Origin of the sequence: Bacillus pacificus (assembly GCF_020861345.1) — a bacterium.
GTDB classification, from domain to species: domain Bacteria; phylum Bacillota; class Bacilli; order Bacillales; family Bacillaceae_G; genus Bacillus_A; species Bacillus_A pacificus.
In genome coordinates, this window is sequence record NZ_CP086328.1 from 461,374 (window position 1) to 519,044 (window position 57,671).

General features: G+C 39.2%; 47 protein-coding genes, 22 tRNA genes, 3 rRNA genes and 3 pseudogenes (2 of these 75 only partly in view). 59 read left to right on the forward strand and 16 right to left on the reverse strand.

Going from position 1 to position 57,671, the window contains the following annotated elements:
- A protein-coding gene (gene kapD / locus LMD38_RS02290; protein ID WP_001005369.1) for a 3'-5' exonuclease KapD crosses the window boundary here: on the forward strand, positions 1-360 show its 3' portion. The gene continues 264 nt to the left of window position 1, outside the view; only the last 360 of its 624 coding nucleotides appear in the window; the start codon falls outside the window, past its left edge; it ends in the stop codon at positions 358-360.
- A gap of 41 nt (positions 361-401) precedes the next feature.
- On the opposite strand, the gene LMD38_RS02295 is transcribed toward kapD, so the two are convergent.
- Complete coding sequence (locus tag LMD38_RS02295) at positions 402-785, reverse strand: kinase-associated lipoprotein KapB (RefSeq protein WP_001209341.1); 384 nt, start codon at positions 783-785, stop codon at positions 402-404.
- Positions 786-950: 165 nt separating this feature from the next.
- Between LMD38_RS02295 and LMD38_RS02300 the strand changes: the two genes are divergently transcribed.
- The gene (locus LMD38_RS02300; protein WP_000982762.1) at positions 951-1,127 is read left to right on the forward strand and encodes a hypothetical protein; all 177 of its coding nucleotides are present in this window, start codon (positions 951-953) and stop codon (positions 1,125-1,127) included.
- A gap of 68 nt (positions 1,128-1,195) precedes the next feature.
- Positions 1,196-1,735, forward strand: a complete 540-nt coding sequence (gene sodC, locus LMD38_RS02305; RefSeq protein ID WP_000746511.1) for a superoxide dismutase [Cu-Zn] — start codon at positions 1,196-1,198, stop codon at positions 1,733-1,735.
- 163 nt (positions 1,736-1,898) lie between these two features.
- Here sodC and LMD38_RS02310 read toward each other — a convergent pair whose 3' ends face one another.
- On the reverse strand, positions 1,899-3,050 hold the full coding sequence (locus LMD38_RS02310) for a MalY/PatB family protein (protein WP_061183242.1): 1,152 nt from the start codon (positions 3,048-3,050) through the stop codon (positions 1,899-1,901).
- 117 nt (positions 3,051-3,167) lie between these two features.
- Here LMD38_RS02310 and LMD38_RS02315 point away from each other — a divergent pair, with 117 nt between their 5' ends.
- On the forward strand, positions 3,168-3,419 hold the full coding sequence (locus tag LMD38_RS02315; protein ID WP_000537636.1) for a YugE family protein: 252 nt from the start codon (positions 3,168-3,170) through the stop codon (positions 3,417-3,419).
- A 31-nt stretch (positions 3,420-3,450) separates the two neighbouring features.
- Here LMD38_RS02315 and LMD38_RS02320 read toward each other — a convergent pair whose 3' ends face one another.
- The gene (locus LMD38_RS02320) at positions 3,451-4,290 is read right to left on the reverse strand and encodes an alpha/beta fold hydrolase (RefSeq protein WP_046198672.1); all 840 of its coding nucleotides are present in this window, start codon (positions 4,288-4,290) and stop codon (positions 3,451-3,453) included.
- A 109-nt stretch (positions 4,291-4,399) separates the two neighbouring features.
- Complete coding sequence (locus LMD38_RS02325; RefSeq protein WP_014893446.1) at positions 4,400-5,392, reverse strand: 2-hydroxyacid dehydrogenase; 993 nt, start codon at positions 5,390-5,392, stop codon at positions 4,400-4,402.
- A gap of 118 nt (positions 5,393-5,510) precedes the next feature.
- On the opposite strand from LMD38_RS02325, the gene LMD38_RS02330 reads away from it, so the two are divergent.
- The 3 genes from LMD38_RS02330 to yugI all read left to right on the forward strand — a co-directional run bounded on the left by LMD38_RS02330 (position 5,511) and on the right by yugI (position 7,793).
- Positions 5,511-6,008: an Lrp/AsnC family transcriptional regulator gene (locus LMD38_RS02330; RefSeq protein WP_000255706.1), complete on the forward strand. Its 498-nt coding sequence runs from the start codon at positions 5,511-5,513 to the stop codon at positions 6,006-6,008.
- A complete protein-coding gene (locus tag LMD38_RS02335; protein WP_016718788.1) occupies positions 6,005-7,195 on the forward strand; it encodes an aminotransferase in 1,191 nt (396 codons plus the stop codon). Before LMD38_RS02330 ends, LMD38_RS02335 begins: the two co-directional genes overlap by 4 nt.
- 253 nt (positions 7,196-7,448) lie before the next feature.
- A complete protein-coding gene (gene yugI, locus LMD38_RS02340) occupies positions 7,449-7,793 on the forward strand; it encodes a S1 domain-containing post-transcriptional regulator GSP13 (protein ID WP_000003767.1) in 345 nt (114 codons plus the stop codon).
- 111 nt (positions 7,794-7,904) lie between these two features.
- Here the strand turns inward: yugI and LMD38_RS02345 are convergent, their stop codons facing one another.
- Entirely contained in the window at positions 7,905-8,138 is a 234-nt protein-coding gene (locus tag LMD38_RS02345) for a DUF378 domain-containing protein (protein WP_000105788.1), read from the reverse strand.
- 274 nt (positions 8,139-8,412) lie between these two features.
- Here LMD38_RS02345 and LMD38_RS02350 point away from each other — a divergent pair, with 274 nt between their 5' ends.
- The gene (locus LMD38_RS02350) at positions 8,413-9,765 is read left to right on the forward strand and encodes a glucose-6-phosphate isomerase (protein WP_062822302.1); all 1,353 of its coding nucleotides are present in this window, start codon (positions 8,413-8,415) and stop codon (positions 9,763-9,765) included.
- A gap of 106 nt (positions 9,766-9,871) precedes the next feature.
- The gene (locus tag LMD38_RS02355; RefSeq protein WP_016718787.1) at positions 9,872-10,285 is read left to right on the forward strand and encodes a YugN-like family protein; all 414 of its coding nucleotides are present in this window, start codon (positions 9,872-9,874) and stop codon (positions 10,283-10,285) included.
- Here LMD38_RS02355 and LMD38_RS02360 read toward each other — a convergent pair.
- Both LMD38_RS02360 and LMD38_RS02365 read right to left on the reverse strand, forming a co-directional pair.
- Positions 10,272-11,267, reverse strand: coding sequence for an ion channel (locus LMD38_RS02360; RefSeq protein ID WP_016718786.1), 996 nt, complete (start codon positions 11,265-11,267; stop codon positions 10,272-10,274). The genes LMD38_RS02355 and LMD38_RS02360 overlap by 14 nt on opposite strands.
- A gap of 94 nt (positions 11,268-11,361) precedes the next feature.
- Positions 11,362-12,042 (reverse strand): MgtC/SapB family protein, encoded by a 681-nt coding sequence (locus LMD38_RS02365; RefSeq protein WP_000386681.1) that lies wholly within the window; start codon positions 12,040-12,042, stop codon positions 11,362-11,364.
- Between the two features lie 403 nt (positions 12,043-12,445).
- Here LMD38_RS02365 and LMD38_RS02370 point away from each other — a divergent pair.
- The 25 genes from LMD38_RS02370 to LMD38_RS02490 all read left to right on the forward strand — a co-directional run bounded on the left by LMD38_RS02370 (position 12,446) and on the right by LMD38_RS02490 (position 19,248).
- Positions 12,446-13,996, forward strand: a 16S ribosomal RNA gene (locus LMD38_RS02370).
- Positions 13,997-14,141: 145 nt separating this feature from the next.
- Positions 14,142-17,062, forward strand: a 23S ribosomal RNA gene (locus LMD38_RS02375).
- 102 nt (positions 17,063-17,164) lie between these two features.
- Positions 17,165-17,280, forward strand: a 5S ribosomal RNA gene (gene rrf / locus LMD38_RS02380).
- The 16S, 23S and 5S rRNA genes sit together here with 22 tRNA genes alongside, the layout of an rRNA operon.
- Positions 17,281-17,284: 4 nt before the next feature.
- A tRNA-Val gene (locus LMD38_RS02385) sits at positions 17,285-17,360 on the forward strand.
- Between the two features lie 4 nt (positions 17,361-17,364).
- Positions 17,365-17,440 (forward strand) — tRNA-Thr (locus LMD38_RS02390).
- Between the two features lie 9 nt (positions 17,441-17,449).
- Positions 17,450-17,525, forward strand: a tRNA-His gene (locus LMD38_RS02395).
- Between the two features lie 22 nt (positions 17,526-17,547).
- Positions 17,548-17,628, forward strand: a tRNA-Leu gene (locus LMD38_RS02400).
- 29 nt (positions 17,629-17,657) lie between these two features.
- Positions 17,658-17,732 (forward strand) — tRNA-Gly (locus LMD38_RS02405).
- 16 nt (positions 17,733-17,748) lie between these two features.
- Positions 17,749-17,837: transfer RNA gene (locus LMD38_RS02410), tRNA-Leu, on the forward strand.
- Positions 17,838-17,840: 3 nt separating this feature from the next.
- Positions 17,841-17,914, forward strand: a tRNA-Arg gene (locus LMD38_RS02415).
- A gap of 10 nt (positions 17,915-17,924) precedes the next feature.
- Positions 17,925-17,998, forward strand: a tRNA-Pro gene (locus tag LMD38_RS02420).
- A 15-nt stretch (positions 17,999-18,013) separates the two neighbouring features.
- A tRNA-Ala gene (locus LMD38_RS02425) sits at positions 18,014-18,086 on the forward strand.
- A gap of 20 nt (positions 18,087-18,106) precedes the next feature.
- Positions 18,107-18,183 (forward strand) — tRNA-Met (locus tag LMD38_RS02430).
- 4 nt (positions 18,184-18,187) lie between these two features.
- Positions 18,188-18,264: transfer RNA gene (locus tag LMD38_RS02435), tRNA-Ile, on the forward strand.
- Between the two features lie 17 nt (positions 18,265-18,281).
- A tRNA-Ser gene (locus LMD38_RS02440) sits at positions 18,282-18,374 on the forward strand.
- Positions 18,375-18,401: 27 nt separating this feature from the next.
- Positions 18,402-18,478, forward strand: a tRNA-Met gene (locus tag LMD38_RS02445).
- Between the two features lies 1 nt (position 18,479).
- Positions 18,480-18,555 (forward strand) — tRNA-Asp (locus tag LMD38_RS02450).
- 12 nt (positions 18,556-18,567) lie between these two features.
- Positions 18,568-18,643: transfer RNA gene (locus tag LMD38_RS02455), tRNA-Phe, on the forward strand.
- A gap of 14 nt (positions 18,644-18,657) precedes the next feature.
- A tRNA-Thr gene (locus LMD38_RS02460) sits at positions 18,658-18,733 on the forward strand.
- A gap of 10 nt (positions 18,734-18,743) precedes the next feature.
- Positions 18,744-18,819: transfer RNA gene (locus tag LMD38_RS02465), tRNA-Lys, on the forward strand.
- Positions 18,820-18,832: 13 nt separating this feature from the next.
- Positions 18,833-18,903, forward strand: a tRNA-Gly gene (locus LMD38_RS02470).
- A gap of 10 nt (positions 18,904-18,913) precedes the next feature.
- Positions 18,914-18,990 (forward strand) — tRNA-Ile (locus LMD38_RS02475).
- A 7-nt stretch (positions 18,991-18,997) separates the two neighbouring features.
- Positions 18,998-19,072 (forward strand) — tRNA-Asn (locus LMD38_RS02480).
- 7 nt (positions 19,073-19,079) lie between these two features.
- A tRNA-Ser gene (locus tag LMD38_RS02485) sits at positions 19,080-19,170 on the forward strand.
- Between the two features lie 6 nt (positions 19,171-19,176).
- Positions 19,177-19,248 (forward strand) — tRNA-Glu (locus LMD38_RS02490).
- A gap of 100 nt (positions 19,249-19,348) precedes the next feature.
- Here the strand turns inward: LMD38_RS02490 and LMD38_RS02495 are convergent.
- Positions 19,349-19,504, reverse strand: a pseudogene (locus LMD38_RS02495) (IS4 family transposase); the annotation flags it as partial.
- A gap of 596 nt (positions 19,505-20,100) precedes the next feature.
- On the opposite strand from LMD38_RS02495, the gene LMD38_RS02500 reads away from it, so the two are divergent.
- Positions 20,101-21,045, forward strand: a complete 945-nt coding sequence (locus LMD38_RS02500) for an L-lactate dehydrogenase (protein WP_000715338.1) — start codon at positions 20,101-20,103, stop codon at positions 21,043-21,045.
- Between the two features lie 176 nt (positions 21,046-21,221).
- On the opposite strand, the gene LMD38_RS02505 is transcribed toward LMD38_RS02500, so the two are convergent.
- Together LMD38_RS02505 and LMD38_RS02510 are read right to left on the reverse strand one after the other, a co-directional pair.
- Positions 21,222-25,445 carry a S8 family serine peptidase gene (locus LMD38_RS02505; protein ID WP_062822585.1) on the reverse strand — a complete coding sequence of 1,408 codons (4,224 nt, stop codon included), beginning with the start codon at positions 25,443-25,445 and terminating at the stop codon, positions 21,222-21,224.
- 32 nt (positions 25,446-25,477) lie between these two features.
- The gene (locus LMD38_RS02510) at positions 25,478-26,083 is read right to left on the reverse strand and encodes a CalY family protein (protein ID WP_000053953.1); all 606 of its coding nucleotides are present in this window, start codon (positions 26,081-26,083) and stop codon (positions 25,478-25,480) included.
- Positions 26,084-26,552: 469 nt separating this feature from the next.
- On the opposite strand from LMD38_RS02510, the gene glgB reads away from it, so the two are divergent.
- From glgB to glgP, 5 genes are all read left to right on the forward strand, one after another.
- Entirely contained in the window at positions 26,553-28,490 is a 1,938-nt protein-coding gene (gene glgB, locus LMD38_RS02515; protein WP_062822586.1) for a 1,4-alpha-glucan branching protein GlgB, read from the forward strand.
- A complete protein-coding gene (glgC, locus tag LMD38_RS02520) occupies positions 28,438-29,568 on the forward strand; it encodes a glucose-1-phosphate adenylyltransferase (protein ID WP_000057613.1) in 1,131 nt (376 codons plus the stop codon). Before glgB ends, glgC begins: the two co-directional genes overlap by 53 nt.
- Positions 29,569-29,586: 18 nt before the next feature.
- Positions 29,587-30,621, forward strand: a complete 1,035-nt coding sequence (glgD, locus tag LMD38_RS02525) for a glucose-1-phosphate adenylyltransferase subunit GlgD (RefSeq protein ID WP_062822587.1) — start codon at positions 29,587-29,589, stop codon at positions 30,619-30,621.
- Between the two features lie 112 nt (positions 30,622-30,733).
- A complete protein-coding gene (gene glgA, locus LMD38_RS02530) occupies positions 30,734-32,164 on the forward strand; it encodes a glycogen synthase GlgA (protein WP_062822648.1) in 1,431 nt (476 codons plus the stop codon).
- Between the two features lie 18 nt (positions 32,165-32,182).
- Positions 32,183-34,591, forward strand: coding sequence for a glycogen phosphorylase (gene glgP, locus LMD38_RS02535; RefSeq protein WP_016718783.1), 2,409 nt, complete (start codon positions 32,183-32,185; stop codon positions 34,589-34,591).
- 133 nt (positions 34,592-34,724) lie between these two features.
- Here glgP and LMD38_RS28580 read toward each other — a convergent pair whose 3' ends face one another.
- Both LMD38_RS28580 and LMD38_RS02540 read right to left on the reverse strand, forming a co-directional pair.
- Complete coding sequence (locus LMD38_RS28580) at positions 34,725-34,859, reverse strand: hypothetical protein (RefSeq protein ID WP_000911074.1); 135 nt, start codon at positions 34,857-34,859, stop codon at positions 34,725-34,727.
- A gap of 76 nt (positions 34,860-34,935) precedes the next feature.
- Positions 34,936-35,658: a lipase family protein gene (locus LMD38_RS02540; RefSeq protein WP_001260123.1), complete on the reverse strand. Its 723-nt coding sequence runs from the start codon at positions 35,656-35,658 to the stop codon at positions 34,936-34,938.
- Between the two features lie 133 nt (positions 35,659-35,791).
- On the opposite strand from LMD38_RS02540, the pseudogene LMD38_RS02545 reads away from it, so the two are divergent.
- A pseudogene (locus tag LMD38_RS02545) lies at positions 35,792-35,938 on the forward strand (MerR family transcriptional regulator); the annotation flags it as partial.
- A 23-nt stretch (positions 35,939-35,961) separates the two neighbouring features.
- On the opposite strand, the gene LMD38_RS02550 reads toward LMD38_RS02545, so the two are convergent.
- A complete protein-coding gene (locus LMD38_RS02550) occupies positions 35,962-36,744 on the reverse strand; it encodes a TIGR00266 family protein (protein ID WP_001201255.1) in 783 nt (260 codons plus the stop codon).
- Between the two features lie 391 nt (positions 36,745-37,135).
- On the opposite strand from LMD38_RS02550, the gene cspD reads away from it, so the two are divergent.
- The gene (cspD, locus tag LMD38_RS02555) at positions 37,136-37,336 is read left to right on the forward strand and encodes a cold-shock protein CspD (RefSeq protein ID WP_001193054.1); all 201 of its coding nucleotides are present in this window, start codon (positions 37,136-37,138) and stop codon (positions 37,334-37,336) included.
- A gap of 44 nt (positions 37,337-37,380) precedes the next feature.
- On the opposite strand, the gene LMD38_RS02560 is transcribed toward cspD, so the two are convergent.
- Both LMD38_RS02560 and LMD38_RS02565 read right to left on the reverse strand, forming a co-directional pair.
- The gene (locus LMD38_RS02560) at positions 37,381-38,112 is read right to left on the reverse strand and encodes a yteA family sporulation protein (protein ID WP_062822588.1); all 732 of its coding nucleotides are present in this window, start codon (positions 38,110-38,112) and stop codon (positions 37,381-37,383) included.
- Positions 38,113-38,221: 109 nt separating this feature from the next.
- Positions 38,222-39,175: a 1,4-dihydroxy-2-naphthoate polyprenyltransferase gene (locus LMD38_RS02565; protein ID WP_228920170.1), complete on the reverse strand. Its 954-nt coding sequence runs from the start codon at positions 39,173-39,175 to the stop codon at positions 38,222-38,224.
- Positions 39,176-39,369: 194 nt separating this feature from the next.
- On the opposite strand from LMD38_RS02565, the gene LMD38_RS02570 reads away from it, so the two are divergent.
- The 9 genes from LMD38_RS02570 (at position 39,370) to LMD38_RS02610 (ending at position 49,922) form a co-directional block, all read left to right on the forward strand.
- Positions 39,370-40,764 carry an isochorismate synthase gene (locus LMD38_RS02570; protein ID WP_000616755.1) on the forward strand — a complete coding sequence of 465 codons (1,395 nt, stop codon included), beginning with the start codon at positions 39,370-39,372 and terminating at the stop codon, positions 40,762-40,764.
- Positions 40,761-42,515, forward strand: a complete 1,755-nt coding sequence (gene menD / locus LMD38_RS02575) for a 2-succinyl-5-enolpyruvyl-6-hydroxy-3-cyclohexene-1-carboxylic-acid synthase (RefSeq protein WP_062822590.1) — start codon at positions 40,761-40,763, stop codon at positions 42,513-42,515. The genes LMD38_RS02570 and menD overlap by 4 nt, the downstream gene beginning before the upstream one ends.
- Positions 42,512-43,324 (forward strand): 2-succinyl-6-hydroxy-2,4-cyclohexadiene-1-carboxylate synthase, encoded by an 813-nt coding sequence (gene menH / locus LMD38_RS02580; protein ID WP_001103341.1) that lies wholly within the window; start codon positions 42,512-42,514, stop codon positions 43,322-43,324. Before menD ends, menH begins: the two co-directional genes overlap by 4 nt.
- 69 nt (positions 43,325-43,393) lie before the next feature.
- Positions 43,394-44,212, forward strand: a complete 819-nt coding sequence (menB, locus tag LMD38_RS02585; protein ID WP_000963874.1) for a 1,4-dihydroxy-2-naphthoyl-CoA synthase — start codon at positions 43,394-43,396, stop codon at positions 44,210-44,212.
- Between the two features lie 162 nt (positions 44,213-44,374).
- Positions 44,375-45,820, forward strand: coding sequence for an o-succinylbenzoate--CoA ligase (locus LMD38_RS02590; RefSeq protein ID WP_142238288.1), 1,446 nt, complete (start codon positions 44,375-44,377; stop codon positions 45,818-45,820).
- Positions 45,821-46,927, forward strand: a complete 1,107-nt coding sequence (gene menC, locus LMD38_RS02595) for an o-succinylbenzoate synthase (protein WP_062822592.1) — start codon at positions 45,821-45,823, stop codon at positions 46,925-46,927.
- A 254-nt stretch (positions 46,928-47,181) separates the two neighbouring features.
- Positions 47,182-47,880 (forward strand): response regulator transcription factor, encoded by a 699-nt coding sequence (locus LMD38_RS02600; protein ID WP_016718776.1) that lies wholly within the window; start codon positions 47,182-47,184, stop codon positions 47,878-47,880.
- Entirely contained in the window at positions 47,873-48,979 is a 1,107-nt protein-coding gene (locus tag LMD38_RS02605) for a HAMP domain-containing sensor histidine kinase (RefSeq protein WP_062822593.1), read from the forward strand. The genes LMD38_RS02600 and LMD38_RS02605 overlap by 8 nt, the downstream gene beginning before the upstream one ends.
- A gap of 82 nt (positions 48,980-49,061) precedes the next feature.
- Positions 49,062-49,922 (forward strand): M15 family metallopeptidase, encoded by an 861-nt coding sequence (locus LMD38_RS02610; RefSeq protein ID WP_061182737.1) that lies wholly within the window; start codon positions 49,062-49,064, stop codon positions 49,920-49,922.
- 133 nt (positions 49,923-50,055) lie between these two features.
- Here the strand turns inward: LMD38_RS02610 and LMD38_RS28785 are convergent.
- Positions 50,056-50,247 (reverse strand): annotated as a pseudogene (locus LMD38_RS28785) (hypothetical protein); the annotation flags it as partial.
- Between the two features lie 198 nt (positions 50,248-50,445).
- Between LMD38_RS28785 and LMD38_RS02615 the strand changes: the two are divergent.
- The 8 genes from LMD38_RS02615 to gntP all read left to right on the forward strand — a co-directional run.
- Positions 50,446-51,048, forward strand: a complete 603-nt coding sequence (locus LMD38_RS02615; protein WP_000726227.1) for a hypothetical protein — start codon at positions 50,446-50,448, stop codon at positions 51,046-51,048.
- Between the two features lie 20 nt (positions 51,049-51,068).
- Positions 51,069-51,359 carry a DUF3986 family protein gene (locus LMD38_RS02620; RefSeq protein WP_061182738.1) on the forward strand — a complete coding sequence of 97 codons (291 nt, stop codon included), beginning with the start codon at positions 51,069-51,071 and terminating at the stop codon, positions 51,357-51,359.
- Positions 51,360-51,727: 368 nt separating this feature from the next.
- Positions 51,728-52,828 (forward strand): amidohydrolase/deacetylase family metallohydrolase, encoded by a 1,101-nt coding sequence (locus tag LMD38_RS02625; RefSeq protein ID WP_062822595.1) that lies wholly within the window; start codon positions 51,728-51,730, stop codon positions 52,826-52,828.
- Complete coding sequence (locus LMD38_RS02630; RefSeq protein ID WP_061182740.1) at positions 52,806-53,909, forward strand: DgaE family pyridoxal phosphate-dependent ammonia lyase; 1,104 nt, start codon at positions 52,806-52,808, stop codon at positions 53,907-53,909. The genes LMD38_RS02625 and LMD38_RS02630 overlap by 23 nt, the downstream gene beginning before the upstream one ends.
- Before the next feature lies 1 nt (position 53,910).
- Positions 53,911-54,666 (forward strand): 2-dehydro-3-deoxy-phosphogluconate aldolase, encoded by a 756-nt coding sequence (gene dagF, locus LMD38_RS02635; protein WP_061182741.1) that lies wholly within the window; start codon positions 53,911-53,913, stop codon positions 54,664-54,666.
- Complete coding sequence (locus LMD38_RS02640; protein WP_062822596.1) at positions 54,659-55,675, forward strand: sugar kinase; 1,017 nt, start codon at positions 54,659-54,661, stop codon at positions 55,673-55,675. Before dagF ends, LMD38_RS02640 begins: the two co-directional genes overlap by 8 nt.
- Positions 55,675-56,400, forward strand: coding sequence for a GntR family transcriptional regulator (locus LMD38_RS02645; RefSeq protein ID WP_000539265.1), 726 nt, complete (start codon positions 55,675-55,677; stop codon positions 56,398-56,400). Before LMD38_RS02640 ends, LMD38_RS02645 begins: the two co-directional genes overlap by 1 nt.
- A 199-nt stretch (positions 56,401-56,599) precedes the next feature.
- Positions 56,600-57,671, forward strand: the 5' portion of a protein-coding gene (gene gntP / locus LMD38_RS02650) for a gluconate permease GntP (RefSeq protein ID WP_000356148.1). 254 nt of this gene lie beyond the right edge of the window; 1,072 of the gene's 1,326 nt are visible here — the first part of the coding sequence; its start codon is at positions 56,600-56,602; the stop codon falls past the right edge of the window.

Sequence of the window (57,671 nt, forward strand, 5' to 3'; positions counted from 1 at the left end):
TATGAAAAGAGATGTAAACCGACCATTGTTACGTGGGGAAATATGGATATGAAAGTGTTGAAGCATAATTGTGAAAAAGCGGGAGTAGATTTTCCTTTCCAAGGACAGTGTCGTGATTTATCACTTGAGTATAAGAAGTTTTTTGGTGAGAGAAATCAAACAGGACTGTGGAAAGCAATTGAGGCGTATGGAAAAGTAGGGACGGGTAAGCATCATTGTGCGCTAGATGATGCGATGACGACGTATAATATTTTTAAGTTAGTAGAAAAAGATAAAGAGTATTTAGTGAAACCAGCACCTCCAACATTAGGGGAACTCGTTGATTTTTCAAAAGTGTTAAAGAAAGTGAGTACACAGTAACGACCAAATTGCACAGTATGTAATTTGGTCGTTTTGTTTTTTTAAAGTTTGTAGTCTTTTTTTAATTGCTCTAATGTTTCTAGACTACGAACTGCAAAAGGTGAATCATCTTCAGAAAATGAATTCATTTGAGTTTCTAATGCTAATTTGAGTGAATCTGTATAATCTGGAATTTCTCCTTCATATTTCTTCACCATTTGCTCTGGAATGTTCGTCTGTTCACGAAAAGCTAAAGCACGTCTTTCGTGGAAAAATGGTACGTCAGCTTGTTTTACGTTATGTAAGTCACCTTGCACCGGATGTTTTAAAACAGCTAATACTTTTACGACGTAACTGCCAGGGCGGCTATTTGTAACTTCGCCAATGTATTTTCCCGTTTTATAAATACCAGTAACGATTTCGCCAATTTCAAATGTTTCTCTCATATTTTTCACCTCAAGTTTATAGTAAGGAAAGTAGGAGAAGGAGTCAAAGAAATCATTCGCGTTCGGAATGCCCCCTTGAGAATGTGGATAGGTTCCACTATAATTTAAAATAATATAACAGAAAATTCTGATGTTTTGCGAATCCTATAATAAGGAGTGATTTATATGATGCCATTATATTTTCCGGAAGATAAAACAGAATATATTATTCCAGGGATTGTTTGTGTTCTATTTATTATCGGTGCGGTTGCCACGTGGCGTATGTTCATTCGTGTATCAAAACGAGAAGCAGATCGATTACAGAAAGTTGAAGAAAAGCTGTTAGCTGAAAAGAAACAGTAACTCATTTTTGTATGTTTCCCTCTATGCTCGGACAATCTAAGGGCAGAATGTATTTTGGAGGGAATAAAATGAAAAAACGGCTTTTTTTCAGTTGTTGTTTACTATTTCTGATGGCAGGTTGTGACCAAGGAAAGCCGAAAGAAATTGACGTGAAATTACATAATGCTTCAGGTGATGAAGTGGGGACTGCGAAAGTAGTGCAGCAAACAAGCGGAGTAAAAATTAAGATTAAAGGGGAAGGGTTCACACCTGGCCCACACGGCATACATGTACATGAAATTGGTGAGTGTAAAGCACCGCGTTTTGAATCATCTGGGAATCATTTTAACCCTGATAATAAAAAGCATGGACTCCTTAATCCGAAGGGTGCAGAAAACGGTGATTTACCGAACGTAATTGCAGACGGTTCCGGGAAAATTAAAGCAGAAATTGATGCGCCACATATAACGCTTGAAGAAGGGAAAACGACGATTCATAGAAAAGATGGAGCGTCTATTATTATTACAGAAAATGCTGATGATGGTATGACACAACCGACAGGTAAATCAGGTGATCGAATTGCTTGTGGGGTTATTGTAAAAAAAGCGTCGGATATGAAGAAAAAGTAAAAGCTACCGTGCGCGGTAGCTTTTTTGTAGTGTAAGTGAAAATATATCGGCGATTATTGGAATATATCGACCGTAACTCAAAATATATCGGCGATTTTTAAAATATATCGACTTACCGACAAAATATGACAAAGGAGGCTGTCCAAAATAGCCTCCTTTCTTATTATGAAAACGTATGGCGCAGCCTATTTAAAATTTCTTCTAAAACAGACCTTGGACAGCCGATGTTAATTCGAATATGTTCTTCGCCGCCTAATCCGTATTTCTCACCAGGTTCAACAATAATTTTTCCTTTTTCTTCGAGCAATTTAGTGCGCTCATCTTGAGAAAGCTGTAGGCGAGAGCAATCAATCCATAACAAAAAGCTACCTTCTGGCTTCGTTACGGAAAGAGCAGGTATGTGATCTTTCATATATTCACAAGCGAACTTAGCGTTATCTTCTATATATAATCGAATTTCATTTAGCCAATCGTTACATTCTGTATAGGCACTTACCATCGCTGTATAGGCAAATGTATTTAATCCGTGGAAGCCTTGTCTATATTGGATAGATGTAAAGGCTTGACGGAGTTTTTCATTTGGAATGATAATAATCGATGCTTGTAATCCAGCGATATTAAATGTTTTACTTGGAGCCATACAAGTTATCGTGCGCGCTGCTAGTTCTTCAGATAAAGAAGCGAACGGTGTATGTGTATGATTTGCGTAAATAATATCGGAATGAATTTCATCTGCGACAACGATTACATTATATTTTGTACATAAAGATCCAAGCTTTGTTAATTCCTCTTTCGTCCAAACACGCCCTATCGGGTTGTGAGGACTGCAAAGAAGCATAAGTTTGACGCCTTGTTGAAATTGCTTTTCTAAATGTTCGAAGTCTATCGCATATGTATCATTGTGTTTCTGTAATGGACTTACGCATAATTGTCTATTGTTTGTTGTGACCATTTCGAAAAATGGGGGATAAATAGGTGGTTGTACGAGAACGGATTCGTTTTCCTTTGTGAAGGCCTGTATGCTCGCACTAAGAGCTGGAACGATTCCGGCGCTAAAGACAATCCATTCTTTTTGAATATCCCAGTTGTACTGTTTTTTTGTCCAGTTACAAATAATATCGCCAATATTTTCGGGAGGAAGTGTATAGCCGAAAATAGGATGCTCGATACGTTGCTTTAAAGCAGTTTGAATTGGTTGAGGTACTTCAAAATCCATATCAGCAATCCACGCGTGGATAAGTTCTTCGTTTTTATATGTATCCCATTTTGTACTATGAGTTCCACGGCGATTGACTGCTTTATGAAATAGTTGCATAAGTTTGCTCCCTTCTTCTGTAAAACCGTTAAGTTATGAAAGTTCTCTCTCTTCTTATAGAATAGCTGATGTGATAGGATAAAGAAAAGTATTAAAAAGTGAAAAGGCGGGAAGCGAATGGGTACATATGAAAAGATGATAGAGGTTGTGAAGAATTGGGATCCGTTTCAAATGGGACCGGAGTTTTATGAAACAGAAGCGAGCGATGTTGTGAACGTCGCAAGTGTGTTTGATGATTCAAAATACATCGCAAAGAAGATTCAACATATATACTTTATGTCTTTTGAGGAAGTACCTGCGCTTGAAAAATGTGAGAAGTTAGCTGTGGAATTACTTGTAATAAAAGAAGGCGGAAGTTGTTCATTGTAGGCTGTCGGAATTTCCGACAGCCTTTTTGATATTATTGCGCAGAAAAAGCGATAATTTCTTCATAAACATGTTCCGGTTTTTCTTCAGGTAGTAAATGCCCTGTATTTTCGTAAGAAATAAATTTCGAATTCGGTAAATCTTTGTGCAGACGATGACCTACATGTACAGGGACGACCCGATCTTTTTCACCCCAAATGAGTAGCGTAGGTGTTTCGATTTTTTGTAATTCAGTTGAAGATAAGTCACCTTCACGATCTCGTATCATACGAGTTAAAGCGGGGAATATACGGTTGTCATAAAAAGGAGCGGAGTAACCAGCCTTCATTTCATCGTCAATTAATGAATGATCATGAACGACATTCATTAAGTTATGAACAATGCCGCGCCGTATAATCCAATTCTTTACGTATAAATGAAAGAACGGTAAATAAGAAGAATACATTAAAGGTAAGTTTGCCCGTGCTAAATAACTCGAGCTACATAGTAAAATTGTCTTTGAAATTAATTCAGGACGTATACGGTTTACGTAAAGTGAAATTTGGCCGCCCATAGAATGTCCAACTAACACAATGTTTGAGAGAGATAAGTGTTCAATTAAATCGATTATAATCGTTGCTAAATTATGATAAGAATACTTAAATAGATGAGACTTATCACTCTTTCCGAACGGTGGTAAATCAAGAGCAATGACTGTTCCTTCTTTCGATAATAAAGGAATAAGACGGCGGTAGCTGAATGAGGAAGATAAAAAGCCGTGAACGAGTACGAAAGTAGGACGTTCTGTTTTATTTTCATGTTCATACAATTCGTAATGAACAGTAGTGCCGCGAGTGGAAAAAGTGAAATAAGGACAAGTAGATTCGTGATTCATTTTTTGTCACTCCATTGATTTTTGTTCATATCATTTCCAAGGCAGAAAAAAATATGTTAACAAAAAAAGGCAAGATGACGATGTCATCTTGCCTTTCGTATATTCAGTATTACCCGCGAACAATATTAGGCGGTGTTTTTCCTTGTAACGCTGCAACTAAATTTTCAGCGGCGGTCATAGCCATTTGTTGCCTAGTTTTTAATGTTGCAGATCCGATATGTGGTAAGGTCACAACATTTTGTAAGGATAAGAGCGGATTATCTTTTTGAATCGGCTCTTGTGTAAAAGTATCGATGCCTGCTGCAAAGATTTTCTTTTCTGTTAACGCATGAATTAACGCTTCTTCATCTACTGTTTTCCCGCGAGAAGCATTAATGAAGATAGCTGTTTCTTTCATGAATGAAAATTCCTTTTCTCCGATAAGATGGTACGTTTCATCTGTTAATGGAGTAAGAAGAACGATAAAGTCAGACTGTTTGAGTAGCGTCTGTAAATCACAATATGTAGCATCGAATTTTTGTTCAGCTTCTTCTTTTCGGCGACGGTTATAATAAAGAACATCCATATCAAATCCGAATTTCGCTCGTTTTGCAACAGCTTCACCAATTCGGCCCATACCGATAATGCCGATTGTACTATGGTGTACATCTAGCCCAAAGTGCTCTTTTCCAATTTCCGCATTCCATTTACCATTTTTTACGTAGGAGTCGAGTTCACAAACACGACGACCAGCAGATAACATAAGAGCAAAAACGAGGTCAGCTACTGTATCATCTAGTACGTAAGGTGTATTTGTTCCGAGGACATTGCGCTTTTCCATCGCTTGTAAATCAAAATTATCGTAACCGACAGAAATGTTGCTTACTACTTTTAAGTTAGGAGCCGCCTCCAATAATTCTTCATTAATAGCAGATCCGAAATTTAATAAACCATCTTTATCTTGTATTTTCTCTAGTAGAACATCACGAGGTACCTTCTCATTTTGCTCCCATTTTTCATAATCACAGTGTTCTGATAAATAGTTTTCTACAAATGTTGGAACTGGTTCAGCAATATAAACTTTTGGTTTCACGGTTCCATCCCCTTTCGCTTTATCACGCATTTATCCGCTGATTAAAGTTTCACTTTATTTTGACATAATTCACTAAAAAAATCTTCTTTTCAAACTGGAAAGGCTATTTGTATAATTTAGACACAAACGAAAAGGAAGGATGATTTATATGGTGACAGAAAAAGAATTAGAATTATTAGCTTGTCTTGAAAAAAGTAGTCGATTAACTGTAGATACATTAGCGAAGCTGTTAAATATAGAAGTAGAAGAAGTAAAGAAAATGGTTGAAAAATTAGAAGCGGAAAAGATTATCGTGGATTATGTAACACATATCGATTGGACGAAGGTGAAAGAACATACAGGTTTAACGGCAATGATTGATGTGAAAGTTACGCCAAAGCACGGCGTTGGGTTCGATGCGGTTGCTGAGCAAATTTATCGCTATTCAGAAGTGAAATCTGTGTATTTAATGTCAGGGACATATGACCTTTCTATTACATTAGAAGGAAAGACAATGGGAGAAGTGGCGATGTTTGTTTCTGAGAAATTAGCAACAATTGAATCTGTCGTTTCTACGACAACGCATTTCATTTTGAAGAAGTATAAACATGAGGGAATTATTTATGAAAAAAACGATGATGATAAGCGAATTGTGGTGACACCATGAAGCAATTTGAACTATCTAGAGCAGCGGAATCTTTACAACCATCTGGTATTCGAAAGTTTTTCGATTTAGCAGCAAATATGAAAGGTGTTATTTCGCTTGGAGTAGGAGAGCCTGATTTCGTTACACCTTGGAATGTGAGGCAAGCATGTATCCGTTCTTTAGAACAAGGATATACGTCATATACAGCAAATGCAGGATTATTGGAGCTCCGTCAAGAAATAGCAAAGTATCTAAAAAAACAATTTGCAGTTTCTTATGATCCAAACGATGAAATCATTGTTACAGTTGGAGCAAGTCAGGCGTTAGATGTAGCGATGCGCGCCATTATAAATCCTGATGACGAAGTACTCATTATTGAGCCAAGTTTCGTTTCTTATGCCCCGCTTGTGACATTAGCTGGAGGCGTTCCAGTTCCTGTGGCGACTACTTTAGAAAATGAATTTAAAGTACAACCAGAACAAATTGAAGCAGCTATTACAGCGAAGACAAAGGCAATTTTACTTTGTTCACCAAATAACCCAACAGGTGCAATGTTAAACAAGTCCGAGCTTGAAGAAATAGCAGTGATTGTTGAGAAGTACAATTTAATCGTATTATCTGATGAAATTTATGCAGAACTTGTATACGACGAAGCATATACAAGTTTCGCGAGTATTAAAAATATGCGCGAGCATACGATTTTAATCTCAGGATTTTCAAAAGGATTTGCAATGACAGGATGGCGTCTTGGTATGATTGCAGCTCCTGTTCATTTTTCAGAATTAATGCTCAAAATTCACCAATATTCTATGATGTGTGCACCGACGATGTCTCAGTTCGCAGCACTTGAAGCGTTACGTGCGGGGAATGATGAAGTAATTCGGATGAGAGATAGTTATAAGAAACGCCGTAATTTTATGACGACATCTTTTAATGACATGGGATTAACGTGTCATGTGCCAGGCGGAGCATTTTATGTCTTTCCTTCCATTTCTTCAACCGGACTATCTTCAGCGGAATTTGCAGAACAGTTATTATTAGAAGAAAAAGTGGCTGTTGTACCTGGAAGTGTATTTGGCGAAAGTGGCGAAGGGTTTATTCGTTGTTCGTATGCAACATCGCTTGAACAGCTTATGGAAGCAATGAAGAGAATGGAACGGTTTATAGAGAATAAAAAAAGGACAAAACACAATACGTTTTGTCCATAAAAGGGGGGGAATACTAGAAAGCCATGTGTTAGTATTCTATCCTAATATTGGAGAATTATACTTACTTAAGGAAATTTTTTCATGAATTTTGAATGAGCTCTGTCATAGTGGTATAATTTACTAATATAAGGTATGCGTATCTTGAGTTGCTTTACTTAGGGTACGTATTAACTAATCGGATATTTAACAATAAATCATCTGCTTTGCTATCTACAATTGTAGAGAAAATGGTAAACGTATGGGAGTGTTTCATATGTCAGAACAATATACAACAGGAGTGGTTGTAACAGGGAAAGTGACTGGGATTCAAGATTACGGTGCATTTGTAGCGTTAGATGCAGAAACACAAGGACTTGTGCATATATCTGAAATTACAAATGGATATGTAAAGGATATTCATGACTTTTTAAAAGTCGGCGATACAGTAGAAGTAAAAGTACTTTCAATTGATGAAGAACACAGAAAAATGAGTTTATCGTTAAAAGCGGCGAAAAGAAAACAAGGACGGATTCTTATACCGAATCCATCTAAGGACGGATTTAATACGCTGCGAGAAAAGCTAACAGAATGGATTGAAGAGTCCGAGTTAACAAAGTAAAAGAGGAGCGCATATGAGCGTTCCTCTTTTACTTTTTCTTATGATATATATTTGCAAATATGATTGCATGCAATCATATTCGTATGTCGAAGGTGAGTAAGGACATACTGACTAGCGAATTTCGTTCGTTTCTGGGTGAGTACCAAGATTTTCTGATGGTTTAAAGAGTAAACCAAGATTGATCAGCCCAGAAATACCGACGATGCCGTAAATAATACGTGCAAGAGCTGAGTTTTGTCCACCGAAAATAGCTGCCACTAAGTCAAACTGGAAGAACCCGATTAATCCCCAGTTCACAGCGCCAATTACAGTAAAGACTAATGCGATACGTTGCAAAGTACTCATGAAAAAGCCCCCCTTAATTGTGAAGCATGAGCAAGCGATGAGTTAATTAACTCTTTTATAGAATGGTGTAGTTATGTTGTTTTTATACATAAAAAATGTTTGAAACAGGATGTATATACATCTATACCGAAAAATGCGAATTTTTATGCAAAAAATGAACTTTTTTTAAAAAATATATATTGGTTGCGTTTACAATTGGCTAATCGCTTGATTTACAACTTCAGTTTCGCTAAAGTGAATACAGAAATACATATCCATAATTGGAGGGAAAAAGATGAGTACACATGTAACGTTCGACTATTCTAAAGCGTTATCCTTCATCGGTGAACATGAAATCACTTATTTACGTGATGCAGTGAAAGTAACACATCACGCAATCCACGAAAAAACTGGAGCTGGGAACGATTTCCTTGGGTGGGTAGACCTTCCGCTTCAATATGACAAAGAAGAATTTGCTCGCATTCAAAAATGCGCAGAAAAAATTAAAAATGACTCTGACATTTTACTTGTTGTAGGTATCGGTGGTTCTTACCTAGGAGCACGTGCAGCAATTGAAATGTTAAACCATTCTTTCTACAACACACTTTCTAAAGAACAACGTAAAACTCCACAAGTGCTATTTGTTGGACAAAACATTAGCTCCACTTACATGAAAGATTTAATGGATGTATTAGAAGGTAAAGACTTCTCTATTAACGTTATTTCCAAATCAGGTACAACAACAGAGCCTGCACTAGCATTCCGTATTTTCCGTAAGTTGTTAGAAGAAAAATATGGAAAAGAAGAAGCTCGCAAACGTATTTATGCAACGACAGATAAAGCGCGTGGTGCATTAAAAACATTAGCTGATAATGAAGGTTACGAAACATTCGTTATTCCAGATGATGTTGGAGGACGTTTCTCTGTATTAACGCCAGTTGGTTTATTACCAATCGCAGTGAGTGGCTTAAATATTGAAGAGATGATGAAAGGTGCAGCTGCTGGTCATGATGACTTCGGAACATCAGAACTAGAAGAAAACCCAGCTTACCAATATGCAGTAGTTCGTAACGCTTTATACAATAAAGGAAAAACAATTGAAATGCTTGTTAACTATGAGCCAGCACTTCAATACTTCGCTGAGTGGTGGAAACAGTTATTTGGTGAAAGTGAAGGAAAAGATCAAAAAGGTATTTTCCCATCTTCAGCAAACTTCTCAACTGACTTACACTCATTAGGTCAATACGTTCAAGAAGGTCGTCGTGAATTATTTGAAACAGTTCTAAAAGTAGGTAAACCTACACATGAACTAACAATCGAATCAGAAGAAAACGATTTAGATGGATTAAATTACCTTGCTGGTGAAACTGTAGACTTCGTAAACACGAAAGCATACGAAGGTACATTACTTGCACATAGCGATGGCGGAGTACCAAACTTAATCGTAAATATTCCTGAATTAAATGAGTACACATTTGGTTACCTTGTATACTTCTTCGAAAAAGCATGTGCGATGAGCGGCTACTTATTAGGCGTAAATCCATTTGACCAACCAGGAGTAGAAGCATACAAGAAAAACATGTTTGCTTTACTTGGTAAACCAGGATTTGAAGAATTAAAAGCAGAATTAGAAGAGCGTTTAAAATAATAAAAAGCGGCCGGATCCGGCCGCTTTTTATTATTTCATCGAAAAGTCCATCAGTATATTCAAACTAGAGTGGGTATGCTAAGGAAAAAGTCTAGGAGGGATGGACTTGATTCCGATTCAATCAAATTTAGAAGGACGTACATATGCGTTATATAAGTTAGAAGAAATCATGAAGCCACTCGGATATAGCATTGGTGGCAATTGGGATTATGATAAAGGATGCTTTGATTATAAAATTGATGAAGAAGATGGCTATCAATTTCTGCGAGTGCCCTTTACAGCGGTGAATGGTGAATTAGATGTGCCAGGCGTAATAGTCCGTCTTGAAACGCCGTATATTCTTTCGCACGTATATCAAGACGAACTAGATGATCATGTAAATACGTTAACAGCCGGTACGAGTGGATTGGATCAATTTGCTGAGCCGAAAGATCCAGATGGAGATGTAAAAAGAAAATATATCAATATTGGGAAAGTGCTCATGCAGGAACTAGAGCGTCATTTTACTAATGATGAATAACAATGAGTATGTCGCTTTCAATGAGAACAAAAGAATGAACTGGGTTAATCATATATTGTTCGTCGCGCTTTATACCTAGTAAGAGAATGTTTTGCTTTAAAAGAGTATAGCTACAATTTGCAAAAGTTTGTCCAGTGCAGGATGGGGGAAGCTCCATCAGTTGTAATTTATTATCAGAGATTTCGTCGTAAAGTGAAAATAGTACACCTGAAATGGAAGGAAATAAAAGAGAAGCGGTAAATACATAGCTCGTTAATTTATTTCCTTCTATAATTTCTGACACGCCAGCTCTCGTTGCATTTTGTATTTGTTCAGAAGTAAGAAGTTCAGCGATGCAGTGAATGTTTGGGTTGAGCCCTTTTGCAGTTAAAATATTTAAAATGGACTGTGTATCCGCTAAGCTTTCGTTTTTTTCTTTATCAGCTGTTATTAATATAGTGTGAGCCGTTGTAATATTAGCTTTTAATAGCGTTTGATCGTGATGGGGGCACCCCTTTATAAATTCTAAATGATGAAATGGTTTTGGCAGTAAAGAAAGTGTTTCATCAATTAAAACGATATCAAGGTTCGGCTGTAATACGTGCATTTGTTTTACAACGTGCTTTGCCCGTTCGTTCCAGCCGACGATAATCATATGACCGTTAGAAGTTGCAGCTTCTTCTCCTTTAATCTTCATATATTGTTTACTAATCATTTCAGTAGCGAACAGCACCATATAATAAGAACAAAATCCGGTTCCTAATAAAATAATACCTATACCGATAAGTTTGCCCATTAGTGTATGAGGGGCAAAGTCACCGTAGCCAACAGTGAAAATGGTAACGATCGACCACCAAACTCCATCAAACCACGTAGTGAAGTGGGATGGTTCTAATCTATGTATAAGAAAGCCGGAAAAAGCAGTAAGTACAATAATAAAGCAAATTAAACGAAAAATAATGGAATCACGAAATGTATCTACTAAATTTGGACGGGATTTCAATTGCCTATTCCTCCTTACTTTGCAAGACTACATTCATTGTTACCATTATAGAAAAAAGAAAAACTCTCTAATTGAAAAGAGAGTTTGTTTTACGTTACATACTTTCCACTTCAGTTTGTTGAACACTTTCAAGATGCTGGAGAGCATAGTAAACATCAGCAGTATGTCTTTTTTGATCGATACATAATTTAAGATGCAAATAGTGAGAACCATTTTCTAACGTTTTAAGCTTCATATTCTTCACTTTTATATCCATTTCTTTTATTTCTTCAATTACAACCGGGATATTGTCCATATTTCGCACAACAAGTTTTACTGCGATATCACGTTGACGAAATGACCTAGGTCCTACAAATTTCATTGTTAACGGTATAAGTTCAACGCTAATCATAAGGAAACACATTCCGAAAATTGCTTCGATATAAAATCCAGCTCCAACAGCAATACCAATACCAGATGCGCCCCAGATCATAGCGGCAGTCGTTAGTCCTGCAATACTATCGTTTCCTCTTCTTAAAATAACACCAGCACCTAAAAAACCAATCCCTGATACAATTTGAGCGGCAAGTCGAAGTGGATCCATATTCATATGATCAGTATGTGGTAAATTGTAAGCTGCTTTAATAGAAACAATCGTCAGGAGGCAACTAATGATAGAAATAACTAAGCATGTTTTTAAACCAAGTGGTTTCCGTTTTAATTCGCGCTCTAAACCGATGGCGAATCCTAAAATAGCCGAGAGACCTAGTTTAATTAATAAATCGGTATAGTCCATATGTATTCCTCCTTGTATGATATGGTATATGAATAAAACATTTATTATAGAAAGAAATGTTTTTGGGTAGAGTGACTTTATATAGAATATATGTAGGAATCTCTTAGAAATGAAAGAGATATTTCGTTTAAGTATATGATATAAAAAAAGAAATGTAGTTAATTTGAAAAAAGTTTATAAAAGGTGTTGCATTTCATTTTTCACCATGATATATTAATAACCGTCGCTGATGCGGAAACGCAGAAAACGACAAAAAAGAAATTGAAAAACTTAGTTGACATCGAAAAACGAAGATGTTAACATAAGGGAGTCGCAAATGAGCGACCAAGTAGTTCTTTGAAAACTGAACGAAACAAACAACGTGAAACGTCAATTTTTATTTTAGATGCTAGACAAACTAACTTTATTGGAGAGTTTGATCCTGGCTCAGGATGAACGCTGGCGGCGTGCCTAATACATGCAAGTCGAGCGAATGGATTAAGAGCTTGCTCTTATGAAGTTAGCGGCGGACGGGTGAGTAACACGTGGGTAACCTGCCCATAAGACTGGGATAACTCCGGGAAACCGGGGCTAATACCGGATAACATTTTGAACCGCATGGTTCGAAATTGAAAGGCGGCTTCGGCTGTCACTTATGGATGGACCCGCGTCGCATTAGCTAGTTGGTGAGGTAACGGCTCACCAAGGCAACGATGCGTAGCCGACCTGAGAGGGTGATCGGCCACACTGGGACTGAGACACGGCCCAGACTCCTACGGGAGGCAGCAGTAGGGAATCTTCCGCAATGGACGAAAGTCTGACGGAGCAACGCCGCGTGAGTGATGAAGGCTTTCGGGTCGTAAAACTCTGTTGTTAGGGAAGAACAAGTGCTAGTTGAATAAGCTGGCACCTTGACGGTACCTAACCAGAAAGCCACGGCTAACTACGTGCCAGCAGCCGCGGTAATACGTAGGTGGCAAGCGTTATCCGGAATTATTGGGCGTAAAGCGCGCGCAGGTGGTTTCTTAAGTCTGATGTGAAAGCCCACGGCTCAACCGTGGAGGGTCATTGGAAACTGGGAGACTTGAGTGCAGAAGAGGAAAGTGGAATTCCATGTGTAGCGGTGAAATGCGTAGAGATATGGAGGAACACCAGTGGCGAAGGCGACTTTCTGGTCTGTAACTGACACTGAGGCGCGAAAGCGTGGGGAGCAAACAGGATTAGATACCCTGGTAGTCCACGCCGTAAACGATGAGTGCTAAGTGTTAGAGGGTTTCCGCCCTTTAGTGCTGAAGTTAACGCATTAAGCACTCCGCCTGGGGAGTACGGCCGCAAGGCTGAAACTCAAAGGAATTGACGGGGGCCCGCACAAGCGGTGGAGCATGTGGTTTAATTCGAAGCAACGCGAAGAACCTTACCAGGTCTTGACATCCTCTGACAACCCTAGAGATAGGGCTTCTCCTTCGGGAGCAGAGTGACAGGTGGTGCATGGTTGTCGTCAGCTCGTGTCGTGAGATGTTGGGTTAAGTCCCGCAACGAGCGCAACCCTTGATCTTAGTTGCCATCATTCAGTTGGGCACTCTAAGGTGACTGCCGGTGACAAACCGGAGGAAGGTGGGGATGACGTCAAATCATCATGCCCCTTATGACCTGGGCTACACACGTGCTACAATGGACGGTACAAAGAGCTGCAAGACCGCGAGGTGGAGCTAATCTCATAAAACCGTTCTCAGTTCGGATTGTAGGCTGCAACTCGCCTACATGAAGCTGGAATCGCTAGTAATCGCGGATCAGCATGCCGCGGTGAATACGTTCCCGGGCCTTGTACACACCGCCCGTCACACCACGAGAGTTTGTAACACCCGAAGTCGGTGGGGTAACCTTTTGGAGCCAGCCGCCTAAGGTGGGACAGATGATTGGGGTGAAGTCGTAACAAGGTAGCCGTATCGGAAGGTGCGGCTGGATCACCTCCTTTCTATGGAGAATTGATGAACGCTGTTCATCAATATAAGTTTCCGTGTTTCGTTTTGTTCAGTTTTGAGAGAACTATCTCTCATATATAAATGTATGTTCTTTGAAAACTAGATAACAGTGTAGCTCATATTTTTTAATTTTAGTTTGGTTAAGTTAGAAAGGGCGCACGGTGGATGCCTTGACACTAGGAGTCGATGAAGGACGGGACTAACGCCGATATGCTTCGGGGAGCTGTAAGTAAGCTTTGATCCGAAGATTTCCGAATGGGGAAACCCACCATACGTAATGGTATGGTATCCTTATCTGAATACATAGGGTAAGGAAGACAGACCCAGGGAACTGAAACATCTAAGTACCTGGAGGAAGAGAAAGCAAATGCGATTTCCTGAGTAGCGGCGAGCGAAACGGAACATAGCCCAAACCAAGAGGCTTGCCTCTTGGGGTTGTAGGACATTCTATACGGAGTTACAAAGGAACGAGGTAGACGAAGCGACCTGGAAAGGTCCGTCGTAGAGGGTAACAACCCCGTAGTCGAAACTTCGTTCTCTCTTGAATGTATCCTGAGTACGGCGGAACACGTGAAATTCCGTCGGAATCTGGGAGGACCATCTCCCAAGGCTAAATACTCCCTAGTGATCGATAGTGAACCAGTACCGTGAGGGAAAGGTGAAAAGCACCCCGGAAGGGGAGTGAAAGAGATCCTGAAACCGTGTGCCTACAAATAGTCAGAGCCCGTTAATGGGTGATGGCGTGCCTTTTGTAGAATGAACCGGCGAGTTACGATCCCGTGCGAGGTTAAGCTGAAGAGGCGGAGCCGCAGCGAAAGCGAGTCTGAATAGGGCGTTTAGTACGTGGTCGTAGACCCGAAACCAGGTGATCTACCCATGTCCAGGGTGAAGTTCAGGTAACACTGAATGGAGGCCCGAACCCACGCACGTTGAAAAGTGCGGGGATGAGGTGTGGGTAGCGGAGAAATTCCAATCGAACCTGGAGATAGCTGGTTCTCCCCGAAATAGCTTTAGGGCTAGCCTTAAGTGTAAGAGTCTTGGAGGTAGAGCACTGATTGGACTAGGGGTCCTCATCGGATTACCGAATTCAGTCAAACTCCGAATGCCAATGACTTATCCTTAGGAGTCAGACTGCGAGTGATAAGATCCGTAGTCAAAAGGGAAACAGCCCAGACCGCCAGCTAATGTCCCAAAGTGTGTATTAAGTGGAAAAGGATGTGGAGTTGCTTAGACAACTAGGATGTTGGCTTAGAAGCAGCCACCATTTAAAGAGTGCGTAATAGCTCACTAGTCGAGTGACTCTGCGCCGAAAATGTACCGGGGCTAAATACACCACCGAAGCTGCGGATTGATACCAATGGTATCAGTGGTAGGGGAGCGTTCTAAGGACAGTGAAGTCAGACCGGAAGGACTGGTGGAGTGCTTAGAAGTGAGAATGCCGGTATGAGTAGCGAAAGACGGGTGAGAATCCCGTCCACCGAATGCCTAAGGTTTCCTGAGGAAGGCTCGTCCGCTCAGGGTTAGTCAGGACCTAAGCCGAGGCCGACAGGCGTAGGCGATGGACAACAGGTTGATATTCCTGTACCACCTCTTTATCGTTTGAGCAATGGAGGGACGCAGAAGGATAGAAGAAGCGTGCGATTGGTTGTGCACGTCCAAGCAGTTAGGCTGATAAGTAGGCAAATCCGCTTATCGTAAAGGCTGAGCTGTGATGGGGAAGCTCCTTATGGAGCGAAGTCTTTGATTCCCCGCTGCCAAGAAAAGCTTCTAGCGAGATAAAGGTGCCTGTACCGCAAACCGACACAGGTAGGCGAGGAGAGAATCCTAAGGTGTGCGAGAGAACTCTGGTTAAGGAACTCGGCAAAATGACCCCGTAACTTCGGGAGAAGGGGTGCTTTCTTAACGGAAAGCCGCAGTGAATAGGCCCAAGCGACTGTTTAGCAAAAACACAGCTCTCTGCGAAGCCGTAAGGCGAAGTATAGGGGGTGACACCTGCCCGGTGCTGGAAGGTTAAGGAGAGGGGTTAGCGTAAGCGAAGCTCTGAACTGAAGCCCCAGTAAACGGCGGCCGTAACTATAACGTTCCTAAGGTAGCGAAATTCCTTGTCGGGTAAGTTCCGACCCGCACGAAAGGTGTAACGATTTGGGCACTGTCTCAACCAGAGACTCGGTGAAATTATAGTACCTGTGAAGATGCAGGTTACCCGCGACAGGACGGAAAGACCCCGTGGAGCTTTACTGTAGCCTGATATTGAATTTTGGTACAGTTTGTACAGGATAGGCGGGAGCCTTTGAAACCGGAGCGCTAGCTTCGGTGGAGGCGCTGGTGGGATACCGCCCTGACTGTATTGAAATTCTAACCTACGGGTCTTATCGACCCGGGAGACAGTGTCAGGTGGGCAGTTTGACTGGGGCGGTCGCCTCCTAAAGTGTAACGGAGGCGCCCAAAGGTTCCCTCAGAATGGTTGGAAATCATTCGTAGAGTGCAAAGGCATAAGGGAGCTTGACTGCGAGACCTACAAGTCGAGCAGGGACGAAAGTCGGGCTTAGTGATCCGGTGGTTCCGCATGGAAGGGCCATCGCTCAACGGATAAAAGCTACCCCGGGGATAACAGGCTTATCTCCCCCAAGAGTCCACATCGACGGGGAGGTTTGGCACCTCGATGTCGGCTCATCGCATCCTGGGGCTGTAGTCGGTCCCAAGGGTTGGGCTGTTCGCCCATTAAAGCGGTACGCGAGCTGGGTTCAGAACGTCGTGAGACAGTTCGGTCCCTATCCGTCGTGGGCGTAGGAAATTTGAGAGGAGCTGTCCTTAGTACGAGAGGACCGGGATGGACGCACCGCTGGTGTACCAGTTGTTCTGCCAAGGGCATAGCTGGGTAGCTATGTGCGGAAGGGATAAGTGCTGAAAGCATCTAAGCATGAAGCCCCCCTCAAGATGAGATTTCCCATAGCGTAAGCTAGTAAGATCCCTGAAAGATGATCAGGTTGATAGGTTCGAGGTGGAAGCATGGTGACATGTGGAGCTGACGAATACTAATAGATCGAGGACTTAACCATATAATATGTAGCAAATGTTATCTAGTTTTGAAAGAATATAAAAAACTTGTTGACTTTAAAAGTTAAATGAGTTACAATAATTCTTGTCTTAAATGAATACAGTCTGGTAATGATGGCAGAGAGGTCACACCCGTTCCCATACCGAACACGGAAGTTAAGCTCTCTAGCGCCGATGGTAGTTGGGACATTGTCCCTGTGAGAGTAGGACGTTGCCAGGCAAATGGAGGATTAGCTCAGCTGGGAGAGCACCTGCCTTACAAGCAGGGGGTCGGCGGTTCGATCCCGTCATCCTCCACCATTTAGCCGACTTAGCTCAATTGGTAGAGCAACTGACTTGTAATCAGTAGGTTGGGGGTTCAAGTCCTCTAGTCGGCACCAGAAATTATGGCGGTTGTGGCGAAGTGGTTAACGCACCGGATTGTGGCTCCGGCATTCGTGGGTTCGATTCCCATCAGTCGCCCCATTTTTCTTAAATAAATTAATATGCGGGTGTGGCGGAATTGGCAGACGCACCAGACTTAGGATCTGGCGCCTTTGGCGTGGGGGTTCGACTCCCTTCACCCGCACTTTTAATTAAATAACTCATACATGTCTTGCGGAAGTAGTTCAGTGGTAGAATACAACCTTGCCAAGGTTGGGGTCGCGGGTTCGAATCCCGTCTTCCGCTCCAATTTTCAATATGACATGCCGGGGTGGCGGAACAGGCAGACGCACAGGACTTAAAATCCTGCGGTGGGTAACCACCGTGCGGGTTCGACCCCCGCCCTCGGCACCATATGCGCCCGTAGCTCAATTGGATAGAGCGTTTGACTACGGATCAAGAGGTTAGGGGTTCGACTCCTCTCGGGCGCGCTTTTATTAACGGGAAGTGGCTCAGCTTGGTAGAGCACCTGGTTTGGGACCAGGGGGTCGCAGGTTCAAATCCTGTCTTCCCGATATTCCCAAAAACATGGGGCCTTAGCTCAGCTGGGAGAGCGCCTGCCTTGCACGCAGGAGGTCAGCGGTTCGATCCCGCTAGGCTCCACTTATCTTAATATCATTTATGGCGGTGTAGCTCAGCTGGCTAGAGCGTACGGTTCATACCCGTGAGGTCGGGGGTTCGATCCCCTCCGCCGCTACCATAAAGGACCTTTAGCTCAGCTGGTTAGAGCAGACGGCTCATAACCGTCCGGTCGTAGGTTCGAGTCCTACAAGGTCCACCATTAGAAGTTTATATCTCGGAGGTATACCCAAGTTCGGCTGAAGGGATCGGTCTTGAAAACCGACAGGCGGCGAGAGTCGCGCGGGGGTTCGAATCCCTCTACCTCCTCCATTTTTTCTAAAGTAAATATTTGATCGTCGCGGGGTGGAGCAGTCTGGTAGCTCGTCGGGCTCATAACCCGAAGGTCGCAGGTTCAAATCCTGTCCCCGCAACCAAGGTCCCGTGGTGTAGTGGTTAACATGCCTGCCTGTCACGCAGGAGATCGCCGGTTCGACCCCGGTCGGGACCGCCATTTTTACATAAAGGCTCGGTAGCTCAGTCGGTAGAGCAGAGGACTGAAAATCCTCGTGTCGGCGGTTCGATTCCGTCCCGAGCCACCATTTTGAAGTCGCAAGCCGGCTTAGCTCAATTGGTAGAGCAACTGACTTGTAATCAGTAGGTTGGGGGTTCAAGTCCTCTAGCCGGCACCACTTTCAAAATGAGCCATTAGCTCAGTTGGTAGAGCATCTGACTTTTAATCAGAGGGTCGAAGGTTCGAGTCCTTCATGGCTCACCATTTACAATTTAATGCGGGTGTAGTTTAGTGGTAAAACAAGAGCCTTCCAAGCTCTGGTCGAGAGTTCGATTCTCTTCACCCGCTTTTCAATTATGGGCCTATAGCTCAGCTGGTTAGAGCGCACGCCTGATAAGCGTGAGGTCGATGGTTCGAGTCCATTTAGGCCCACCATAATTGTTCCGCAGTAGCTCAGTGGTAGAGCTATCGGCTGTTAACCGATCGGTCGTAGGTTCGAGTCCTACCTGCGGAGCCATATTTATAGAGAAGTACCCAAGTGGCTCAAGGGGCTCCCCTGCTAAGGGAGTAGATCGCGAACGCGGTGCGAGGGTTCGAATCCCTTCTTCTCTGCCAGTAATTGGCCCGTTGGTCAAGTGGTTAAGACACCGCCCTTTCACGGCGGTAACACGGGTTCGAATCCCGTACGGGTCATACTAAAAGAGATAGCATAATCTGCTATCTCTTTTTTTGTTGTGTAAAAGTAGCCTTTGGATAGTCTGCTTTTTTTTATGAATTAAAAGAAAGATGAAGTATTCGCTGTTACAGTTGGGAATACAGAGAGCTGTAAGTATAATCATGTTGTTTACCTTGACCTGTATGAGTATGAAGGAATGTTCACTTAACAAATCATACTCAAATTGAATTTTTATCTCGGCCTTATGCTAAAGCCTCCTGCACTTGGATAAACGGGTAAATCTCATAGCTGGGAAGATCCTAAGGAATTAGTTGTAGAGTTATTAGATACCGTTGAATAATAAAAATTGAAATATGGGTTGTTCAAACAAAGGATGCTGTATTAGGCGCTACGGCGGAAAATAAATAATATATAGAAGAAACTGTCTCTCAGTAGGTGATCTACTGGAGGCAGTTTTTTTATGCTGTCATTATTGTCGAGTTTTGTCGGTAAGTCGATATATTGCAAAAATCGCCGATATAATTTGAGTTACGGTCGATAAATTTCAAAAATCGCTGATATATTTGGAGTTATAGTCGATATATTCTAAAAATCGCCGATATAATTTCACTTACCGACAAAAACATAAGAAAATCCCTTTCACAATCTAAAGAAAACGCCTCCATTGAAATGGATTCCACACCTATTCCAATAACTTTACACTCTATGTGAAAAAGTTCACAAATAGGTCATAATTTGTGAAGTAATTCACAATAATACGTGCTACAATATGAGTGTAAAGAAGTTAAACAACATTAAATTAGTATTTTAATTAATTACTTAAACAATCATAAAAAAATATATGTGAACAATAGAGAGGGGAAATTACCATGAAAAAAGGTATCAATCGTGTAGTATTAGTAGGAACAGGAGCTGTAGGTTGTAGTTACGCTTACTCAATGATCAACCAAGGTGTAGCTGAAGAATTCGTATTAGTAGATGTTAATGAAGCAAAAGCAGAAGGGGAAGCAATGGACTTAAGCCATGCGGTACCATTCTCTCCATCACCAACAAAAGTTTGGAGCGGTAGCTATGCAGATTGTAAAGATGCAGATTTAGTAGTTATCACTGCTGGATTACCACAAAAGCCAGGTGAAACTCGTTTAGACTTAGTTGAAAAAAATACAAAGATCTTTAAACAAATCGTTCGCGGTATTATGGATAGCGGATTCGATGGAATCTTCTTAATCGCAACTAACCCAGTTGATATTTTAACTTACGTAACTTGGAAAGAATCTGGTCTACCAAAAGAGCGCGTAATTGGTTCGGGTACTACTTTAGACTCTGCTCGTTTCCGTTACATGTTAGGTGACTACTTAGATGTAGATCCACGTAACGTTCATGCTTACATCGTTGGTGAACACGGTGACACTGAACTTCCAGTATGGAGTCACGCTACTATCGGTGTACAAAAACTAGAAACAATTTTAGCTAACAACGAACAGTACAAACAAGAAGACTTAGATAAAATCTTCGAAAACGTACGTGATGCAGCTTACCATATTATCGAGCGTAAAGGTGCAACTTACTACGGAATCGGTATGTCACTACTTCGTGTAACTAAAGCAATCTTAAACAACGAGAACAGCGTATTAACTGTATCTGCATACCTTGAAGGTCAATACGGTGAGAAAGATGCTTACGTAGGTGTTCCAGCTGTAATTAACCGTGAAGGTGTACGTGAAATCGTAGAGCTTGAGTTAAATGAGGATGAAAAAGCGAAATTCGCTCATTCTGTAAAAGTATTAAAAGAAACAATGGCACCAGTACTATAATAATTGCTAAATAATCCAGAAGTGGGGAACTACTTCTTACTTCTGGATTTATATATAATTTAATATAAATTCCTTTTCCGGTTTCCCTTGTATATCCCCAATATACCCCTTTTGCTGGATCAGGGTCGTTTATAGAAAAGAGCACTCTACTTTGCGTAGAGTGCTCTTTATTATTATCATTTTTTAGGCGTCAATCCTAATTTCTTTAAAATATCTGCCAGTGTACCGCTTTTTGATTTTTCTACAGGTGTTTGTGATTTGGATGCATCTGGACCTTTTTTCAAGAAGTTCTTTTCAACGAAGCGAATATCTTTTTCGTCGACAATACCATCTTTGTTAAGGTCGCCGTCTTTCACAGATAGTCCTTTTTTACCGTAGTTGTTAGCGATAATTTCAGCATCTTTTATATCAATTACTTTATCGCCATTTACATCACCTGCAAGGTTTTCATCAAAGCGTGCATAATAATATTGGCCAAGTAGCTTACCGTCTTTTTCAGTACCAAGTTTCGTGGTTAGTCGGCTTGTTAAATGCCCTGGTACTTCTACATATAAGTTATAGTCGCGTTTATTAACAGGAAGTCCATTTAGTTTGAAGGATCCGTATTTATCAAGTGAGCCTTCAAACTTATGACGGTAAGAATCTGTTGCATATACTTTTACGCCAAGCTTTGTATAATCGAATTTTTCATCTAAATATCCGCGTTCATTTAAGAAAGCACCAGGTTTAATACTTCCTTCGACTAGTGAGTTTAAAGACATAACTGAGAATGTTTGATCTTGAAGGACACGCATTCTATTTGGCTCTGATTCACCTTGTTTCCAGTAAGCGAACACTGATAAATCTAATTGAGCATTTGCTTCATAAAACTCATCATTTTCTACTTTAAAAGTTACATCAATGAACGGGAAATCACCATCTAATCCAGCGAAGTTTTTGTCATCGATAGCTCCGCCAACTGTAACAGAACCTTCTTCTAGTTTCGGTTCATTTACTTTTGCGGTCACCCCTTTTTCGAAAAGTAGCTTTTCAAAAGCAGGATTTAATTTCGCATTTGCAAATTTGAAGTTCTTTTCTAGGAATTTTACGTTAAATTCCCCAGCAACAAATTGTTTCACATGTTTGGCGTTTAGCGTCACAGTGAATTCATCACCTTTATATACTTCTTTTTTATCATAACTAGTTTTCGCATATTGAGCTCCTTGCGGGATAAACCAATAGTTATTTACACCGCTCGGATAGTCAGCTCCTGCAGTTGCATAATCGAAAATATATACGCCTGTATTCATTGGACCTTCAGTTTTAAAGGATTCAGGAGTAATGCCAACTTTAAAGTCACCATTTGCATTAATAGGTAAAAACTTATGCAAGTATGGAGAATAATCATAGTACATCACTCCGTTTGCTTCTTGCGTAATGTTTAATCCTTTTCCTTTTAAGTAGTCAACGTTCGAATCATACACATTTCCTTTAATCCATAGTGCTTTTTTACCGTCTTCTACTGTATAGTTCTCTTCATTTAATTCATAAATACCAGGCCGTAATCCAGTTAATTTCACTTCTGGCGGTGTATTATCAATTACGACATAATCCCCTTTCACACGTGCTTTACCGTCTTTATCGTAGCCAACAAACTCAATTGTGTAATCACCTTCTGGTAAGTCGATTTTCTCATCACCAATTGGTTTTGCAGGATCATTTGTAAAAGGATACACCCTGCCGTTAAAGAATGAATCTAAGTAGTAATACACATCAGTTTTTAATCCACTAGTGTTTAATGTACCAAGGAAACCGAGAGCTTTATTTGTTTTGGAATCTTTCACGATAAGATCTAACGTTTCAAGTTCGCTGTTTAATTGGAACGCCCCGTGCAAATACGATTCACGGTATGGATTGAATTTAGATGTATCAGTTGAAATTGCTTTTCTTGATAATATTGCATTTTCAATACCAGGTTCTGATACACGAATAGAGAACGGAATTTGGTACGTTTCTTCTTTATTTTTCGTATTTGTAATATGAATATATCCTTCATATCGGCCTTGTTTTACACCGGCTGGAACATTAATTTTTGCTTCAATTTCATCTGATTTGCCAGCATCAAGAGTAATTGTTTCTGGAACAGAAACTTTTACACCGTTTGCGGTAGCGTCGTTAATAGAAGAAGATGCTGGTGTATAAGAAATTTCTGTTTTAAATTCTTTTTTCTCTTGTTTATTATGATTTTGTACTTTTATATTTCGTTTTTGTTCAAGAGATTCACCGTCTTTTTGATAGAACTTCCCGAATGCAATGGATCCAGTTTCTTCAGGTACTTCAATTACTTCATCATTTACAACTGTTTTTGTTGTATCTAGCACTTTAAAACTAGTTTCCGTATGAACGGCGTTGTACGCATCTACTCGTCCAGCTCCAACTTCATATACGGAATACTTTTCTTTTAAATCATCAGCTGTGTTCATAAGAGACGTCTTTACATCGAATGGAGAGTATTCTGGGTGTTCTTGTAAAATAAGAGCAGCAACGCCCGCGATATGAGGAGAAGCCATAGATGTTCCTTGCATACGCTCATAGGAAACATCATAATTTTCGCCCTCTTGTGGGTCGTTAATATATTCAGGTACTGTTGAAAGTACAGCAACACCAGGCGCTGTAATATCTGGTTTAATATCATCATTTGATGTAACAGGACCGCGTGAGCTAAAGTCTGCAAGATGATCGCCTTCTGTTTGAATATAACTAAGTTCGTCAAAGGTAAAGGATGTATTACCTTGTTCGATTTGAGCTTTTAGTTTTTCACCGTCTTCTTTCGTTAGGCGGAATGCGGGAATGTATTTTGTACTTTCGCCAACGTAGAAAGGAATTTCTCCGTCCACATTGTTATAAATAATAACGGCTTTTGCACCAGCTTGTTTTGCATTCGCAATTTTTTCATCAAATGACAGTGTACCACGTGCAACGAGAGCGATTTTTCCTTTTACATCTTTTTTACTAAACTCGTCAGGCGTACCAATTCCTACAGATTCAATAGGTAAAGTTTGTCCCTTGAAATCTTCTATTTTATCAGTAAAGTTTTTGCCGAATAAAATTAGATTAGGAAATTGTAATTGTCCAGCATGACCTGATAGTTTCGGTAAGGAAATAGAGCTATCACTTGCGCCAACCGTAATCGCAAATGGAGAAGCACCTGGTGATCCGAGTGTCGCTGGATTTGGACCAGAGTTTCCAGCAGCAACGACTGTAACAACACCGGAAAGCATCGCGTTATTGACAGCGATAGACGTAGGATCAAGTGGATTGTTGCTATCGTCACCTAACGATAAGTTAATAACATTCATGCCGTCAGAAATAGATTTATCGATTGCAGCAATAATACCAGAACTATCTCCACTTCCGTATGGACCGAGTACACGATAGTTATACAGTTCAATGTCAGGTGCAACACCTTTTACTGCGGAATCTGATGTGTTTTTCTTTTGCGCAGAAACGATACCTGCTACGTGAGTACCATGCGCGGTGTAGAAGGAAGAGCCACGATCATCAAATTCAGGAGCACCAGATTGTTGCCACTCTGTATAAGTTGTTTCCATCGGATCTGCATCGTTATTAATAAAGTCCCAACCTTTTACTGAGTTTGGATCTACCTTGCTAGAGTCTTCGCCAGGTTTTGCGCGATAGCCTTTATATACGTCTTTTAGGTCAGGATGATTGTAATCAATACCTGTATCTAATACACCAACTTTAATTCCTTTTCCGGTAATGCCTTCGCTATGTAACTTATCGACCCCAATTTGCGGAATGCTATCTGTTAGTTTTTGAGGTGCTTTCTGCTTTGCTTGTTTTGGTAAATTTAATTTCACTTCGTAATCTTTCCAAATACGTTTTACAACGCCAATCCGTAACAATTCTTCCACTGTATTTGCAGGTAACGTCAGCGCAACCCCATTTATCGCATGTTTATAAGAACGTTTAATTTGTACGGACTGGAAATTCCCTGACTTTACTGATGGGCTGAACTGATAAAGACGTTTTAGTCCTTTTTGAAATTCCTCATGTTCTTGATCAATACGTGCCTTTATATTTTCAGGAGCAGCTTGTAACCCTTTTTCTTTTTGTTTTAATTCATTAATCTTTACTGGAGCCGTTTGAAATTCTACAATGATATTTACTGGTTCGGAACTACTTGTATTAATATCTGGTGAAATCGTAAAACCAGGGTTGGCATCTAACGTTTGTAATGCCTGACGCTGTTCTTTAGAAAGTTTTGATAGTAAAGACTGGGCGTTTGAAGAGTCAATTTGGTTAATAGGATTTTCAGCAAGTACATTGAACGGAAGGGCAGTTGAAAACAGAACGCCAGCCGTTACAATTCCGGTAACAAAACGATTTTTCTTTTTCATGTATAAGCCTCCGATAATTTATATTTTAAAAATTATTTCTCTGTGCCCGGTGTTTGCTCTGCATGGAATGTCCAGTTTAGCTGTAAGGAATCACCCTGGAATTTATTTTGATCTTGTTCGTTGTCTTCAAAGGAGAAGAGCACGTGTAAATAATCTGTTTCACCAGATTTAATACCGTCTATTAAGTTATGACGTTCTAAAGAAGTAGCCACATCCTCAGGTTTCATAGTCTTTAATTGTGATAGTTTTGTTTCCCACAAAATTTCATGATCATCGTTTGGATTAGATGGTTTTCCATCATTCACTAAAAATTTGACGATGATGTGATCGCCTAAATCTTCACCATCATTATTTTTCTTTGCATCTGTAACTTCATAGGATGTTTCAAGTGCTACTTTTGCAATATCCAATGACCCTTTATTTTCAAGCGTGAAATTCTTTTCAATAAAATCACCTGGCTTTAAATCTTTCACATCAACGATTACACTGGGATTAATAGAAAGGTCTAGTGTTCCAGCTTGAAATGAGTTACTAGATGTTTCAGAATCACTGAAGTAGGCGAATACACCGCCGAATGTAAGGGATAAGCCGAGCGTTGCGGTGACAACTCCCATTCCAACCTTTTGTTTTAATGACATAAGAAAGCCCCCTAATTAAATTTTTATAGCGACTGTTCGTAACAAGGATAAATAAGTAAACATAGTAGTCCACTATGAATTATAGTTACGAAAAGTTGCTGTTCTTTATTGAGAACAAGTATATGCTTATCAATTTTCCATTTCAATAAAATTGTGACAAAAAATGTTGAGAAACATTTTTTTATGGTAGATTATTTTGTTGCGATTTCAAGTGGAAAATAGCATGAAAAAGGGGATAAAGCTAATAAAATAGATGTTGAGAAATAAATAGTAAGATGAAAAGCTAGTAAAAAATGAAGCGTTTTCAATGAATATTCGTCAAAATTCGATATTTTAAATAGAAATGTGAAAAAAATTCAACATTTTTAAGAAAAAAACGTATGTTTTTTATAAATTAACAAGGATATTTCAGTTTTTCGCAGAATTGGTAAAGTATAAAAAATTCTGTCATCTTAGTGAGGTGAGCATATTGAGTGTAATAAATTGTGAAGAAGTGAAACGAGATGAGTTTCATACAGAAAAGTACTATGACAGTTATAACATCTTTGGCGCACATATTGTGACGGAAGATGAGATGCGAGGTGTACGATTTACAGTATGGGCTCCTCATGCGAAAGCAATGAGTGTTGTTGGAGATTTTAATGAATGGGATTATGAGCAACATAAGATGCTACAAGTGACAGAAGAGGGAATTTGGTCCTTATTTATACCGCATATTGAAGAAAAAGAAATATATAAATATGCGATTGAAACGACGGCTGGTGATGTCATTTTTAAGGCAGATCCGTATGCTGTATATGCAGAAGTAAGACCGAATACGGCATCTGTAGTTTTTGATATAAAGGGATACGAATGGAATGATAAAAACTGGAGTCGTAAGAAAAAGAAAAAATCGGTTTATAAAGAAGCGATGACAGTTTATGAATTGCATTTCGGTTCTTGGAAAAAGAAAGAAGATGGAACGCTGTATTCTTACAGGGAAATGGCAGAAGAACTCATTCCTTATGTGGTGGAACATCAATTTACACATATTGAAATTATGCCCCTTGTTGAGCATCCGTATGATCGTTCTTGGGGATATCAAGGAACGGGATATTATGCCGCAACGAGTAGATTCGGCACGCCACATGATTTGATGTATTTTGTCGATGAATGTCATAAATATGGAATCGGTGTCATTTTAGATTGGGTGCCGGGGCATTTTTGTAAAGATGCTCACGGTTTATATTTGTTTGATGGGACACCGACTTATGAATATAAAGATAAAGATGTGCAAGAAAATCCAGTATGGGGAACTGTTAACTTTGATTTAGGAAAGAGGGAAGTACGTAATTTCTTAATTTCAAATGCGTTATTTTGGATGAGATATTTCCACATTGATGGTTTCAGGGTGGATGCAGTTGCAAACATGCTGTACTGGAATAAAGAAGGACAAGAGCAAAGTAATGAGCACGCTGTTTCATTTTTACGGGAGTTAAATGAAGCGGTATTTGCAGAGGATGAAGATTTTTTTATGACAGCAGAGGATTCAACAGCTTGGCCACTTGTAACAGCTCCAACGTATGAAGGTGGGCTTGGATTCAATTACAAATGGAATATGGGCTGGATGAATGACGTGCTGAAGTATATGGAGTGTGCGCCAGAGTACAGAAAATATATTCATGAGAAAATGACGTTCTCTTTACTATATGCTTACTCTGAAAATTTCATATTACCGCTTTCTCATGATGAAGTCGTTCATGGGAAAAAGTCGTTATTAAATAAAATGCCAGGAGACTACTGGGATAAGTTTGCTCAACTTCGTTTATTATATGGATATTTCTTTACTCACCCAGGAAAGAAATTACTTTTCATGGGAGGAGAATTCGGGCAGTTTGATGAGTGGAAAGACCTTGAAGATTTAGATTGGAATTTACATGATTTTGAAATGCATCGTTATATGCATGATTACTTTAAAGAGCTCATAGCATTGTATAAGCGCTCCAAACCACTTTGGCAGCTTGATCATTCGCCTGAAGGATTTCAGTGGATTGATGCTAATAATAATGAGCAAAGTATTTTCTCTTTTATCCGCCAAGGGGATAAACAAGAAGATGCGTTAGTTGTCGTATGTAATTTTACGAAAGCTACATATGAAAACTATAAAGTAGGTGTACCAGATTTCGAGTATTATAACGAGGTTTTAAACAGTGATGCTGAGCAATATGGCGGATCAGGACAAGTAAATAAGAAGCGTCTGAAGGCGATTCAAGAGCCGTTTCATAATCAAGCAGCACATGTAGAAATTACAATTCCACCATTTGGCGTATCCATATTACGACCAGTGAAGACGAGAAAGGGGAGCAAAAAACAAGATGGCTCAAAAACAAAAGTGCGTAGCAATGTTACTAGCAGGGGGAAAAGGTAGTCGATTAAGTGCATTAACAAAAAATTTAGCCAAGCCAGCTGTTCCATTTGGTGGTAAATATCGCATTATTGATTTTACGCTAAGTAACTGCGCAAATTCTGGTATTGAAACGGTTGGGATTTTAACGCAATATCAACCGCTCGAACTTCATAATTATATCGGAATCGGCAATGCGTGGGATTTAGACCGAGTAAGCGGTGGAGTCACAGTATTACCTCCTTATGCGGAGTCTTCAGGTGTGAAGTGGTACACAGGTACGGCAAGTGCCATTTATCAAAACTTAAACTATTTAAGTCAATATGAACCAGAGTATGTTCTCATTTTATCAGGCGACCATATTTATAAAATGGATTACAGTAAAATGCTAGATTACCATATTGAGAAAGAAGCGGACGTTTCCATTTCTGTTATTGAAGTGCCTTGGGATGAGGCGAGTCGTTTCGGTATTATGAATACGAACGAAGAGATGGAGATTGTTGAATTTGAAGAGAAACCGCAATTTCCAAGAAGTAATCTTGCATCAATGGGAATTTACATTTTTAACTGGGCAATTTTGAAAGAGTATTTAGAAATGGATGCAAGAAACCCTGAATCTAGTAATGATTTCGGAAAAGATGTACTTCCGCTTTTATTAGATGAAGGGAAGAAGTTAATGGCGTATCCGTTTGAAGGGTATTGGAAAGATGTTGGAACGGTGAAGAGCTTATGGGAAGCGAATATGGATTTACTTCGCGATGAAACATCACTGAATTTAAACGATCGTAATTGGCGTATTTATTCTGTTAATCCAAACGAACCGCCTCAATATATTGCTGAAAAGGCAAAAGTAGAAGAATCACTTATTAACGAAGGATGCGTCATTGAAGGGGACGTGAAGCATTCTGTACTATTCCAAGGAGTGACGGTGGAAGAAGGTAGTATGGTTATTGATTCTGTCGTTATGCCTGGAGCGAAGATTGGTAAAAATGTTGTGATTGAAAGAGCGATCGTTGGATCAGAAATGGTTATTGAAGATGGAACAATTATTCGTCCAGAAAAAAATGTCGACGATGTAGTACTCATTGCTGAAGGGAAATAGAAAAGGGGGATGAAATGAATGGGAGAAAAAATGTTAGGAATTATTAATGCAACGGGAAGTTTTCCTTCCTTAAAGAAAGTAACAGGGCATCGTTCACTAGCGGCGTTACCGTTTGGGGGCCGTTATCGACTCATTGATTTCATGCTTTCAAATATGGTGAATTCTAATATTCATAGTGTGGCAGTTTTTACTAGCCATAAAAACCGTTCGCTAATGGACCACGTTGGTTCAGGAAAACAGTGGGATTTAGATAGAAAAAGAGACGGACTGTTTTTATTCCCGCCAAATTGCCAATGTGATCAAGATGAATTTGGATCTTTTGCGCATTTTAGAAGACATATTGATTATTTTCTAAGAGCTAGAGAAGAATACGTCGTTATTACGAATAGCCATCTCGTAACAGCATTACATTTTCAAGCGGTGTTAGAGCGACATATACATACGGCAGCTGATATTACGGAAGTTTGCCATGAAGGGGTTTCGCTTCAAACGTACGTGTTAAAGAAACAATTATTGTTAGATTTATTCGATTCATATAAAGATGTGGAGCAATATAGCTTATTCGATGTAGTGAGAGAAAAGCGCGGAAAATCACTACATATTGCTACGTATGAGCATACAGGATATGTAGCTATTATTGATTCAATTGAAAGCTACTATAAACATAGCTTAGAAATTTTGCAACCTGCTATTTGGAAGCAACTATTTAAGAAAGGAGCACCAATCTTTACGAAAGTAAAAGATGAGCCACCAACTCGTTATGTAAAGGGTGCAGTCGTGAAAAATACAATGATTGCAAATGGTAGTATTATCGAAGGTGAAGTAGAAAATAGTGTTGTCTCCCGTTCTGTTAAAATTGGGAAAGGTTCAATTGTTCGTAATAGCATTATTATGCAAAAGAGCCAAATTGGAGATAACTGTATAATAGACGGTGTTATTATTGATAAAGATGTGAAAATTGGTGACGGTGTTGTACTAAAAGGAAACGCCGATGAGCCATACGTTGTAGAAAAAGGAAGCGTGCAAAACAGTACGATTAATAGTTATTCTTAAGGAATCAGTGGGGGTTTTTCCTCCACTGATTAAAGTTTTAATTTAAATGAAAACTCGAAGGGAGGAAGCTGCAAGGGAAGTAGTATAAGCTTTTCGTGCAGTGGGACAACAAGTGAATATTTTATTTGCAGTATCAGAATGTGTACCATTTGTTAAATCGGGAGGATTAGCTGATGTAGCAGGTGCGCTCCCAAAAGAGCTAAAAAAATTAGGTGTGGAAGTTCGTATTATACTCCCGAATTATAGTCTTATTCCGCAAAAATTAAGGGATGGATGTACGCTACATAAAGTAATTAACGTCCCGCTTGGGTGGAGAAATCAATATTGCGGAATTTTAAAAGGTGAGCAAGACGGGATTACGTATTACTTAATAGATAATGAATATTATTTTAAGAGGGATTCTCTGTATGGTCATTATGATGACGGAGAGCGTTTTTCTTATTTTTCGAAAGCAGTTTTAGAGTGTATTCCTCATCTTGATTTCGAAGTGGATGTTCTTCATAGCCATGATTGGCATACAGCTATGGTAAATTTCTTACTACGTGAAAAGTATCAAGATAACCCATTATATGAGCATATTAAAACGGTATATACGATTCATAACTTGCAGTTCCAAGGTGTATTTCCTCCTGAAGTGATGTACGACTTGCTAGAACTTGGTGATGAATATTTTCATAGTGAGCAGTTAGAATTTTATGGGAATGTGAACTTTATGAAGGGTGGCATTATCGCTTCTGATCAAATTACAGCGGTTAGCCCGACATACAAAGAGGAAATCCAATATGAGTTTTTCGGTGAGAAGTTAGATGGATTACTGCGAAAATATAATGGTAAGCTTAGCGGCATTGTAAATGGAATTGATACGAGCGTGTACAATCCAGAAACGGATTCGTATATTACTGCTCAGTACGATGCAGATTCATTATATGAAAAGAGTAAAAATAAACGCGCGTTGCAGCGTTATTTTGGTTTGCCAGAAAAAGAAGATACGCCGATTATTTCAATGGTAACGAGATTAACGAAGCAAAAAGGTCTTGATTTAGTGCGTACTGTATTCCGTGAAATAATGGAAGAAGATGTACAATGTATTATTTTAGGATCAGGTGATTCGGAATATGAGAAATTCTTTGAGTGGATGGCATATGAGTATCCTGAGAAGGTAAAAGTGTATATTGGCTTTAATGAAGAATTAGCCCACCAAGTATATGCGGGAAGTAATTTATTCTTAATGCCATCACTATTTGAACCGTGTGGACTTGGACAACTTATCGCATTAGCGTACGGTACGATTCCAATTGTAAGGGAAACAGGCGGATTAAATGATACGGTACAATCTTATGACGAAGAGACTGGAGAAGGAAATGGTTTCAGTTTCACGAACTTTAATGCACATGACATGTTGCACACGGTTCGGCGTGCAATTGAATTTTATCATGATAAACCGGTATGGGAGCAGCTTGTAAAACAAGCAATGACTGAAGATTATAGCTGGGGAAAATCAGCTTTGGCTTATAAGAAATTGTATAAAAGTCTCATGGAATAACATGTAGGTGGTGAAGAAATGTTTACTCATGTTGAAAGTTTCAAATCAGCTTTTCTAGAAAAGTTAGAGACGATGTATGGTAAAAGTTTCAAAGACTCTACAACTCGTGATCAATACAATACGCTTGGGTACATGGTGCGTGAGTATATGAATAGTCAATGGATTGCAACGAATGAAAGTTATCGGTCTGGAGAGCGAAAGCAAATGTATTACTTATCCATTGAGTTTTTACTTGGGCGTTTGCTTGGAAGTAACATATTAAATTTAGGCATCAAGGATGTATGTGAGCAAGGGCTTTCTGAGCTTGGAATTTCGTTGCAACAATTAGAAGAGGTGGAAGCAGATGCAGGTCTTGGAAATGGTGGACTTGGACGATTAGCAGCCTGTTTCCTTGATTCACTTGCATCTTTAAACTTACCAGGTCATGGGTGCGGAATTCGTTACAAACACGGCTTATTTGATCAAAAAATTGTTGATGGTTATCAAGTTGAATTTCCAGAACAGTGGCTTCTTCATGAAAATGTATGGGAAGTAAGAAGGCATGATCAAGCTGTAGAAGTAAGTTATTTCGGCAATGTTGAACCGCTCTACATTGATGGGCGTTTAGAATTCAGGCATACAAATGCAGAAGTAATTATGGCCGTACCATATGACGTTCCGGTAGTAGGTTATGAGACGAGTACTGTAAATACACTTAGACTTTGGAATGCGGAACCAGTTCCTTTCCCGCAAAATTGCAAAGATATTTTGAAATATAAGCGTGAAACAGAGGCGGTATCGGAGTTTTTATATCCAGATGATACGCATGATGAGGGGAAAATACTTCGTTTGAAACAACAGTATTTCCTCGTATCAGCAAGCTTGCAAAATATCGTTCGTATGCATAGAGAAAGATATGGTGACCTTCGTCAATTACATGAGAAAATTGCGATTCATATTAATGATACACATCCAGTTTTGGCGATTCCAGAACTGATGCGTATTTTATTAGATGAAGAAAAACTAGCATGGGAAGAAGCTTGGCACATAACGACGCAAACGATTTCTTATACGAATCATACGACGTTATCAGAAGCGCTTGAGAAGTGGCCAATTCACATTTTTAAACCGTTATTACCGAGAATTTATATGATTATTGAAGAGATTAATGAACGTTTCTGTCATGAACTTTGGGAGCGTTATCCGTATGAATGGCATCGTATTGAAGAGATGGCGATTATTGCGCATGATCTTGTGAAAATGGCTCATTTAGCAATTGTCGGTAGTCATAGCGTAAATGGTGTAGCAAAAATTCATACAGAAATTTTAAAGCAGCGTGAAATGCGATTGTTTTATGAGTTTTATCCAGATAAGTTTAATAATAAAACGAATGGAATCGCTCATAGACGCTGGTTAATGAAGGCGAATCCACAGCTAACGAATCTTATTTCAGAGGCGATTGGAACAGAGTGGAAGAAAGAACCGATTAAGCTTCAAGAGCTACAATTAGTTCAATACGATGCGAGTTTCCAAGAGAAATTTGCAGAGGTCAAACAAGAGCGCAAAGAGATTTTAGCAGCGCGCATTCATAATACAATGGGGATTACAATTGATCCTAATTCTATTTTTGATGTGCAAGTAAAAAGGCTACATGCTTACAAGCGACAATTATTAAATGTTCTTCATATTTTATATTTGTATAACCGTTTGAAAGAGGATGCTAGTTTTACATTTTATCCGCGTACTTTTATTTTTGGAGCGAAAGCATCACCTGGCTATTACTATGCGAAAAAAATTATTAAATTAATAAATGAACTTGCAAGGAAAGTGAATAACGATCCGTACGTAAGCCAATATATGAAAGTTATCTTTCTAGAAAACTATCGAGTGTCTGTAGCGGAAGATATATTCCCAGCGGCTGATGTAAGTGAACAAATTTCAACAGCGAGTAAAGAAGCATCCGGAACAGGCAATATGAAATTTATGATGAATGGTGCGATTACGCTCGGCACGTTAGACGGAGCGAATATTGAAATAAAAGATAGAGTCGGCGATGATAACTGTTTCATTTTCGGTTTAACGGCCGAAGAGGTTCTTCATTACTATCAAAATGGTGGATATCGTGCAAGTGATTATTATCACCACAATGGGCACATTAAGAAGGTAGTAGACCAGTTAACGAATGGTTTCTTTGCACAGTCGGGAGCTGAATTTGAAGCAATTTACGATTCTCTCGTTATTCAAAATGATGAATATTTCGTTCTGCGAGATTTTGGCCCATATGCGGAAAAGCAAGAAGCTGTTGGTAGAGCTTATGAGAACCGAACGAAGTGGCTCGAAATGTCGATTTTAAATATTGCACAATCTGGTCATTTTGCGAGCGATCGAACGATTTTACAGTATAGTAATGAGATTTGGGGTATTGGTAATACAGTTACGCAAATTTAAAGAGATTGCTACGTTGGAAAAGATTATATGAAATTTATATCAGCGATTTTTAAGATATATCGATTTACCGACAAAAATTGACACTAATAAATAAACCGAGCTTAAACTCATTAAGCTCGGTTTTCTTTTTTGCTTAAGAAAGAAATGGGATCGCAGTATATATTACACCCGTTCCACCATATTCTCCTGTCGCAAAGTATGAAAATGTAAAGAAACCTGTAAACGTAAAAATTACAATGAGAAAAAGTGCAAAGATAAATTTTAGCATGTAAGGTCCCCTCATCCAAAAGTAACTTCATATATTATTATAGTATAAGGATATTTAATTTCCAATTGTTTACTGGTTAAAAATGAGAAGTCAGACATGTTTTGTATGTTGTCATGGCATGATTATTTGTAATAGATTTTGTGTTTTTTGTAAAAGTCATGTTGTGATGAACGTGTGCATATTCCCAGTCTTGGTCATTAAAATTTATGTTTCGAGGAGGAAGAAGTGGAACGACATCAAATAAGTTGACGAAACGAAAGCTACTAGCTACTTGTAGTTTATAATAATTACGAAATGCAATATCTCCCACTTTTGGGGAGGCAAATGTATACAGACCGTACTGTGCGAAGGCAGTGTTTATACGCGCATCGAGTATATGTAGTGTAGCGAGTGCGCCGCCTAAGCTATGACCGGTTGCAAGGAGTTTCTTATGGGCTGGTAACGATACGAGCATATCCATAATAGAATCTCGGCAAGATTCATAAATGGAAAGAAAGCCGTTATGGACATTTCCGCTATTTAAAGCATATGGATATGGTTTTTGGTTAACGAGTGAATCGATAATCCAGTCTGTATCTGTTTGTGTCCCGCGAAAAGCTACAATAACGGTATCCTCAGATTCTAGTATGAATCCGAACCATTCTGTCGTTTGAATGGTTTTTCCTTGAAAGCCTTGTACATATTGAAAACCATCTGGTATTTCAAAAATCCCATTTTGTTTATATTGTTCATATGTTAACTCACAACAAGAAGCTAACAGTATGGCGGTATCTTTATCAAAGGATAAAGGAGTACGCATTAAGGGAGCCTCCTTAAGAAAAGGTATAGTTCAATATATGCAGTGAGGGACTTGATTCATTCTTTTAGAAAAAAAGCTTGAACCTACAGTTACGTGAGGGAGTATGATTTTTGTAAACATACTGTTAGGAGGAGTGTATGCTTTAGGAAAATTAGAGAATGCACAAGAACAATATAATAATATGATGCCATCTCCTTATACGGAAGAAGAAGAGGCGTGGCTTAACGAAGCGATGGAGTATTATATGATTCAAAGTGGTTTGTATAGTCCACCTAAATAACAAGAGCCCTATAAGGGCCCTTGTTACTCTTTCCCATCTAATAAACGACCAAGCCCACCTAAAACGCTGCCTTCACCAGTGCTTTGCGCTGCTGGGCTTGTCAGACGTGCTGCTAAGCGGCTAAGTGTTAAGGACTGAATCCAAACTGTTCCAGGTCCTTCTAACGTTGCGAAGAATAAACCTTCGCCGCCAAATAGAGCTGTTTTTACTTTTCCAACGAACTCGACATCGTAGTTAATGTCTTTTGTCATGGCAACGAGACAACCTGTATCGATGCGAAGTTTTTCGCCATGTTTTAGTTCACGCTTATATACAGTTCCGCCTGCATGCATGAAAGCAAGTCCATCACCTTCAAGTTTCTGCATGATGAAACCTTCACCGCCGAAGAAACCAGTTCCGATTTTTTTCGTAAACTCGATTCCGATAGAAACGCCTTTTGCGGCACAAAGAAATGCATCTTTTTGACAAACTACTTTTCCTTGATATTCTGTTAAATCTACAGGAATAATTTTACCCGGATACGGAGCAGCAAAGGATACGTGACGCTTGCCGTGACCTGTATTTGTAAATACAGTCATAAACATGCTTTCGCCTGTCACGAGACGCTTACCAGCGCCCATTAATTTTCCGAATAAACCTCCAGATGGGCCAGAACCATCGCCGAAGATTGTTTCCATTTCTATGTAATCTTCCATCATCATCATTGCACCAGCTTCTGCGATCACGCTTTCTTCTGGGTCTAACTCAATTTCAACAAACTGCATATCATCGCCGTATAATTTATACTCGATTTCATGTGCTCTCATTTTTTTCACCTCGTATGTAATAGATATTTATATTGTACAGAATTTAATAGGATTAGAATACTTTAGTTTTGTTAATTTTCAAATAAAGTGGGAGCACTCAAGATTGGTTGTCAGCTCTCACCAATCGAGCAGTCCACAAATAGCGAGATAAAATATGAATATGGAAGTTCAACATTATATTAAAATTATAAAAAAATAATGGAATGAAAGTGTTCTCATTTGACGTTTTGGATATAGCGTGATATAGTGAAGTCACTATTGAGCTACATAATGTGGTACGGAAATAAAGCACGTTGAATTAAAGGCTGTAAGCTTGTTATACATTCATGTCCTTTATATCCACCTTTTCATGTGGATTCATAGTTTCATTTTTATTTAGGAGGTACATGACATGCAAACAGGTAAAGTTAAATGGTTCAACAGCGAAAAAGGTTTCGGTTTCATCGAAGTTGAAGGTGGAGACGATGTATTCGTTCACTTCTCAGCTATCCAAGGTGACGGATTCAAAACTTTAGAAGAAGGTCAAGAAGTTTCTTTCGAAATCGTTGAAGGTAACCGTGGACCACAAGCTGCTAACGTTACAAAAAACTAATTAGCTAGCGATAAAAAGCATTCCGATTTTCGGAATGCTTTTTTTTATTCTTTGGAACTCGACTCATTTGAAGACAATTCGCCCTTAAAGGTACGCTCTTCAAAGTCATCAAGCATTTGCTCATATTCTTCATGTTCTTCCGTAGCGAAAACTTGCGGATTTTTTCCGTACATATCTGTACCGATAAAGTTTTCGAAATCCTCTACGTAGCCTACGTTTTCTTCACTATTTACGTACATGCCGTTATAGTTTTTCGAATCTTGTCTTTCTAAATCAGATGGTGTTTCAGATGTTCCGTAATTGGCAACATCTTGCCATGCATCTTCTGCATCGTACTCAACAGAATGATCTTCATCATGTTTGTGGAAAGAAGGAGACAATACTTCTTCTTCAACTGGTCGTGTATTCATATTTAACTTACTTGTCGTGTGCTGAACGCATGTTGTAGCGGTTGGCATTGCTTCTAATCTTTCAAATGGAATTTCTTCACCAGACACTTCACAAATACCGTACGTACCCGCTTCTATTTTTTGCAAGGCATGTTTCGTATCCTCTAGCTGTTTATGCCAAAGTTCAATAAGTCCGAAGTCTTTTTCGCGTTCATATAGCTCTGTTGCCATATCAGCTGGATGGTTATCATAGCTAGATAATTCGCCAACGGAATCGCGTTCAGATGCACGATCTTCATTTTCATGTGTTTGTATCGTTTGTTCTAGTTCTTGCTTTTGTTTTTCTAAAACGGATTTAAATTGATTTATTTGTTGTGGAGTTAACATAGTCGTCCACCTTCCTACAATTCAGTTTCTTTACATAGTATGAGCGTTGCGAGTAGGAATTATGAGCTGAAATTGGTATATGAAAAAGGAGCCGCATTAGCAGCTCCTTTTAAAGGAAATATCCAAGTAATAATCCGATTCCCATTAAGAGACCGAAGATTGTATTTGTTTTTGCTGTTGCTATCATCGCAGGTACCATTTCCATTGGAATGCTTTTGCCGATAAAGCCTTTCGTCGCTGTATATGCTTTCGGTGCACTTAAAAATACGATAAGCATCCATGGTGATACGATGCCGACGATAATTAAAGCAATTGTCCAAATGTAGGAAACGATGAACATAGAAGCAAGTACACCAACTGCTCGCTCGCGTCCAACGAGAATTGCTAACGTTTTACGACCGTTTTCTTTATCCCCATCTAAGTCACGGATATTATTGGCTAGTAAAATGGCACCAATTAAAATGGAGCTTGGAATAGATAGTAAAACGACTTCTGATGTTATAGTTCCAGTTTGAATAAAGAATGAAATCCCGATAATAATGACACCCATAAATAATCCGGCTGTTAACTCTCCAAATGGTGTATAGGCAATGGGAAGTGGGCCACCCGTATAAAGGTAAGCAACGGCCATACAAACAAGACCGATTGCAGCAAGCCACCAGCTAGAATTCATACAAATATAAACACCTAATAGTATTGCGATGCCGAAAAATCCAAATGCTAAGTTAAGCACTGTTTTTGGCTGAATGCCATCGCGAACGATAGCGCCGCCGATACCAACTGAACCTTCGTGATCAAGTCCTCTTTTATAATCAAAGTATTCATTAAACATGTTTGTTGCTGCCTGAATGAGAAGACAAGCAAGAAGCATTATAAGGAAAAGAGGGAGATGTATTTGATTTATACCTCCGACCTGCATTGCATAGGCTGTTCCGATGAAAACAGGAACGAAAGCTGCTGTTAATGTATGGGGACGTAGTAAACTCCACCAAATGCGCCAGCCTGTTTGCTTGCTTGGCTTTGGCGCCGTAGGAGAGGAATTCGTTTCGACGTTCATTTCCATGTTGAATCCTCCTTTGGTCACATATTGTACACAACTAAGTGTAGAAAAAGCATCATTTAGTGTCAACGTTTATTTTCTAGGAAGAGAAGGTGAATTTCTCAGAAATGCTAAACGTTGACAGGCCTTTCGTTTGAGGTGTATCTTAAAATCAAGCGTAATTATGACTATTTTTCGCCCATAGGGGGGAGACAATTGTGATTCAAACGAAACAAAAAGGCTTGCAGGAAGTTCTAAGTGCAGCCATTAAGCATGCAACTGATGAAAAAATATTGGTTAGTTTTGTAAAACAAATAGACTGGATGGATCCACTTCTGTTTTATGCAGCAGGAAAAAGGATCTCATTCGAAAATAGATGTTATTTTGCAGACCCAGCTCAGCATGTAATATTTGCTGGAATTGGTTCTGTTTTCACTATAGCAACTGCTTCTCACAAACGCTTTCAAACTGCTCGTGACGAGTGGGATAAAGTAAAAGAGAAATCGTTTGTACAAAGAGAAAAATATGAATTCGGAACAGGTCCTCTTTTATTTGGTGGATTTTCATTTGACCAAGAAAAAGAGAAAACAGACTTATGGAAAGAATTTGATGATACGACATTTTCACTACCAGCATTTTTATTAACTGTAAAAAATGAAAAAGCATGGTTAACAATGAATACATTCGTTTCAGCAACAGATTGTGCAGAAACTCTTTATAACGAAATTGTTTCTTTAGAAGAGAAAATTTTGGAGGAGAGTAAATGTGCACTAGAAGGATCGAAATTAACAGTTACTTCTAAAGTAGAAGTGGATCCGAAAGGCTGGATGAAGGCTATTGAGAAAGTGCAAGATGAGATGAAGCAGGGGAACGTGCAGAAGGTTGTATTAGCGAGGGAGCTAAAAGTAGAGATGGATCATCATATTGATTCTGCGCTTGTTTTAGAAGCACTTCGCATTGGGCAACCAGATTGTTACGTATTTTCTTTTGATTATAAAGGAGCATGCTTCTTAGGAGCGACGCCAGAGAGATTAATTCGCAAAGAAGATGAGAAGTTTACTTCAATGTGTCTTGCTGGTTCAACTGGTCATGGTCAATCTATAGAAGAAAGTAAGCGAAATAGTGATGCGCTTCTTCATGATGAAAAGAATTTAGCTGAACACGGTTATGTTGTGAACATGATCAGGTCTGTATTAAATGAGCACTGCGAATCTGTTAATATTCCGGAAAGTCCGGGCTTATTAACAACGAAAAACTTAATTCATTTATATACGCCTGTAGAGGCAAAAGGCGATGCGAGTCTTTTAACAATGGTAGAAGAATTACATCCAACACCAGCTCTTGGCGGGACACCTCGTTTGGAAGCGATGAAACTGATTCGTGATGTTGAATTGTTAGACAGAGGATTATATGGTGCACCGATTGGCTGGATAGATGATGAAGGAAATGGTGAATTTGCGGTTGCACTTCGCTGCGGATTATTAAATGGCGAGAAAGCATCCTTATTCGCCGGTTGCGGGATTGTAATTGATTCAGTACCACAACTTGAATATGAAGAAACAAGTTTGAAGTTTAGACCGATGCTTGGTGCTTTGGAGGAATTAATGAAATGAACAATCATATAGAAGCATTATCATATTATTTAGGCGCGTTCGTGGATGAACTGACGCGTCTAAATGTATGTGATGTTGTCATTAGTCCAGGCTCACGGTCAACGCCGATTGCTCTACTAATGGAACAACATGAAGGAATGAACACATATTTACATGTAGATGAAAGATCTGCAGGATTTTTTGCGCTCGGTATCGCAAAAGCGAAAAAACGTCCTGTTGCATTATTATGTACGTCAGGAACGGCTGCAGCGAACTATTATCCAGCTGTATGTGAAGCTTTTCATTCGCGAGTGCCGCTTATCGTCTTAACGGCAGATAGACCGCATGAATTAAGAGATGTCGGTGCACCACAAGCGATGAATCAAATTAATTTATACGGCACGTTTGTGAAGCAATTTACAGAGATGGCACTTCCAGAAGCGAATGAGGCGATGTATCATTACGCTCGCATGACAACGCAGCGCATGATAGCGAGCGCGCTTTTAGCACCGCAAGGACCTGTTCATCTTAATTTTCCAGTTCGTGAACCGCTTATCCCGGACTTCTCATTAGAAAGTTTATGGGATAAAGGACGCGGAGAATATACAGGAGTAGTTCAGCGAGGGAATGCGGTGATGCCGAGTGAATATGTAGATTCTCTTGTAGGGCGCCTTTCACATATGGAAAAGGGGCTTATTATTTGTGGAGATGATAGTCATTCAGAAATCGCAACGTTTGCAACGCAACTAGCTGAAAAAACGGGATATCCAATATTAGCGGATCCACTTTCTAACATTCGTAGTGGACACCACGATAAAACGATGGTAATCGACTGTTACGATACATTTTTACGAAATGAGCCGTTAAAAGAAACGTGGAAGCCGGAAGTTATAATTCGCTTCGGTGGTATGCCTGTTTCGAAAGCATTAACGCAGTTCATCAAAAAACAAACGAAAGCTGTTCATATCGTTGTTGATGAATCAGGACAATGGAGAGATCCAGCTCTCGTTGCAACAGAAGTTGTCCAAGCAAGTGATATTGCATTTTGCAGTGCACTAATAGAAAAAATGCCAGTTATGAAAAAGAATGATTGGTCCCAAATGTGGCAACATATAAACGAAAAAACGAAGGAAACGCTTCGCGAAATGGAAACATATGATACTGCGTTTGAAGGAAGAGTCATTACGGATATTGTTCGCGTATTACCAGAAGGGGCAACGTTATTCGCGAGTAATAGTATGCCAATTCGTGATACAGATTCATTCTTTTTCACATCGGATAAAAATATTCAAGTGATGGCTAACCGCGGTGTAAATGGGATTGATGGAATCATTTCGACAGCTTTAGGAGCGAGCATGATTTGCGATCCGCTCGTATTAGTAATCGGTGATTTATCATTTTATCATGATTTAAACGGATTATTAGCCGCAAAATTACATGAGTTAAATATAACGATTGTTGTTGTAAATAATGACGGTGGTGGTATTTTCTCATTCTTACCACAATATGAGAAAAAGGAACATTTCGAATCATTATTTGGAACTCCAATTGGGCTTGACTATGAGCATGTTGTCAACATGTACGGTGGTTCATTTAGCCGTGTAAATGGTTGGGAGCAATTCCGTGAAGAGGTACAAAAAGGAACGACGACAGAAGGTTTACACGTTGTGGAAATTTGTACGAACCGTGATGAAAACTTAACGTTGCACCGTACGTTATGGGCAAAAACACAGGACGTCATTACTACATCGTTGCAAGGTGAATCAAAATGAACGTAACGCTGCAAGGTTTATCGTATGAATATGAAGTAGTCGGAAGCGGAGAACCACTTCTACTTCTTCATGGTTTTACGGGAAGTATGGAAACGTGGCGTTCCTTCATTCCTTCTTGGAGCGAGCAGTTTCAAGTCATTTTAGTAGATATTGTTGGGCACGGAAAAACGGAAAGTCCTGAAGATGTGACGCATTATGATATTCGAAATGCGGCATTGCAAATGAAAGAACTACTAGATTATCTTCATATTGAAAAGGCGCACATACTCGGCTATTCAATGGGCGGTAGACTGGCGATTACGATGGCGTGTCTATATCCAGAATATGTACGTTCTCTTTTATTAGAAAATTGTACAGCTGGGCTTGAAAGTGAAGATGAGCGAAAAGAACGCTGTGAAAAAGATGAGCGACTTGCTCAAAAAATTGAGCGAGAAGGCATCGAAAGTTTTGTATCGATGTGGGAAAATATTCCGCTGTTTGAAACGCAAAAAAGTTTAGCACAAAACGTACAAGAAGCAGTGCGAAAAGAACGACTCGCTAACAATCCAAAAGGGCTTGCAAATAGCTTGCGCGGCATGGGAACAGGGGCTCAGCCTTCATGGTGGAATGAGCTGCAAAACTTAAAAATGCCTGTTCTTTTAATGAACGGTGAGCATGATGAAAAGTTCTTTCGCATATTAAAAAATATCGAAAAATGCGTCTCTGACGCGAAATTTGTCAAAATTGATGGCGCTGGCCATGCAATTCATGTGGAACAACCGGAAAAGTTTGATACAATAGTAAAGGGATTTCTAAAAACTATGCAGTGATGCTTTTTTCAGTTAAGAATGAAGTTGCACTTATAGAGGAGATCAGAAATATACAAGGAGGTAGTTGTAATGGCTATTGAATGGGTAAAAGAAGGCAATTACGAAGATATTATTTATTCAACATACAATGGTATCGCAAAGATTTCGATTAACCGCCCTGAAGTACATAACGCATTCCGTCCTAAAACGGTAATGGAGTTAATCGACGCTTTTGCACATGCTCGTGATGATGCAAATGTTGGCGTTATCATTTTAACAGGTGAAGGTGGACGTGCATTCTGTTCTGGCGGCGACCAAAAAGTTCGCGGTCATGGTGGATATGTAGGTGACGACCAAATCCCTCGTTTAAATGTATTAGACTTACAACGTCTAATTCGCGCAATTCCTAAACCAGTTATCGCAATGGTAGCAGGTTATGCAATCGGTGGTGGACACGTACTTCATATCGTATGTGACTTAACAATTGCTGCAGACAACGCTGTATTCGGACAAACAGGTCCTAAAGTAGGAAGCTTTGACGGTGGATACGGAGCTGGTTACTTAGCTCGTATGGTAGGCCACAAGAAAGCACGCGAAATTTGGTACCTATGCCGTCAATACAACGCGCAAGAAGCACTTGATATGGGATTAGTAAATACAGTAGTACCATTAGAACAACTTGAAGCAGAAACAGTACAATGGGCAGAAGAAATTTTAGCAAACAGCCCAATGGCACTTCGTTTCCTAAAAGCTGCATTCAACGCAGACACAGACGGTCTAGCTGGTATTCAACAACTAGCTGGAGATGCAACGTTATTGTACTACACAACTGACGAAGCAAAAGAAGGTCGCGACGCGTTCAAAGAAAAACGCCGTCCAGACTTCGGTCAATTCCCTCGTTTCCCGTGATCAAAAGCGGAGCCGACTGTTTAGCCTCGTTGGCTAAGGTTCTTAGACGGAAGCAGCTCGCCCACAAAGTGAGTCGCAACCAAATGATCAAACCGGAAACAAAACAACTAAGAGACTTGATGTCATATCAAGTCTCTTTCTTTCATGAAAGGAGAATGAGTGATGGAGACGATGCCAAATTGGTTAATGCAACGTGCATTTTTAACACCAGATCGCACTGCAATTGAAATAGAGGAAGAGAAAGTTACTTTTATGCAGCTGCATGAAAAAGTAGTATCTGTTTGTGAACACCTCACACATATAGGAGTGAAACGTGGGCAAAAGGTGGCTGTTCTGATGAAAAATGGTATGGAGATGATTACAGTTATTCACGCCCTATCTTACGTAGGTGCAGTAGCTGTGCTTTTAAATACGCGTCTTTCAAGAGAAGAGCTACTTTGGCAAATGGATGATGCTGAAGTTATTTGTTTAGTGACAGATCAAGACTTTGATGCTAAAGATATTCCTGTATATTCATTCGCTGAAGTGATGAATGGATCAAAAGAGGAAGCCTCTATACAAGAAGAGTTTTCTTTAGAAGAAGCAATGACAATTATTTATACGTCTGGGACGACAGGCAAACCGAAAGGCGTTATTTTAACGTACGGCAATCATTGGGCAAGCGCGGTTGGCTCTTCGCTTAATTTAGGCCTTCGTGATGATGATTGCTGGTTAGCTTGTATGCCGATGTTCCACGTTGGCGGGTTATCTCTTTTAATGAAAAACATTATGTACGGCATGCGCATTTTACTCGTTCCGAAATATGATGCTGATTTTATTCATAAAGCACTTCAAACGAGAGGTGTAACGATTATTTCTGTCGTTTCTAAAATGTTAACTGATTTATTAGAGCGACTTGGGGCAGAGACATACCCATCTTCTTTACGATGCATGTTACTTGGCGGAGGACCAGCGCCGAAACCATTATTAGAAACGTGTGTAGAAAAAGGAATTCCTGTATATCAAACGTACGGTATGACAGAAACGTCTTCGCAAATTTGTACGTTGTCCGCAGATTATATGTTAACGAAAGTAGGATCAGCTGGAAAACCACTATTTCAGTGCCAACTTCGTATTGAAAAAGATGGCGTCGTAGTGCCGGCATTTACAGAAGGCGAAATCGTAGTAAAAGGACCGAACGTAACAGGTGGTTACTTTAAGCGTGAAGATGCGACGCGCGAAACAATTCAAAACGGATGGCTTCATACTGGCGACCTCGGTTATTTAGACGAAGAAGGATTTTTATACGTATTAGATCGCCGCAGTGATTTAATTATTTCTGGCGGAGAGAATATATATCCGGCTCAAATTGAAGAAGTGTTACTTTCTCATCCGGCGGTAGCGGAAGCTGGTGTTGTCGGCATGACTGACGATAAATGGGGACAAGTACCCGCTGCTTTTGTTGTAAAAAATGGAGAAGTAACAGAAGAAGAAATTATTCACTTTTGCGAGGAGAAATTAGCGAAATATAAAGTGCCGAAAAAAGCTTGTTTCTTAGAGGAGTTACCACGAAATGCTTCGAAAAAATTGTTAAGACGAGAGTTAAGACAATTAGTGGAGGAGATGTAAGTGGAGATAAAAAAAGCGACACTTCATATAACGGAAATGCCACTCGTCATCCCGTTTGCTGCAAGCTACGGAACGTATGAAAAGCGTGAAAGTATCGTCATTGAATTAGAAGATACGGACGGGTGCATTGGTGTTGGCGAAGTCGTTGCGTTTTCTGAACCGTGGTATACGGAAGAAACAGTGAAAACCGCGCTGCATGTACTGCAAGATTTTTTAATACCGGATTTATTAAAGGCTGACATTTTTCATCCGAATGAAGTGCCGAGTTTGTTCCAGCATATAAAAAGAAACCGAATGGCAAAGGCGGGAATTGAAGGGGCTGTCTGGAATTTATATGCGAAGCGTCAAAAGAAATCGTTAGCGACAGTGCTTGGCGGAACGAAGGCTGAAATTGAAGTCGGTGTTGTAATTGGGCTTAATACGATTCCGGTTATGTTAAAACAAATCGAGAAGTACGCTGAAGAAGGATACGAGCGTTTTAAAGTGAAAATAAAGCCAGGGCATGATTATGAGTTATTAAAAGAAATACGTAAAGAGTTTCCGCATATCCCGTTAATGGCTGATGCCAATTCAGCGTATACATTAGCGGATACGGAGAGTCTGAAACGACTAGATGAATTTCAATTGATGATGATTGAGCAACCGCTAGCGGATTACGATTTTCTTGATCATGCACAGTTGCAAAAGAAAATAGAAACACCAATTTGTTTGGACGAAAGTATCCATAGTTTAGAAGATGCACGCGTTGCGATTACGCTTGGCAGCTGCCAAATCGTTAACATTAAACCAGGGCGAGTGGGCGGATTAACAGAATCAATCCAAATCCATAATTATTGTATGGAGCATAACATACCAGTTTGGTGCGGCGGTATGGTAGAGATGGGGATTTCACGAGCGCAAAATGTTGCCCTCGCCTCATTGCCTAACTTTACGATTCCAGGCGATATATCCGCTTCTAGTAGACATTGGGAGAAGGATATTATTTCACCGGCAGTGACGCTTGAGGGCGGAAAAGTGATGGTGCCGCAAAGTGTTGATGCTGAGTATGAGGTAGATCACGGAAGACTGGCGGAAATTACGAAGCAGCGGATTGTTTTTGAGCGGTAAGTGGAGTCTTTAAAATAGCGAGAGGATTTTGTCGTTAATTGTCGGTAAGTCGATATATTTTAATAATCGCCGATATAATTCGAGTTACGATCGATATAATTGAAAAATCGCCGATATAATTCCAGTTATGGTCGATATATTTGGAAAATCGCTGATATAATTTTATTTACAAAGGTTACTCTAACGGGTAACCTTTTCGTATTGTACAAATTGGATAGACTAGTTTACAATCGAGCGTATAAAGGGGGAGTAAAATGAAGCGCATTTCCATTTTAATAGCGGATGATGAGGCAGAAATTGCTGATTTAATTGAGATACATTTAGAAAAAGAAGGGTACCACGTCGTGAAAGCAGCTGATGGAGAAGAGGCAATTCATATTATTGAAACGCAGCCAATCGACTTAGTGGTTTTAGATATTATGATGCCAAAAATGGATGGGTATGAAGTGACGCGCCAAATTCGGGCGAAGCATCATATGCCAATCATTTTCTTAAGTGCGAAAACGTCTGATTTTGATAAGGTGACAGGTCTTGTGCTAGGCGCAGATGATTATATGACGAAACCTTTTACACCGATTGAATTAGTCGCACGTGTAAATGCACAATTACGCCGATTTCTTACGTTAAATCAGCCGAAAGTAGAGGAGAATAAATCTGCTTTAGAGGTAGGCGGAGTCGTGATTGATCCTGAGCGAAGAACGGTAAATGTGTACGGAGAACAAGTTGAATTAACACCGAAAGAGTTTGATATTTTATATTTATTAGCGAGTCACCCGAAGAAAGTGTACAATGTGGAAAATATTTTTCAGCAAGTATGGGCCGATGATTATTTTGAAGGCGGAAATACAGTTATGGTACATATTCGCACATTGCGGAAAAAACTTGGGGAAGATAAAAGAAAGAATAAGTTAATAAAAACAGTGTGGGGAGTAGGTTATACTTTCAATGGCTAACAAGATGAGAAGTTTTCGCTCGAAAATGGTTATGCTATTTGCGTTAAGTATGATATGTGCTGCTGGCGTAACGTATATCATTTATGAAGGGTTACGGATCTATTATAAATTAGTCGTTCGTTTTGAGGATCCGTTAGCTCAAGTCCGGTCGATAATAAGACAAATTGGGGATGTTAATTTCTTTTTAATTATCTTCATACCTCTGTCCATTATGTTTTTCTTCTTCCTTACTAGGCCGTATTTAAAATATTTTGATGAGATTTCAAATGGAATTCATCATTTGGCGAACGGAGATTTTACAAATGAAGTGCGCGTTTCATCAAATGATGAGTTTGGATATATTGCAAGTGAGATTAATGTAGCGAGTGAAAAATTAAGGGAAGCAGTGGAACGAGGAGACTTTGCGGAAAGTAGTAAAGATCAGCTTATTGTTAACTTAGCTCACGATTTAAGAACACCATTAACATCCGTGTTAGGATATTTAGATTTAATTCTTAAAGATGAAAATTTAACGAAGGAACAAATTAAACATTTCTCTACAATTGCATATACGAAATCGCAAAGGCTCGAAAGTTTAATTGATGAGCTATTTGAAATTACACGTATGAATTATGGCATGCTAAAGCTGGATAAAAAGCCGATTGATATAAGTGAGTTACTTATACAGTTAGATGAGGAATTGTATCCGTTATTAGAAAAACATCATTTAGAAGCTAGGTTGAATGTTGATTCTCATTTGCCGATTAACGGTGATGGAAAATTGTTAGCTAGAGTATTTGAAAACTTGTTAACAAATGCTGTTCGTTACGGATATGATGGGCAATTTGTTGATCTGAATGGGTATATCGATAATGGAGAAGTTGTCGTACAAGTTATAAATTACGGAGATAGCATTCCAGAAGAAGATTTACCGTATGTTTTTGATATGTTTTATACAGGTGATAAATCGAGAACTGAGAATCGTGGCGGGACAGGCCTTGGGCTATTTATTGCGAAAAATATTATCGAGCAGCATAACGGTACGATTTCTGCTGAAAGTAATGTAGTTAGAACAATGTTTGAAGTGAGATTGCCAAAAGACGAGAACGTAACAATTTAATAAAAATTTAAACTTTATCCCACTTTTTATTTTAATAGTTTTTTCTATTCTAGACGTAAGTTACGTTAAGGAGGAACTAGAAATGAAAAAGTGGGTATTTATTTCTTTTTTTATCGCATGCACAATCTGTGTAGGCGTTTATATATCACCGTTATTTCAAAAAGAAATTGATGTGAAAATCGGCGGGGAAAATAGTGCAGTAAAGAATGAAAATATGAAAAAGGTAGAGGTTACAAAAGAAGAAATTTATAAAGGGGATCTATTATTAGTTAACAAAGACTACCCAGTGAAAAAAGATAGTATTAGGTCTGACATTATAAATGTAAATCACAGTAGTGAATTAGTGAGAGGCTACGTAATATTTGATAGAAATCTTCGTTTATCAAAGGAGGTTGTAAAAAAGTTTTTGAACGTTGTCGATGCGGCTGGAAAAGATGGTGTACAACATTTCTTAATGAATAGCGGGTATAGAGATTTTAAAGAACAAAGTAAATTATATAAAGACATGGGATCTAATTATGCACTCCCAGCAGGATACAGTGAGCATAATTTAGGATTATCACTGGACGTTGGATCGACGCAAAAGAAAATGGAAAAAGCACCTGAAGGAAAATGGATTGAAGAGAACGTATGGAAGCATGGCTTTGTTTTACGTTATCCGAAAAATAAAAGCAATATTACAGGCATTCAATATGAGCCGTGGCACATTCGTTATGTCGGTTTACCTCATAGTGCGATTATGCAAAAAAAGAAAATGACATTAGAGGAATACTTAGACTTCTTGAAAGAGAAAAAAGAAATCACAACCGATGTGGAAGGTAAGAAATATACGGTTTCTTATTATAAAGTATCCGGGAACAGGACAGTGAATGTTCCGGTGAATAAGCAGTATGAAGTTTCGGGGAATAATATGGATGGGGTTATTGTGACGGTTCAGGAATAGAGAAAAAGCTATCTGAAGTAGATAGCTTTTTTTCATGATTGGCCGCCTATCAAGCTAGCGAAATAAATCAATGGATACGAAATCGGATTGTCTTTAAACTAACAAATAAAAGTAGGGGTGCTAAAAAAGCTTATTAAAGTGCGATTTTTTTATTGGGTACTTGTCTATGCTTTATCGTTGTTTTATACACAATATCGGATTATAAAAAATGGTACCTTCTTATATCGATGAGATTTAAGACCATTCTTTTTAAGCAGTTGATAAAGGCGATTACTTGAAATAGGAACGAAAAGGAATTATTAATTATATAAATTGCTCTATATTTGCACCGAATGAATTAGTTATGAGATTTATTTTAAATGTCATTAAATAATTGTTTTATACAAATTGATAGTAACCAATATTGATGATTATTGATAGACTAGTTAAATTTTTCTTAATATTTTATTATTTAAAATGCGAGATAATAAAAATGTATTTTTATTGTTTTCTGCTGTTATATATTTAGGAGGGAGAATGGTAGATGAAAAAGAAATTTATCACGGGGATGATTTCTGCTGCATTATTGCTGAGCTTTACTTTACCATCAATTGCTGATGCAAGTATTGAAACGGAAGAAGATGGTATTGTAACGGAGTATATCCCTGAAATCAATCTAGGCATTGATTTATCAAAGGTTGATACTTCTGACTTCGATTTTGAAAATTTCGAAAAAGAGTATGGTTTTTTAGTAAATGACCCTGTTTTTTTACAACTAGAGGAGGAAGTAAGTAAACTAAGGGTTGAATCTGTTGTTGAAAAAAATCCTTTTACTGGCGAATTGGTTGTTAAGCAGGAGATATTGCCTGCTATTGTTCTTGGTGCATTAAGAGTATTAGTTTCAAAGGTAGGTAGAACTGCTGCGGATAAAGCCTGGGCGGTTGCGCGTCCATATGTACAAAAGGCACTCAATTCTCCGAAGCAATATATTTTAGAAGCAGCTAAGGGTGGAATGATAATACAAGTACGTTCTAAAGCTACTGGTAACCGAGTTTTTGCCATAGATTATCATTATATTGATGGAAAAGGTCCTATCTTACATTATCATAGTCCTCCTAATGTTAGTGCACATAAATATTTTAGATAATGTCTAAGGAGCTTATATCTATGAAAAAATATAACTTTGACGATTCGATTCATATGCATTTATTTTATTACGGGGATATAGAAGAGGTTTTTACATATGAGGCTATAGCTTATAAAGTATGTAATGAAAATTTATGGGTAGTGTATTTTGATATTTCTTACTATGATGATTTATCAAATCATCAATTTTCTCAGTATCCATTCTATGATAAGTATGGATATGAAATTCTCCATGTTCGTACAAAAGATCTAGATGAGTGTGAAGGAAATAAATTATTTACTGATTGGTTAATTAATAATTCAATTGTTTAGTTCTAGCCAGCTATTGGTGGGCAGTAAGGCTTCCACCTCAAAAGTTGGTGAAGGCTAATCCACACTGATTAAAGTTTCATTTTATAAATCTATCTATCACCAAAAGGCCTATCAATTTAAGTGCTTTTTGGTTTTTTATTTATGATAGAGAAATGTCTTGAAAAATCAGAGGCACAATGTACTAAAAATATCTTAACATATAAAATTTACGAAATGATAATTGTATCTATTATCGGGACTTAAACATTATAACGTTATATTTACTTCTCTCTTTTTTTGTGTTACGCTAAACGTGTGAAAGAGATATAAAATGAAACTTTAATGTAAGCGTATTCTTATGGCTTCTTATAGAAAAGGGTGGAAGTACAATGACAGAACGATTCGTACTACGTAACGTGAAACGTGTGAACGGGGAAGAAATTGACATTGTAATTGAAAATAATAAAATCGCACAGGTGACGAAAGCTGGTGCTGGTGAGGGTGGAAAGGTTCTTGATTACTCAGGTACTTACGTATCGAGTGGCTGGATTGATTTGCACGTTCATGCTTTTCCAGAGTTTGATCCGTATGGCGATGAGGTGGACGAAATTGGCGTTAAGCAAGGGGTAACGACAATTGTTGATGCGGGTAGCTGCGGAGCTGATCGTATTGCAGATTTAGTAAAAAGTAGGGAGCAGGCGAAAACGAATTTATTTGCCTTTTTAAATATTTCTCGCATCGGTTTGAAACGAATTGATGAATTATCCAATATGGAATGGATCGATAAAGAGAAAGTAATAGAAGCAGTAGAAAAGTATAAAGATGTAATCGTTGGGTTAAAGGCGAGAATGAGTAAGAGTGTCGTTTGTGATAGCGGAATTGAACCGCTTCATATAGCGCGTGATTTATCCCGTGAAACATCATTACCGATTATGGTACATATCGGTTCAGCGCCTCCTCGCATTGAGGAAGTTGTACCTCTTTTAGAAAAAGATGATGTGGTTACACATTACTTAAACGGGAAAGAAAATAATTTATTTGATGAAGAAGGCAAACCGCTACCTGTGTTACTAGATGCAGTGAATCGCGGCGTACATTTAGATGTTGGTCACGGTAATGCTAGTTTTTCTTTTAAAGTAGCAGAAGCAGCGAAGCGTCACGGTATTGCCTTCAATACAATTAGTACAGATATTTACCGGAAGAATCGCGTGCATGGTCCCGTGTATAGTATGGCTCACGTTCTTTCGAAATTCCTTTACTTAGGTTATTCGCTAGAAGAAGTAATTGATGCGGTGACGAAAAATGCAGCAGAGTGGCTTAAGAAACCAGAGCTTGGCCGTATTCAAGAAGGAGATATTGCAAATTTAACTTTATTTACGGTGAAAGATGAGAAGATTACGTTAATTGATTCAGAAGGGGATCAGCGCATCGCTGAAAGAAGAATTGATACGAAAGGGGTTGTAATCAATGGGTCATTCATTGAATGCTAAGTACGGATTAAAAAGAGTGATTAATGCGAGCGGTAGAATGAGTATTTTAGGTGTATCCGCTCCGACAGATACAGTTATGGATGCAATGAAACATGGGGGACAAAATTATGTGGAAATTGCTGATTTAGTAGATAAAGCAGGAGATCATATTGCGAGAATTCTAGATTCAGAGGCAGCGGTCGTTGTGAATTCAGCATCGAGCGGAATTGCGCTTTCTATCGCAGCAATCGTGACGGAAGGAAATCGCCGTAAAAGTGAAAGACTTCATCAAGAGGTCATCGCGAAAAACGAAGTGATTATGTTAAAAGGTCATAACGTTCAATACGGTGCTCCTGTTGAAACGATGATTTATTTAGGCGGAGGAAAACTTGTAGAAGTTGGCTACGCAAATGAAGGGAAAGCAGAGCATATTGAAGATGCGATTGGTGAAAATACAGCGGCGATTCTTTATGTGAAATCCCATCATGCAGTACAAAAAAATATGATTTCTGTTGAAGAAGCATGGGAAGTTGCGCAGCGAAATAACATCCCTCTTATCGTTGATGCGGCAGCTGAAGAAGATATTCAAAAATATGTGAAGTATTCAGACCTTGCCATTTATAGCGGTTCAAAAGCAATTGAAGGACCTACTTCTGGTATTGTTGGCGGGAAACGAAAATATATTGAGTGGCTGAAAGTGCAATTACATTGCATTGGAAGAAGTATGAAAGTTGGGAAAGAAACAACTTTTGGTTTACTGCAAGCACTTGATGAGTACGGAGTAAAAGAAGATAAGAGCGAGCAAGAAAAAGAGTTGTTACAAGTACTTATGCCGCTAAAAGAATTAAACGGTGTAAATGTAACGATCGTTCAAGATGAAGCGGGAAGAGCAATTTTTAGAGCTCGTATTCATATTGACGAGAATGAATTAAATAAATCAGCAAAAGACGTTGTGACTGCATTACGCGAAGGGGAAATCGCAATTTATACACGTGATTACGGAGTAAGACAAGGATTCTTTGATATTGATCCACGTCCACTTTTAGGTGATGACATACATGTAATTGAAGAAAAATTGAGAGAAATTGTAGGGGGAAACTAAAATGACAAACATTCAAAAACGTTTTTATAAAGGCCGTGTAGCATTAAATGTATTAGCGAACAATATCGAAAATGCGAAAGATATTTTTGAAGCAGCAGAAGGTTATGTAGTAGTGGGAGTGTTATCAAAAGACTATCCAACAGTAGAAGAAGCAGTTACAGCGATGAAAGCATACGGAAAAGAAATTGAAGACGCTGTATCAATCGGACTAGGAGCAGGAGATAATCGCCAAGCGGCAGTTGTAGCTGAAATTGCGAAACATTATCCAGGTAGCCATATTAACCAAGTATTCCCTTCAGTTGGAGCGACACGCGCAAATCTTGGTGAAAAAGATAGCTGGATTAATAGTTTAGTATCGCCGACAGGAAAAGTAGGGTACGTAAATATTTCTACTGGTCCAATTAGTGCAGCTGGAGAAGAAAAAGCAATCGTTCCAATTAAAACAGCGATTGCACTTGTACGTGATATGGGCGGAAATTCATTGAAATACTTCCCAATGAAAGGTTTAGCTCATGAAGAAGAATATCGCGCAGTTGCGAAGGCTTGTGCGGAAGAAGGATTTGCATTAGAGCCAACAGGCGGAATTGATAAAGAAAACTTTGAAACAATTGTACGTATTGCGCTTGAAGCAAATGTAGAGCAAGTGATCCCGCACGTATACTCTTCTATTATTGATAAGGAAACTGGTAATACGAAAGTAGAAGATGTTCGTGAATTATTAGCAGTCGTGAAGAAGTTAGTTGATCAATATGCGTAAGAAAATTGCAGCATTTGGTGAAGTAATGATGCGCCTGCAAGTACCAGAATATGAGTTGTTGTCGCAAGCTAATACATTAAAATACTCATTTTCTGGTACAGGTGTGAACGTTGCAGCAGCACTTTCTCATCTCGGTCACGAAGGCTTTCTTATTTCAACTTTACCGGAAAATTCGGTTGGAGATGCTGCAGTATCACACATTCAGAAATTAGGTATTCGTCCTTCATTTATTTCAAGAGGCGGTAAATATGTCGGCATGTACTTTTTAGAAAATGGATTTGGGGCACGTGCAAGCCGCGTTACATATTCAAATCGATTAGAAAGTAGCTTCAATACGGCATGTGAAGACATGTATCAATTTGAAGAAATCGCAAAGGAAATTGATATCGTTCATTTTTGCGGGATTACACTTGCGATGAATGACACGGTGCGTCATCATATGAAATCTTTAGCGAAAGCAGTGAAAGAAAACGGAGGAACTGTCGTCTTTGATTGCAATTATCGTCCGTCACTTTGGGGAGAAGATGGATATGAGCAGGCGAGACCGCATTATGAAGAAATGTTAGGGCTAGCTGATATTGTAATGATGAATGAAAAAGATGCAATGTTCGTTCTTGGAATGAAAACAGAGGAGACGGAGCGAGAGGCGCAACTTATTGATCTCATTCCGAAAGTAGCTGAAACGTATCATATCGCTACAATTGCTGGTACACATCGCTCTATTAATAGCGATAATACACACTCGCTTCGCGGATTTATATGTAAAGATGGTGCGTTCACTTTTGCAAAAACACTTACGTTTTCTGTATATGATAGAATAGGTGCTGGAGATGCTTATACGAGCGGGATTATTCATGGCGAGATAGAAGAGTTTGCACCAGAGAAAGCTGTTTCATTTGCGTCAGCAGCTGGAATGCTTGCACATACAATCGTCGGTGATACGCCAATGTCATCAGAGAAGGATATACTTCGGGCAATGACGGCATCAGTAGGTGATGTAGAAAGGTAGTGGGGGTAACGGTGAACGTAACGAGGAAAAAAGGACCATTATATTTACAAATAAAAAACATTATTCGTGATCGAATATTGCATGGTGTATATGCGATTCATACGAATATTCCTTCCGAACCACAGTTAGAAGAAGAGTTCAAAGTGAGCAAAATTACAGTGCGTAATGCGATTAAAGAACTTGCTCAAGAAGGATATTTGGAAAAGAAAAGCGGTAAAGGAACGAAAGTTATCCGTAATACTTCTGCGACAAAGTTGTCAAAGGGTAAAAAATTTACAGAAGTGTTAGTGGAAGAAGGATATAAAGTACAAAAGAAATTGCTCAAAGCAGAAATCGTTCATAATGAAGAAGGAACGGTGCCTTTTCGATTATTCGGTAAGGAAAGTTTTCGCATTGAACGTTTATATACGTTAAATGATGCACCGTACATTCATTATACGCACTATTTCTCAGCGAAAATGGCAAGTACAGATTTATCGGACTTTGATTTGCAATCGCTTTACGATTTAGTAGAAGACCGAGGTATACATTTAGAAAACTTCAGAGATGAATTCGCTGTTGGTCTTGCGCCTAGTTTCGTTGCCGAAGCGTTAGGTGAAAAAGAGGGGACAGCGCTATTAAAACGCATGCGCTATTCTTACGATGAAGTTGGAGAAGTAATTGAATATAGCGAAGGCTACTACAATACAGAAATGCAGCATTATGTAGTGAATTATGACGTATAAAAAGAGGGGATTTTCCCTCTTTTTTTATCCCGCGTTAACGGACAGTAAAACTCCCACCTCAAAATTCAGTTGGAGCAAAGGAGTTAGGTGGGAGTCGGGCTGTCCATAAACGTCCAATTGGTTCAACTAATAATCAGTGGGGGATGAACAAAACCCTCACTGATTAAAGTTTCACTTTATAAAGTAAGGGGAATGAGAGATGGATATATACTTATTAATCGTCACGTTACTTGCAATTGCGATTGTTATTTTAGGGGTATCATGGTGGAAATGGCATGCATTTATTAGTTTAACAGTTGCGAGTTTATTTTTAGCTATCATGTCTGGACTGAACTTAACGAAAATAGTGGCTGCCTATGAAACTGGTGTTGGTAGTGTACTAGGGCATTTAGTTGGTATTTTGGCACTTGGAACTATATTAGGGAAAATGATGTCTGATTCAGGGGCAGGCATGCAAGTTGCAGATTTCTTTATTCGATTTTTCGGCGTAAAAAAATTACCGTGGGCTATGTTATTTGCAGGGTTTGTTATAGGGATTCCCGTCTTTTTTGAAGTAGGGATTGTCATTTTATTGCCACTTGTTATTTCAATTCGAAAAACAACGAAGCAAAACATATTATTAATTGCTTTACCTGTTATTGCTGGGTTATCTATTGTTCACGGGCTCGTGCCACCACATCCAGGGGCGATGACAGCAATCGGTATTTATAACGCGAACTTAGGAAAGGTACTTTTATATTCATTACTTATCGCGTTACCAACAGCCATTATCGCAGGACCGATCTTTGCAAAGTGGGTACATAAAAGGGTTATACCTGAAAATGAACCAGAGCTTATTCGGGTTACGACTGTCTCAACTGATTTACCGAGTCGTAAAGTTTCATTCTTTATTATTTTATTACCAGTTGTATTGATGATTTTATCGGTCGTTGCACCATATATTTCATTACCGAAAAAGATGACTGAATTTTTTGTATTTATTGGAAGTCCAGTAATTGCTTTACTTATTTCATGTTTCGCAGCATTTTATTTACTTGGAATAAGACAAGGAATTAATAAAAAGATGATTAAAAAATTAACAGACGAAAGTTTATTACCGGTCGGTTCCATTATTTTAATTATCGGTGCAGGCGGTGGATTTAAACAAATATTAATTGAAAGCGGCGTTGGAACGGCGATCGCGCAAATGGCAGAACATATATCGTTATCACCAATCGTATTAGCTTTCATGGTAGCTGGATTAATTCGAATTGCAACAGGTTCAGCGACAG

Bases quoted from the DNA above. Each gene is read 5' to 3' on its own strand.
- LMD38_RS02295 (WP_001209341.1), bottom strand. From the start codon at position 785: ATGAGAGAAACATTTGAAATTGGCGAAATCGTTACTGGTATTTATAAA.
- LMD38_RS02300 (WP_000982762.1), top strand. From the start codon at position 951: ATGATGCCATTATATTTTCCGGAAGATAAAACAGAATATATTATTCCA.
- sodC (WP_000746511.1), top strand. From the start codon at position 1,196: ATGAAAAAACGGCTTTTTTTCAGTTGTTGTTTACTATTTCTGATGGCA.
- LMD38_RS02310 (WP_061183242.1), bottom strand. From the start codon at position 3,050: ATGCAACTATTTCATAAAGCAGTCAATCGCCGTGGAACTCATAGTACA.
- LMD38_RS02315 (WP_000537636.1), top strand. From the start codon at position 3,168: ATGGGTACATATGAAAAGATGATAGAGGTTGTGAAGAATTGGGATCCG.
- LMD38_RS02320 (WP_046198672.1), bottom strand. From the start codon at position 4,290: ATGAATCACGAATCTACTTGTCCTTATTTCACTTTTTCCACTCGCGGC.
- LMD38_RS02325 (WP_014893446.1), bottom strand. From the start codon at position 5,392: ATGCGTGATAAAGCGAAAGGGGATGGAACCGTGAAACCAAAAGTTTAT.
- LMD38_RS02330 (WP_000255706.1), top strand. From the start codon at position 5,511: ATGGTGACAGAAAAAGAATTAGAATTATTAGCTTGTCTTGAAAAAAGT.
- LMD38_RS02335 (WP_016718788.1), top strand. From the start codon at position 6,005: ATGAAGCAATTTGAACTATCTAGAGCAGCGGAATCTTTACAACCATCT.
- yugI (WP_000003767.1), top strand. From the start codon at position 7,449: ATGTCAGAACAATATACAACAGGAGTGGTTGTAACAGGGAAAGTGACT.
- LMD38_RS02345 (WP_000105788.1), bottom strand. From the start codon at position 8,138: ATGAGTACTTTGCAACGTATCGCATTAGTCTTTACTGTAATTGGCGCT.
- LMD38_RS02350 (WP_062822302.1), top strand. From the start codon at position 8,413: ATGAGTACACATGTAACGTTCGACTATTCTAAAGCGTTATCCTTCATC.
- LMD38_RS02365 (WP_000386681.1), bottom strand. From the start codon at position 12,042: ATGGACTATACCGATTTATTAATTAAACTAGGTCTCTCGGCTATTTTA.
- LMD38_RS02500 (WP_000715338.1), top strand. From the start codon at position 20,101: ATGAAAAAAGGTATCAATCGTGTAGTATTAGTAGGAACAGGAGCTGTA.
- LMD38_RS02505 (WP_062822585.1), bottom strand. From the start codon at position 25,445: ATGAAAAAGAAAAATCGTTTTGTTACCGGAATTGTAACGGCTGGCGTT.
- LMD38_RS02510 (WP_000053953.1), bottom strand. From the start codon at position 26,083: ATGTCATTAAAACAAAAGGTTGGAATGGGAGTTGTCACCGCAACGCTC.
- glgC (WP_000057613.1), top strand. From the start codon at position 28,438: ATGGCTCAAAAACAAAAGTGCGTAGCAATGTTACTAGCAGGGGGAAAA.
- glgD (WP_062822587.1), top strand. From the start codon at position 29,587: ATGGGAGAAAAAATGTTAGGAATTATTAATGCAACGGGAAGTTTTCCT.
- glgP (WP_016718783.1), top strand. From the start codon at position 32,183: ATGTTTACTCATGTTGAAAGTTTCAAATCAGCTTTTCTAGAAAAGTTA.
- LMD38_RS28580 (WP_000911074.1), bottom strand. From the start codon at position 34,859: ATGCTAAAATTTATCTTTGCACTTTTTCTCATTGTAATTTTTACGTTT.
- LMD38_RS02540 (WP_001260123.1), bottom strand. From the start codon at position 35,658: ATGCGTACTCCTTTATCCTTTGATAAAGATACCGCCATACTGTTAGCT.
- LMD38_RS02550 (WP_001201255.1), bottom strand. From the start codon at position 36,744: ATGAGAGCACATGAAATCGAGTATAAATTATACGGCGATGATATGCAG.
- cspD (WP_001193054.1), top strand. From the start codon at position 37,136: ATGCAAACAGGTAAAGTTAAATGGTTCAACAGCGAAAAAGGTTTCGGT.
- LMD38_RS02560 (WP_062822588.1), bottom strand. From the start codon at position 38,112: ATGTTAACTCCACAACAAATAAATCAATTTAAATCCGTTTTAGAAAAA.
- LMD38_RS02565 (WP_228920170.1), bottom strand. From the start codon at position 39,175: ATGGAAATGAACGTCGAAACGAATTCCTCTCCTACGGCGCCAAAGCCA.
- menD (WP_062822590.1), top strand. From the start codon at position 40,761: ATGAACAATCATATAGAAGCATTATCATATTATTTAGGCGCGTTCGTG.
- menH (WP_001103341.1), top strand. From the start codon at position 42,512: ATGAACGTAACGCTGCAAGGTTTATCGTATGAATATGAAGTAGTCGGA.
- menB (WP_000963874.1), top strand. From the start codon at position 43,394: ATGGCTATTGAATGGGTAAAAGAAGGCAATTACGAAGATATTATTTAT.
- LMD38_RS02590 (WP_142238288.1), top strand. From the start codon at position 44,375: ATGGAGACGATGCCAAATTGGTTAATGCAACGTGCATTTTTAACACCA.
- LMD38_RS02600 (WP_016718776.1), top strand. From the start codon at position 47,182: ATGAAGCGCATTTCCATTTTAATAGCGGATGATGAGGCAGAAATTGCT.
- LMD38_RS02605 (WP_062822593.1), top strand. From the start codon at position 47,873: ATGGCTAACAAGATGAGAAGTTTTCGCTCGAAAATGGTTATGCTATTT.
- LMD38_RS02610 (WP_061182737.1), top strand. From the start codon at position 49,062: ATGAAAAAGTGGGTATTTATTTCTTTTTTTATCGCATGCACAATCTGT.
- LMD38_RS02615 (WP_000726227.1), top strand. From the start codon at position 50,446: ATGAAAAAGAAATTTATCACGGGGATGATTTCTGCTGCATTATTGCTG.
- LMD38_RS02620 (WP_061182738.1), top strand. From the start codon at position 51,069: ATGAAAAAATATAACTTTGACGATTCGATTCATATGCATTTATTTTAT.
- LMD38_RS02625 (WP_062822595.1), top strand. From the start codon at position 51,728: ATGACAGAACGATTCGTACTACGTAACGTGAAACGTGTGAACGGGGAA.
- LMD38_RS02630 (WP_061182740.1), top strand. From the start codon at position 52,806: ATGGGTCATTCATTGAATGCTAAGTACGGATTAAAAAGAGTGATTAAT.
- dagF (WP_061182741.1), top strand. From the start codon at position 53,911: ATGACAAACATTCAAAAACGTTTTTATAAAGGCCGTGTAGCATTAAAT.
- LMD38_RS02640 (WP_062822596.1), top strand. From the start codon at position 54,659: ATGCGTAAGAAAATTGCAGCATTTGGTGAAGTAATGATGCGCCTGCAA.